55 protein-coding genes (1 of these 55 running past the window's edge) are annotated in these 57,671 nt (G+C 42.9%); 27 read left to right on the forward strand and 28 right to left on the reverse strand.

Features of this window, described 5'->3' with window-relative positions:
• Positions 1-174: 174 nt before the first annotated feature.
• A complete protein-coding gene (locus ACTQ9S_RS13025; protein ID WP_440455173.1) occupies positions 175-597 on the forward strand; it encodes a hypothetical protein in 423 nt (140 codons plus the stop codon).
• A gap of 147 nt (positions 598-744) precedes the next feature.
• Here the strand turns inward: ACTQ9S_RS13025 and ACTQ9S_RS13030 are convergent, their stop codons facing one another.
• Positions 745-912: a GMC oxidoreductase gene (locus ACTQ9S_RS13030; RefSeq protein WP_440455214.1), complete on the reverse strand. Its 168-nt coding sequence runs from the start codon at positions 910-912 to the stop codon at positions 745-747.
• Positions 913-915: 3 nt separating this feature from the next.
• On the reverse strand, positions 916-1,227 hold the full coding sequence (locus ACTQ9S_RS13035; RefSeq protein ID WP_440455174.1) for a Trp family transcriptional regulator: 312 nt from the start codon (positions 1,225-1,227) through the stop codon (positions 916-918).
• A gap of 321 nt (positions 1,228-1,548) precedes the next feature.
• On the opposite strand from ACTQ9S_RS13035, the gene trpB reads away from it, so the two are divergent.
• Both trpB and ACTQ9S_RS13045 read left to right on the forward strand, forming a co-directional pair.
• The gene (gene trpB, locus ACTQ9S_RS13040) at positions 1,549-2,775 is read left to right on the forward strand and encodes a tryptophan synthase subunit beta (protein WP_350655615.1); all 1,227 of its coding nucleotides are present in this window, start codon (positions 1,549-1,551) and stop codon (positions 2,773-2,775) included.
• A 270-nt stretch (positions 2,776-3,045) separates the two neighbouring features.
• Positions 3,046-3,954, forward strand: coding sequence for a DMT family transporter (locus tag ACTQ9S_RS13045; RefSeq protein WP_350655614.1), 909 nt, complete (start codon positions 3,046-3,048; stop codon positions 3,952-3,954).
• Positions 3,955-3,985: 31 nt separating this feature from the next.
• On the opposite strand, the gene ACTQ9S_RS13050 is transcribed toward ACTQ9S_RS13045, so the two are convergent.
• Positions 3,986-4,549, reverse strand: a complete 564-nt coding sequence (locus ACTQ9S_RS13050) for a TIGR00730 family Rossman fold protein (RefSeq protein WP_350655613.1) — start codon at positions 4,547-4,549, stop codon at positions 3,986-3,988.
• Positions 4,550-4,623: 74 nt separating this feature from the next.
• Positions 4,624-5,772, reverse strand: coding sequence for a hypothetical protein (locus ACTQ9S_RS13055; RefSeq protein ID WP_440455175.1), 1,149 nt, complete (start codon positions 5,770-5,772; stop codon positions 4,624-4,626).
• A 447-nt stretch (positions 5,773-6,219) separates the two neighbouring features.
• Between ACTQ9S_RS13055 and ACTQ9S_RS13060 the strand changes: the two genes are divergently transcribed.
• Entirely contained in the window at positions 6,220-7,332 is a 1,113-nt protein-coding gene (locus tag ACTQ9S_RS13060) for an alkene reductase (protein ID WP_440455176.1), read from the forward strand.
• Between the two features lie 102 nt (positions 7,333-7,434).
• Here the strand turns inward: ACTQ9S_RS13060 and ACTQ9S_RS13065 are convergent, their stop codons facing one another.
• Entirely contained in the window at positions 7,435-8,406 is a 972-nt protein-coding gene (locus ACTQ9S_RS13065; RefSeq protein WP_440455177.1) for a pirin family protein, read from the reverse strand.
• A 320-nt stretch (positions 8,407-8,726) separates the two neighbouring features.
• Positions 8,727-10,007: an NAD(P)/FAD-dependent oxidoreductase gene (locus tag ACTQ9S_RS13070; RefSeq protein WP_440455178.1), complete on the reverse strand. Its 1,281-nt coding sequence runs from the start codon at positions 10,005-10,007 to the stop codon at positions 8,727-8,729.
• 641 nt (positions 10,008-10,648) lie between these two features.
• Between ACTQ9S_RS13070 and acs the strand changes: the two genes are divergently transcribed.
• The 8 genes from acs to pgsA all read left to right on the forward strand — a co-directional run bounded on the left by acs (position 10,649) and on the right by pgsA (position 19,766).
• A complete protein-coding gene (acs, locus tag ACTQ9S_RS13075) occupies positions 10,649-12,619 on the forward strand; it encodes an acetate--CoA ligase (RefSeq protein ID WP_440455179.1) in 1,971 nt (656 codons plus the stop codon).
• Positions 12,620-12,845: 226 nt separating this feature from the next.
• Entirely contained in the window at positions 12,846-14,123 is a 1,278-nt protein-coding gene (locus ACTQ9S_RS13080) for an NAD(P)/FAD-dependent oxidoreductase (protein ID WP_440455180.1), read from the forward strand.
• 99 nt (positions 14,124-14,222) lie between these two features.
• Positions 14,223-14,648, forward strand: coding sequence for an MgtC/SapB family protein (locus tag ACTQ9S_RS13085; protein WP_068325593.1), 426 nt, complete (start codon positions 14,223-14,225; stop codon positions 14,646-14,648).
• A gap of 230 nt (positions 14,649-14,878) precedes the next feature.
• Positions 14,879-16,237, forward strand: coding sequence for an amidase family protein (locus tag ACTQ9S_RS13090; protein WP_440455181.1), 1,359 nt, complete (start codon positions 14,879-14,881; stop codon positions 16,235-16,237).
• A gap of 94 nt (positions 16,238-16,331) precedes the next feature.
• Positions 16,332-17,234 carry a polysaccharide deacetylase family protein gene (locus tag ACTQ9S_RS13095; protein ID WP_440455182.1) on the forward strand — a complete coding sequence of 301 codons (903 nt, stop codon included), beginning with the start codon at positions 16,332-16,334 and terminating at the stop codon, positions 17,232-17,234.
• A 79-nt stretch (positions 17,235-17,313) separates the two neighbouring features.
• Entirely contained in the window at positions 17,314-17,601 is a 288-nt protein-coding gene (locus ACTQ9S_RS13100; protein WP_440455183.1) for a hypothetical protein, read from the forward strand.
• 5 nt (positions 17,602-17,606) lie between these two features.
• Positions 17,607-18,569 carry a CobW family GTP-binding protein gene (locus ACTQ9S_RS13105; protein WP_440455184.1) on the forward strand — a complete coding sequence of 321 codons (963 nt, stop codon included), beginning with the start codon at positions 17,607-17,609 and terminating at the stop codon, positions 18,567-18,569.
• A 516-nt stretch (positions 18,570-19,085) separates the two neighbouring features.
• Positions 19,086-19,766 (forward strand): CDP-diacylglycerol--glycerol-3-phosphate 3-phosphatidyltransferase, encoded by a 681-nt coding sequence (pgsA, locus tag ACTQ9S_RS13110; protein ID WP_068034027.1) that lies wholly within the window; start codon positions 19,086-19,088, stop codon positions 19,764-19,766.
• A gap of 104 nt (positions 19,767-19,870) precedes the next feature.
• Here the strand turns inward: pgsA and ACTQ9S_RS13115 are convergent, their stop codons facing one another.
• Both ACTQ9S_RS13115 and ACTQ9S_RS13120 read right to left on the reverse strand, forming a co-directional pair.
• The gene (locus ACTQ9S_RS13115; protein ID WP_068034029.1) at positions 19,871-20,365 is read right to left on the reverse strand and encodes a pyridoxamine 5'-phosphate oxidase family protein; all 495 of its coding nucleotides are present in this window, start codon (positions 20,363-20,365) and stop codon (positions 19,871-19,873) included.
• 485 nt (positions 20,366-20,850) lie between these two features.
• On the reverse strand, positions 20,851-21,345 hold the full coding sequence (locus tag ACTQ9S_RS13120) for a pyridoxamine 5'-phosphate oxidase family protein (RefSeq protein ID WP_068034031.1): 495 nt from the start codon (positions 21,343-21,345) through the stop codon (positions 20,851-20,853).
• Positions 21,346-21,744: 399 nt separating this feature from the next.
• Here ACTQ9S_RS13120 and purL point away from each other — a divergent pair, with 399 nt between their 5' ends.
• The 3 genes from purL to ACTQ9S_RS13135 all read left to right on the forward strand — a co-directional run bounded on the left by purL (position 21,745) and on the right by ACTQ9S_RS13135 (position 26,743).
• A complete protein-coding gene (gene purL, locus ACTQ9S_RS13125) occupies positions 21,745-25,758 on the forward strand; it encodes a phosphoribosylformylglycinamidine synthase (RefSeq protein ID WP_440455185.1) in 4,014 nt (1,337 codons plus the stop codon).
• A 168-nt stretch (positions 25,759-25,926) separates the two neighbouring features.
• Entirely contained in the window at positions 25,927-26,079 is a 153-nt protein-coding gene (locus tag ACTQ9S_RS13130; RefSeq protein ID WP_440455186.1) for a hypothetical protein, read from the forward strand.
• Positions 26,080-26,344: 265 nt separating this feature from the next.
• On the forward strand, positions 26,345-26,743 hold the full coding sequence (locus tag ACTQ9S_RS13135; protein WP_440455187.1) for an ACT domain-containing protein: 399 nt from the start codon (positions 26,345-26,347) through the stop codon (positions 26,741-26,743).
• Positions 26,744-26,876: 133 nt separating this feature from the next.
• Here the strand turns inward: ACTQ9S_RS13135 and ACTQ9S_RS13140 are convergent, their stop codons facing one another.
• On the reverse strand, positions 26,877-27,035 hold the full coding sequence (locus tag ACTQ9S_RS13140; protein WP_440455188.1) for a hypothetical protein: 159 nt from the start codon (positions 27,033-27,035) through the stop codon (positions 26,877-26,879).
• Between the two features lie 208 nt (positions 27,036-27,243).
• On the opposite strand from ACTQ9S_RS13140, the gene ACTQ9S_RS13145 reads away from it, so the two are divergent.
• Positions 27,244-27,870 carry a hypothetical protein gene (locus tag ACTQ9S_RS13145; protein ID WP_440455189.1) on the forward strand — a complete coding sequence of 209 codons (627 nt, stop codon included), beginning with the start codon at positions 27,244-27,246 and terminating at the stop codon, positions 27,868-27,870.
• On the opposite strand, the gene ACTQ9S_RS13150 is transcribed toward ACTQ9S_RS13145, so the two are convergent.
• The 10 genes from ACTQ9S_RS13150 to ACTQ9S_RS13195 all read right to left on the reverse strand — a co-directional run bounded on the left by ACTQ9S_RS13150 (position 27,851) and on the right by ACTQ9S_RS13195 (position 39,518).
• Positions 27,851-29,596: a hypothetical protein gene (locus tag ACTQ9S_RS13150; RefSeq protein WP_440455190.1), complete on the reverse strand. Its 1,746-nt coding sequence runs from the start codon at positions 29,594-29,596 to the stop codon at positions 27,851-27,853. The two genes, ACTQ9S_RS13145 and ACTQ9S_RS13150, sit on opposite strands and share 20 nt — an antisense overlap.
• Positions 29,597-29,715: 119 nt before the next feature.
• A complete protein-coding gene (locus ACTQ9S_RS13155) occupies positions 29,716-29,910 on the reverse strand; it encodes a hypothetical protein (protein ID WP_440455191.1) in 195 nt (64 codons plus the stop codon).
• Between the two features lie 18 nt (positions 29,911-29,928).
• Positions 29,929-30,672: a type 1 glutamine amidotransferase gene (locus tag ACTQ9S_RS13160; protein WP_440455192.1), complete on the reverse strand. Its 744-nt coding sequence runs from the start codon at positions 30,670-30,672 to the stop codon at positions 29,929-29,931.
• 81 nt (positions 30,673-30,753) lie between these two features.
• Positions 30,754-31,635 carry an N-acetylmuramoyl-L-alanine amidase gene (locus ACTQ9S_RS13165; protein WP_440455193.1) on the reverse strand — a complete coding sequence of 294 codons (882 nt, stop codon included), beginning with the start codon at positions 31,633-31,635 and terminating at the stop codon, positions 30,754-30,756.
• Positions 31,636-31,762: 127 nt separating this feature from the next.
• The gene (locus ACTQ9S_RS13170; RefSeq protein ID WP_440455194.1) at positions 31,763-33,121 is read right to left on the reverse strand and encodes an APC family permease; all 1,359 of its coding nucleotides are present in this window, start codon (positions 33,119-33,121) and stop codon (positions 31,763-31,765) included.
• A 192-nt stretch (positions 33,122-33,313) separates the two neighbouring features.
• Positions 33,314-34,102, reverse strand: coding sequence for an MOSC domain-containing protein (locus ACTQ9S_RS13175; RefSeq protein WP_440455195.1), 789 nt, complete (start codon positions 34,100-34,102; stop codon positions 33,314-33,316).
• Between the two features lie 238 nt (positions 34,103-34,340).
• Positions 34,341-34,754, reverse strand: a complete 414-nt coding sequence (rsfS, locus tag ACTQ9S_RS13180) for a ribosome silencing factor (protein ID WP_068034054.1) — start codon at positions 34,752-34,754, stop codon at positions 34,341-34,343.
• A 131-nt stretch (positions 34,755-34,885) separates the two neighbouring features.
• Positions 34,886-35,836: a nicotinate-nicotinamide nucleotide adenylyltransferase gene (locus ACTQ9S_RS13185; protein ID WP_440455196.1), complete on the reverse strand. Its 951-nt coding sequence runs from the start codon at positions 35,834-35,836 to the stop codon at positions 34,886-34,888.
• Between the two features lie 201 nt (positions 35,837-36,037).
• Positions 36,038-38,182 (reverse strand): phosphate acetyltransferase, encoded by a 2,145-nt coding sequence (gene pta, locus ACTQ9S_RS13190; protein WP_440455197.1) that lies wholly within the window; start codon positions 38,180-38,182, stop codon positions 36,038-36,040.
• 100 nt (positions 38,183-38,282) lie between these two features.
• On the reverse strand, positions 38,283-39,518 hold the full coding sequence (locus ACTQ9S_RS13195; protein WP_440455198.1) for an acetate/propionate family kinase: 1,236 nt from the start codon (positions 39,516-39,518) through the stop codon (positions 38,283-38,285).
• Positions 39,519-40,259: 741 nt separating this feature from the next.
• Here ACTQ9S_RS13195 and lptM point away from each other — a divergent pair.
• The 4 genes from lptM (at position 40,260) to ACTQ9S_RS13215 (ending at position 44,481) form a co-directional block, all read left to right on the forward strand.
• A complete protein-coding gene (gene lptM / locus ACTQ9S_RS13200) occupies positions 40,260-40,592 on the forward strand; it encodes an LPS translocon maturation chaperone LptM (protein ID WP_440455199.1) in 333 nt (110 codons plus the stop codon).
• 157 nt (positions 40,593-40,749) lie between these two features.
• A complete protein-coding gene (gene lysA, locus ACTQ9S_RS13205) occupies positions 40,750-42,105 on the forward strand; it encodes a diaminopimelate decarboxylase (protein ID WP_440455200.1) in 1,356 nt (451 codons plus the stop codon).
• Positions 42,106-42,574: 469 nt separating this feature from the next.
• The gene (gene dapF / locus ACTQ9S_RS13210; protein WP_068034066.1) at positions 42,575-43,462 is read left to right on the forward strand and encodes a diaminopimelate epimerase; all 888 of its coding nucleotides are present in this window, start codon (positions 42,575-42,577) and stop codon (positions 43,460-43,462) included.
• 32 nt (positions 43,463-43,494) lie between these two features.
• Positions 43,495-44,481 (forward strand): tyrosine recombinase XerC, encoded by a 987-nt coding sequence (locus ACTQ9S_RS13215; protein WP_440455201.1) that lies wholly within the window; start codon positions 43,495-43,497, stop codon positions 44,479-44,481.
• A 47-nt stretch (positions 44,482-44,528) separates the two neighbouring features.
• Here ACTQ9S_RS13215 and ACTQ9S_RS13220 read toward each other — a convergent pair whose 3' ends face one another.
• Positions 44,529-45,419, reverse strand: coding sequence for a carbon-nitrogen hydrolase family protein (locus ACTQ9S_RS13220; protein WP_440455202.1), 891 nt, complete (start codon positions 45,417-45,419; stop codon positions 44,529-44,531).
• A 302-nt stretch (positions 45,420-45,721) separates the two neighbouring features.
• Between ACTQ9S_RS13220 and rpoN the strand changes: the two genes are divergently transcribed.
• Together rpoN and hpf are read left to right on the forward strand one after the other, a co-directional pair.
• Positions 45,722-47,410, forward strand: a complete 1,689-nt coding sequence (rpoN, locus tag ACTQ9S_RS13225; protein WP_440455203.1) for an RNA polymerase factor sigma-54 — start codon at positions 45,722-45,724, stop codon at positions 47,408-47,410.
• 669 nt (positions 47,411-48,079) lie between these two features.
• Positions 48,080-48,460 (forward strand): ribosome hibernation-promoting factor, HPF/YfiA family, encoded by a 381-nt coding sequence (gene hpf, locus ACTQ9S_RS13230; RefSeq protein WP_068034073.1) that lies wholly within the window; start codon positions 48,080-48,082, stop codon positions 48,458-48,460.
• A 108-nt stretch (positions 48,461-48,568) separates the two neighbouring features.
• On the opposite strand, the gene thiS is transcribed toward hpf, so the two are convergent.
• The 4 genes from thiS to ACTQ9S_RS13250 all read right to left on the reverse strand — a co-directional run bounded on the left by thiS (position 48,569) and on the right by ACTQ9S_RS13250 (position 50,918).
• On the reverse strand, positions 48,569-48,769 hold the full coding sequence (gene thiS, locus ACTQ9S_RS13235; RefSeq protein WP_068034075.1) for a sulfur carrier protein ThiS: 201 nt from the start codon (positions 48,767-48,769) through the stop codon (positions 48,569-48,571).
• Between the two features lie 145 nt (positions 48,770-48,914).
• Positions 48,915-49,280, reverse strand: coding sequence for a DUF423 domain-containing protein (locus ACTQ9S_RS13240; protein ID WP_068034077.1), 366 nt, complete (start codon positions 49,278-49,280; stop codon positions 48,915-48,917).
• Between the two features lie 56 nt (positions 49,281-49,336).
• Positions 49,337-50,200: an RNA polymerase sigma factor RpoH gene (gene rpoH / locus ACTQ9S_RS13245; protein ID WP_203226502.1), complete on the reverse strand. Its 864-nt coding sequence runs from the start codon at positions 50,198-50,200 to the stop codon at positions 49,337-49,339.
• 259 nt (positions 50,201-50,459) lie between these two features.
• Complete coding sequence (locus tag ACTQ9S_RS13250) at positions 50,460-50,918, reverse strand: sulfurtransferase TusA family protein (protein ID WP_440455204.1); 459 nt, start codon at positions 50,916-50,918, stop codon at positions 50,460-50,462.
• Between the two features lie 304 nt (positions 50,919-51,222).
• Here ACTQ9S_RS13250 and ACTQ9S_RS13255 point away from each other — a divergent pair, with 304 nt between their 5' ends.
• On the forward strand, positions 51,223-52,908 hold the full coding sequence (locus ACTQ9S_RS13255; RefSeq protein ID WP_440455205.1) for a M48 family metalloprotease: 1,686 nt from the start codon (positions 51,223-51,225) through the stop codon (positions 52,906-52,908).
• 112 nt (positions 52,909-53,020) lie between these two features.
• Here ACTQ9S_RS13255 and ACTQ9S_RS13260 read toward each other — a convergent pair whose 3' ends face one another.
• A complete protein-coding gene (locus ACTQ9S_RS13260) occupies positions 53,021-53,470 on the reverse strand; it encodes a GatB/YqeY domain-containing protein (protein ID WP_068034083.1) in 450 nt (149 codons plus the stop codon).
• 164 nt (positions 53,471-53,634) lie between these two features.
• A complete protein-coding gene (rpsU, locus tag ACTQ9S_RS13265; RefSeq protein ID WP_010195908.1) occupies positions 53,635-53,850 on the reverse strand; it encodes a 30S ribosomal protein S21 in 216 nt (71 codons plus the stop codon).
• Between the two features lie 395 nt (positions 53,851-54,245).
• Here rpsU and ACTQ9S_RS13270 point away from each other — a divergent pair, with 395 nt between their 5' ends.
• The 4 genes from ACTQ9S_RS13270 (at position 54,246) to ACTQ9S_RS13285 (ending at position 56,902) form a co-directional block, all read left to right on the forward strand.
• Positions 54,246-54,653, forward strand: a complete 408-nt coding sequence (locus ACTQ9S_RS13270; RefSeq protein ID WP_440455206.1) for a hypothetical protein — start codon at positions 54,246-54,248, stop codon at positions 54,651-54,653.
• 84 nt (positions 54,654-54,737) lie between these two features.
• Positions 54,738-55,244 (forward strand): c-type cytochrome, encoded by a 507-nt coding sequence (locus ACTQ9S_RS13275; RefSeq protein WP_440455207.1) that lies wholly within the window; start codon positions 54,738-54,740, stop codon positions 55,242-55,244.
• 155 nt (positions 55,245-55,399) lie between these two features.
• Positions 55,400-56,461, forward strand: coding sequence for a tRNA (adenosine(37)-N6)-threonylcarbamoyltransferase complex transferase subunit TsaD (gene tsaD / locus ACTQ9S_RS13280; protein WP_440455208.1), 1,062 nt, complete (start codon positions 55,400-55,402; stop codon positions 56,459-56,461).
• A 69-nt stretch (positions 56,462-56,530) separates the two neighbouring features.
• Positions 56,531-56,902 carry a CrcB family protein gene (locus ACTQ9S_RS13285; RefSeq protein WP_440455209.1) on the forward strand — a complete coding sequence of 124 codons (372 nt, stop codon included), beginning with the start codon at positions 56,531-56,533 and terminating at the stop codon, positions 56,900-56,902.
• 304 nt (positions 56,903-57,206) lie between these two features.
• On the opposite strand, the gene ACTQ9S_RS13290 is transcribed toward ACTQ9S_RS13285, so the two are convergent.
• Positions 57,207-57,557 (reverse strand): hypothetical protein, encoded by a 351-nt coding sequence (locus ACTQ9S_RS13290; protein WP_440455210.1) that lies wholly within the window; start codon positions 57,555-57,557, stop codon positions 57,207-57,209.
• A gap of 11 nt (positions 57,558-57,568) precedes the next feature.
• Positions 57,569-57,671 carry the 3' end of a hypothetical protein gene (locus tag ACTQ9S_RS13295; protein WP_440455211.1) on the reverse strand. It continues 1,166 nt past the right edge of the window, so the window shows 103 of its 1,269 coding nt (coding positions 1,167-1,269); its start codon lies beyond the right edge, outside the window; the stop codon is at positions 57,569-57,571.

The following is a 57,671-nucleotide window of genomic DNA, read 5'->3' on the forward strand; positions in this document are numbered from 1 at the left end:
AGGTTTAATAATTAGTTTATAACACTTTTAAATGGGTTTGGCTATATCACTAATGCGTTAAGTTGCCACACATCTTCTGAATTCAAGCCAGAAGCTTTAGATGTTTTCCAAAATAATTTTAATCAAATATTTAAAATTATTAGTTGCATAAGTTTAACAGCTAAGGATTTAAAAATGGCATCATATCCAAATGGACAAATTTACTGGGATAGCTTTTCAAGTATAAACGGTATTATAAATCTAGACATTGAAGAGTGGTGTTCATTGAGGGGAGATATACATAGTATAAATTTTAAAAATCAATATTTAAAATATATTCCTATAGTATCTTCTACAGATTTAGAAACATGCATTAAGATTAGTAGAGGTCATACTGCAATTACTATGTTACAGAGACTTTTCGCTTATTGTTTGTTCTTAGCCGGACAGCCCTATGATGAAGGTTTGGCACTTAAAGAAGCGAAGGCATTCGCTAATATTGGTGAATCCCAGATTACATCTAGTTTGAGTCAATTTTGGCTTAACTCTATTAAGTCAGGTTTAAATAATTACCCTGTTAGTTTGATCGATAATTTTTCTGATGTTCGAGTAGCATAGTAAGAGATTAGTTTTACTGAGGGTTTTACAAGTCTAACAGTGTTTTGTAGCTAAGAGCAGGATTAGCTAAAAATCTGAAATAAAAATAACGACCCTCAAAAGCATTCTTTATCCAACAAATTCTCCAACAACCTACACAAAGTCATCCTACAAAACAGTCGCCATATTACGCTCAGCAAGCCCCGTTATAAAGACATACGGATTGACGCTAGCGCTACCGGGAATTAACGCACCGTCTTGCACGTAGATGTTTTCGTGCCCTTCGACGCGGCCAACTTCATCGGTCGCTTTGCCGAGTACGCATCTGCTATTCAGGTTTTATCGCTTAATCCCCTCACTAATATCAGGTAGCAATTCATCAACCTGATGCTGGCTAAACACCTTGGCTCCCCTCGACACCGTGGCGATACCTACACCTAGCTTTGCACTAATCTCTCTTTGCGTGACGCCTTGCTGTAGTAAGGCAAATATGGTTAAGCGGTTAGCCAGCTCTGTTTGCTCTTTTTCTGTCATGAGCGCATCGAATATCGCTGATAGACGTTCTGTATTATCAGTTTCAACCAATAGCTTTAGTAGATAATCATAAGCGTCGCTTGCCTGATTGTTCGCCTGAATGTCTTCTTGTAGCATTTTAATACTCCTTCTAATAGTTTCATCTCACTCTCAATTTAGTATGGACTATCGTGGGGTGCATTCCATGCACCACTACTACAACGTTTGACTGGTGCTTAAAAAGCACCCTACGCCGATGATTTTGGATAGTTAAGAGTGGGATAAGTTTGCTATAAATACGTGCAAATCAATTCTAGTTATTGACCTCATACAGGACTTAACTTAAAATACGTTTCAGTGTACTAGAACATAGATACAATGGCCTTATTATAACGCCATAAAAATAATTTGCTTGAATAATTTTTCAAATACTAAAACTTCAAATACTAGGGTTTAACGATGACAACAGAAAATACGACAGACAGCTATGGCCTACATCACTCTATTTTGCCGAGTAGCGAGGGCTTATATGGTGAGTTCGGTGGCAAAATAGGTCATCCAGAACTTGCCAAAGCCATGGAAGAAATCGAAGTAGGATTTCGTGAGATTATCAAAGACGAAGATTTTATCGCTGAGATGAAGCGTTTGCGCGAGACTTACGTCGGCAGACCAAGCCCGATATTTCATGCCAGACGCTTAAGCGAACATTGCGGCGGCGCGCAGATTTATTTTAAGCGTGAAGACCTAAATCATACTGGCGCGCATAAGATTAATCACTGTTTGGGTGAAGTGTTATTGGCGAAGAAGCTCGGTAAAACCAAAGTCATCGCGGAGACAGGCGCAGGGCAACATGGGGTGGCATTAGCAACCGCAGCGGCATTGATGGGTCTTGAGTGTGAGATTCATATGGGCGTGGTCGATATTAAAAAAGAGCATCCTAATGTCAGTCGTATGAAAGTATTGGGCGCTAACATCGTCCCTGTATCACGCGGGGCAGGGACGCTAAAAGAAGCGGTCGACAGCGCCTTTGAGACCTATCTTAATGAGCTTGATAGCAGTATGTTCGCCATTGGCTCAGCTTTGGGCCCTGCACCATATCCTGAGATTGTCAGCTATTTCCAATCAGTCGTTGGACGTGAAGCCCGCGTACAATTTTTAGATACCACTGGTAAATTGCCTAATAAAGTGGTCGCCTGCGTCGGTGGTGGCTCTAATGCTATCGGTATATTCAGTGGCTTTTTGGGCGATGAGAGCGTTGAAAAAGTAGGAGTGGAGCCAGCTGGAGAGGGTTTAGATACGCCCAATCATGCTGCAACGATGACATTGGGTGTGAAAGGTGAGATTCATGGCTTTAAGTGCTATGTGCTACTCGATAAGGATGGCGAGCCAGCCCCCGTACACTCGATTGCCTCTGGTTTGGACTATCCCGGCGTTGGCCCGCAGCATTCGCTGTTACGTGATATGCAGCTGGCGACTTATGAGTCGGCGACAGATGCAGAGTGTCTAGAGGCCTTTATGGCGCTATCACGATTAGAAGGTATCATTCCCGCTTTGGAAACCGCCCATGCCATTGCCTATGCGATGAGAGTTGCCAAAGATATGTCACCTGATGAGACGATTTTGGTTAATTTATCAGGGCGCGGCGACAAGGATATTGATTTTATCTTGGATAAAGTAAAGTTATAAATAATTAATTACCGACAAATACATAAAACAGCACCTATCAAGCGATTAAAAAGTTATCATCGTGGCGTTTTTAACGACATAATGTTTTTAATAATATAACTTTTTACGACTTAGCATTCTTCAAAACTTATAGTCGGTTCAATTTAAAAGTGGTACAAGGCAACCGAGTGCAGATGTATATCTAATACTTCAATCGAGGTTAACGCTGTCACACTTTTATAGTGGATTGACTATAGAAAATGTAGTCTAAACGCTTAATAGGATTAACCAGTGACTAAACGCGACCTCATCATCTTTTTTACCCTCTCTTTTATGTGGTCGCTGTCTTTTATATTTTATCGCGTCGGTGTGCCTGAGTTTGGCTCGATAGCATTTGCAAGCCTACGGGTGTTATTTGCAGGGTTGACCATGCTGGTTTTCGTTTTGCTCAGCTCAGAAAATCGACGCGGCATTCGCGAAAACTGGAAGCTACTGACCGTTGTTGGTCTATTCTCTACTGCCATTCCATTTGTGCTGTTTTCATTCTCAGCACAGACAGTGAACGCCGGTGTATTAGCGGTGCTGAATGCCTCTGTACCTATGATGAGTGGCTTTATCGCCAGTACGTTTTTTAATGATAAGCTCTCAAGAAAACAAATCCTTGGCTTGTTTATCGGTCTTGTAGGTGTCGTCATTTTGATGAGTGAAAGCTTGTTTGCTGGTAGTGATCAAGACTCAAGTCTGATGGCGGGATTATTGCCGATGGGCTATGCTCTATTGGGCTGCGTCGGTTATGCGACCGGGGCAAATATTACCAAAAATTATTTGCAAGGCTTATCACCGATTGCTATCACTGCTGGCTCGACCATTATTGCGAGCATGGTCATGCTACCTATTGGCCTGTATGCGTTTCCGTATGGTAAGAGCATTAGTCTACAAGCTTGGGTATCTGTCATCTGTATCGGGGTATTTTCGACGGCAATCGCACTAATCTTTATGAACCAGCTTATTAAAAATATTGGTCCAATGCGAGCTACGAGTATTACCTTAGTCATTCCAATTTTTGCGATATTCTTTGGTTATGTATTGCTGGGTGAAGCGTTAGATTTGGGCGCGATTATTGGCTCAATAGTGATATTGGTTGGTACGTATTTGTCTTTGAACTTGTCATTAATTATATTTAGGAAAAAGACGGTTTAGTTATGGAGCGTTAGACTGTTTTTACTTAGCGTTAAGTTGTCCATTTAGGTTTAGGTGGCGTATAAGCTGCCATTTTATCAAAGAGTTCTATGATATCGTCTGATATTATCAGCATATCCAGATACTCTTGCTTCATAAAACCACTGGTCACCATGGTCTCAAAAAAGGTAAATAGGCCATCAAAATAACCGTTCACATTTAGGAAGCCACAAGGTTTATTGTGCAGTCCTAACTGGCCCCAAGTCCAAACTTCCGAAATTTCCTCTAATGTTCCAGGACCTCCCGGTAGAGCGATAAAACCATCGGCAAGATTTGCCATAATGGTTTTGCGATCATGCATACTTTTTACCAAAATAAGCTCGTTGACTCCAGTATGAGCCAGCTCCTTATCTGCTAAATGATCTGGAATAACGCCGATGATATGCACACCAGCAGCGATGGCTGTATCGGCCAGTGTACCCATCAGCCCGATCTTACCGCCTCCGTAGACGATATTCAGCTTCTTGATTGCCATTACTTGAGCCAACTCAATTGTTTTTTCTACATGCTTTGGATCTGATCCTTGTCTTGATCCACAAAAAACGGCAATACGCATTAGGTTCCTTAAATTTTTTTTTGCATAAGTTTTTTTACATCAATATTCTGTTTATCGATATTTGAGCATTGTAATTATTGCCCAGTCTCGTCTACACAAATGACCCCGTTAAAACAGTTTCTATCTTTAACTGTATCACGCAGCGAAGGTATGTCTAACGCTTTATTTAATTGATAAGGCGCCACTTCCCATTCGTTTATTTTATGACCGTTTTCATCTTTATCAGGTACAGGGTATAACTGATGACGTTCGCTATCTGACTGCTCCATAAATACTAAGAGTTTTTGTACATCTTCAGCCAGTTGACTGTCAGTACGCTCAGCCAGCTGCATCATCAAGCGTTCATCTTTTAAGAGATAGAATTTACGTATATCGTCATCGATCCATTGAACGTTCTCTGAACCAAAAAAGAGTAGATAGCGATAGGTATCTAACAAAGCGTTGGCATCATCATAGAATCTACTATCTGGATAACGGCTTATAAAATCTTCCCAAAATACAGCACGTTCAACCAATTCTTCAAGAGATATAGCAATCGCAGCATCGAACCAAAATATCTCTTGGTTGTCTTGCGCCATCCGCTGGATAAATTCACTTTGGTCATCTGGTAGATAGGGGGTGAACATATCAGCCATTGCCGTTAGGTCGTGATGAAATTCAAAATGACCTTCGCCCATATATCTTACACTAACGTCAGCTCTGCTCCTTACTAAGCTAATAAGGTATCGGATACGAGGATTGACCTGCTTTAATTGTGCTACCGTCAATTTTCCATCTTGTTCAACATTTTCCATTACGGTGAAGAATGCTTCATCATCCATAGAGCTATCAGCACTCAAAAAACGTCCATACATCGCTTGGTAGTATTCTAGCCATCGCAGTATCTCAGCGTTGTCAGCCACTGGCAAGCAAGCATCTATTTGGCGCTGAACTGTATGAATATCTTCGATTTCACTCTTATTATCAATAGCATTTATCGTGTCATCGAGCTTGGTACAAATGAGCTGCTCTTTTAATGTTTTTTCAGATAACTTTACCAATGCTTTAGTGAGTGCTTTTGGCGTTTTTGCTTCCACGAGAGGTTGGGTACTTGGTGACTCTACAGATTGTGCTGACGTTGAAGTCGTATCTGATGAATCGTTTTTATCTGAAGGGGGCTGACAAGCAGTGATGCCAAGCAATAAGCTTGCACCTATGATGAGTGTCGTTTTGTTCATTTGCACAGACTGCATCCTCTTAGTACTCAATAGAGTACTAATCTTAGTTTTTTGAAAAAATTATTTTGCCTATCAAATATACAAAAAATTGGCTTAAGTATGCAAAGAATAGATAACCCCTAATGAGTTAATGTAGAACTATTGTTTGTTTATATTTACTCTACTATTTTATAGTCTTTTGAGATAGCCAATGTAGCCCTCTTTAAGCATTAAATAGATGTGGAAAGGTGTTTCTGTTTGTAAAGCTTGCTTGAATAATAGTAGATATCCCCTATAAAGAGAACGGTCGTTCAATACAGGTTCTTATTCAATAGGCACTTACTTATTGACTAAGCAAACATACATTTTGTTGACCTAATGACTCATAAAGATTTCATAGTTGTCAGTAAATTACTTTATAGTTATGAATACCACTTTTACCCATATTTTTTATAACAACAAACAAGGCATACCATGGCTTACGATAATTTATTTGAACCAGTAAAAATGGGCACTCAAACCCTAAAAAACCGTATTATTATGGCACCACTAACTCGTCTGCGCGCTGTTGAGCCCGGCGATGTACCGACTGCATTGGCAGGCGAATACTATTCGCAGCGTGCGGCAGGAGCAGGCTTGGTCATCGCAGAGGCGACGCAAGTCTCTTTTCAAGCAAAAGGCTATGCAGGTGCGCCTGGTATCCATACTAGAGATCAAATGACCGCATGGAAAGCCATCGTAGATAATGTCCATGCTAAAGGCGGAAAAATCGTCGTACAGCTATGGCATACGGGTCTTGTGGCGCATGAAAGCGTACAGCCTGATGGCAAAGCACCTATATCAGCATCAGACGTCGAAGTCGGTGCTCGCACCTCTTTACGTGATAGTGACAACCAAGCGATTCGCGTTGAAACGACGCCACCACGCCCAGCCACCGCTGATGAAATAAAGCAAGTCATCAAAGATTTCGCTCATGCAACCAAGACGGCACGTGAAGCAGGCTTTGATGGCGTAGAGGTTCATGGTGCACATGGCTATCTATTGCATCAATTCTGGGTTGAGCAAACCAACAAGCGTGATGACGAATACGGCGGAAGTCGTGAGAACCGCGCACGCTTAACCCTTGATGTCGTTGACGCTTGTGTTGAGGCTTGGGATAACGATCACGTCGGTATACGTATTTCGCCACAAGGCACGTTTAACGCTGTAGAAGCAGGCTACGATGAAGATGATAACATCTGGCTGGTTGAACAGATTAACAAACGCGGTTTGATGTATCTTCATCTATCTGAGCCTGATTGGGCAGGTGGTACGCCATATAACGATGGTTTCCGTCAGCGTATTCGTGATGCCTTTGACAATACGATTATCGCCGCAGGTGGTTATACTGCCGAAAAAGCAGAAAGAAACGTACGCGAAGGGTATATCGATGCAGCCGCCTTTGGTCGTGATTTTATCGCCAATCCTGATTTGGCAGAACGTATCCGTCAAGATGCTCCGCTCAATGAGCAGCATCCAGAGAGTTTCTACGGTGGCGGTGCTGAAGGCTATACCGATTATCCGTATTTGGATCAAAAACAAGCTTAAGTGTACGCTTAGTTTTAAATGTTAAGACAATAAAGAGCCGCCTTACTATGACAGTAAGGCGGCTTTTTTTAAGCTTGTATTAATGGTTAAACGTTTTAGTTATTAGCCAAAGTTACCTGTTTGATAATCACGGAAGGTTTGTTGAATCTCATCTTGGGTGTTCATGACGAATGGACCATAACCTGCTACTGGCTCGCCAATAGGTTCACCGCTCATAAGTAACAGCTTAGCAGGTACAGAGTCGTTGCCGTCCACTTGATAAGTTAACGTAATGGTATCGGTAGTACTTGTATTGATGCTACTTGTATTAATAGTATTCTGCTCATCTTTAGCGTCTATTCCAGTAGGCTCAGCAAACTGAACCAGCTTGCCCGCGTCAACTAGAGTATCGTTGATGAGTAGCTTACCTTGTTGCACCAATATCATAACATTATGGGTGTTCGGCACTTGTAGCGTCGTTGATCCTTCGCTATCAAGCTCAATATCCCATAAGTTGATTGGCGTAAAGGTAGAGGCAATACCGGCTTCCCCTTGCAACTCACCTGCGATAATAGCCGCTTTACCAATTGCATTGTCATTGCTGTCGGTTAACTGAACGACTGCCATCTCATCACGTTTAAGCGTCTGATATTTAGCATCAGTTAGCTTGTCTTTTTTGGGTAGATTGACCCACAATTGCACCATACTAAAGACGCCGCCATGCTGTCCAAAATTTGGCGAGTGAAATTCTTCATGAATGATGCCACGGCCTGCGGTCATCCATTGCACATCACCTTTTAGGATATCACCGCGACCGCCGGTTGAGTCAGCATGGCTAATCTCGCCTTCATAAGCAATGGTTACCGTTTCAAACCCTTTGTGCGGATGCTGACCGACACCATGTGGCTGGGTCTCATAATTTGGATTGGGCGCAAAATTCATTGGTTCGCTGTAATCCAGCATCAAAAACGGATCGCTATGAGCGTAATTAAAGTCAGGGGTGCTGTTAGAGTAGTTGATAAAGGGCTTCACATAAAAACCGTCACCGACCCAATGCGAAGGTTTATCGCCGTGAATGTGTTTAATTTGACGCATATTTCACCTCGTAATTTTATTTATTTGAAGTATTATTAGACTAACTACTATTAATAATATCTACATCTATGAAGTAATATATGGTGTATATCTACACAATTATCAAGAGGCTGTCATTAAGAAGCTATAATCAAAATCAACTCAAGGTTAAGCGCTGTTTCTGCTTAAATTACTTCTTATAATGGGTTTACCTTAAAACCGATACAGTGCGACTGGGATGAATTTTTCGTAGCCTCTGTGATAGCAGCAAGCAAGGAAAATTTATACCAGTCGCACGTGGCGATTAACGTATCGATTTTATTTCGAACTGACTATACTAATTAAACCACTTCACCGCAGACAAAGCCGCTTGCCCAAGCCCATTGGAAGTTGTAGCCGCCAAGCCAGCCTGTGACATCGAGCACCTCACCAATAAAGTATAGTCCGTCTTGAAAGTTGCTTTGCATCGTTTTTGAAGACACCTCATCGGTTTTTACGCCGCCGCGCGTGACCTCAGCCGTACGATAGCCTTCCGTACCAGAGGGTTTGAGTTGCCAACCATTAATAGTAGCCCCAAGCTCAATTAAACGTTCATCTTTAATATTGGCAAGCTCTTTATCTTTAATATCGTCCCACAGTGTCGTTTGTAGAGCCACAAGTAGCTTTTTAGGTAAAGCGTTATCCGTATAATCAGCCAGGACGGTACGGATGAGCTGCTTGGGGTGTGATTTTTTATGAGCAAGTAGAAGGGTGGTGACATCGATATTAGGCAGTAAGTTAATACTGATGTATTCGCCCGTCTGCCAATAGTTGGACAGCTGTAGCATGGCAGGACCAGATAGACCGCGATGGGTAAATAGGAGCGGCAGCTTAAACGAGATGCGTTCATTACTGGCAATCACTGGCAAGCTAATGCCAGACAAGGCGCGGATGAGCTCGCCCGTCTTATCAGTGAAAGTAAAGGGAACAAGACTGGCATCGGTGGACATAAGCTGATGCCCAAATTGCTGTGCCAGCTCATAGCCAAGACCACTCGCACCCATCGTTGGAATAGACAGGCCGCCAGTGGCAACGACTAATGATTCACAGCTATATTTGTTTTGCGAGGGTTTAACGCTATTTGCGATATCTTTTTTACTGAGCTTTTTAGAGGTCAATAACTTAAAGCGCGCGCTGTTCTTGTTCGCGTTGTCATCGTTAATACTGACATTAACCTTATCAATTTGAGTATTAATGCGTATCTGCACACCTACTGAAGCGCATTCATCAAGAAGCATGGTCAAGATATCTTGCGCTGAATCATCGCAAAACAGCTGACCGTGCTCACGCTCATGATAAGCAATTTTGTGTTTCTCAACCATGCCAATGAACTCCCAGCTGGGATAACGGCTCAGAGCTGACTTACAAAAATGCGGATTGGCACTGATAAAGTGTTCAGGCTCGACGAAGTAATTGGTAAAGTTACAGCGTCCACCACCCGACATCAGGATTTTCTTGCCGACTTTATTGGCATGATCGAGCACCAATACGCGACGGCCTCGACGACCAGCGGTGAGCGCGCAGTATAGCCCTGAGGCCCCTGCGCCAATAATGATGACATCGTAATGGGTGTTATTGTCCATGGCGGTTTTGGTCCATAAAGCGCTGCTTTTAAACAAACGTAAAGATAAGGTAGAAGCAATGATATAGTCAGATCAATATAAAAAAGATACAGTGGTATTGGGACAAGTTTTTCTTGCTTGCTGTGCCTACACCGACAGAGGCTACAAAAAATTTGTCCCAATACCACGTCATACTATCGTGTATCCATTTTATTTAGTATCGACTATAGGAATATGCTGATATAAATATCATTTAAAAAAATGTATTTGGTATGGCTATTGTCCATATTTAACCTATGGTTACAAGGGTTAAATGCTTATCAAATTTTTGCGCTGCAAAAGTAATAGAGCGTATAAATACATAAGTAAACAGCTGTACATTGGAATTGTTGTAATTAGTAGTTGCTGTCTTGCATCACTTCTTCTTATTTGTCAAACTAGAATCAAGGCATCACTCATTATGGAAGATGATAGCCTGTTGTCTGCAACCACCGTCGTTACTGATTAGCTGCCGATTATAACTGTCTGATAGTAATGTTATCGCTTCAGTTTCAGTCAGTCTATTAGATAGTTTTTTCTTTTATTCTCGGTATTTTTTATTCTCAATATCTTTTATTTTCGATATTTTATGCAGATAATAATAATTAAAAAAGGAATATTTTATGACTCAGAAATCTTTTCCTATTACGGCTGAATTTATCGCCGCTGCCAATACCACCGCCGAGCAGTACGCTCACGACTACAAACGATCTGTTGAATCACCTGAGGCCACTGATGCATTTTGGGCCGAGCGTGCCGAGCTGATTGATTGGATAAAAAAGCCGACTATCATTAGCAACGTCAGTTATGATTTGGACGACTTTCGTATTAAATGGTACGAGGATGGTGAGCTAAATATCTCAGTAAACTGCCTCGATCGACACCTTAAAACTAACCCCTATAAGCCTGCTATTATTTGGGAAGGTGATCATCCTTCTTTACATAAGATTATCTCCTTTAAAGAGCTGCACGCTGATGTTTGTCGCCTAGGTAATGCTATGCGTAAGCTTGGGGTCAAAAAAGGCGATCGCGTTACCTTGTATATGCCGATGATACCTGAAGCGATGATAGCGATGCTGGCATGTACGCGTATCGGTGCGGTGCATTCGGTCGTGTTTGGTGGTTTTTCCGCCGAGAGCTTAGGTAACCGTATCGTTGATAGTCAATCCAAAATCGTGATTACGGCTGATGAAGGTCTGCGCGGTAATAAGCATACGCCCCTTAAAGTCAATGTCGATCGTGCGCTAGATATGGATGGCACTGATAGCGTTGAAAAAGTCATTGTCGTACATCGTACAGGTAGTTCGATCCCAATGAGTGGTCGCCGTGATGTTTGGTATCACTCTTTAATCGCTGGCGAGCAAGAGCAGTGCGAGCCTGAAGTCATGAATGCCGAAGATCCATTATTTTTGTTATATACCTCTGGTTCGACCGGAAAGCCAAAAGGCGTACTGCATACAACTGGCGGTTATATCACTTATGCGCTATCAACCTTCCGTGATGTCTTTGATATCAAAGACGATGATGTCTATTGGTGTACAGCGGATGTCGGCTGGGTGACCGGTCATACTTATTCCACTTATGGGCCGCTTGCCAGTGGCACGACGACGGTAATGTTTGAGGGCGTGCCTGAATATCCAACATGGGCGCGGATTGGTCATATTATCGATAAGCATAAAATTACGGTTTTATATACGGCACCGACTGCTATCCGCTCGATGATGAAAGAGGGCGATACCTTTGTCCGTGAGTCTAATCGCTCAAGTCTACGCTTGCTCGGTACCGTTGGAGAGCCCATTAATCCTGAGGCGTGGGATTGGTATTATGATGTCGTTGGCGGTGGTCGTTGCCCAATCGTAGATACATGGTGGCAGACTGAAACGGGTGGTATCTTGCTCGCCCCAATACCAGGTACGGTAGCGCTTAAACCGGGTGCCGCGATGAACCCTCTATATGGCATCATACCGCAAGTTATCGATACCGATGGCACCGCACTCGAAGGTCCCGCTGAGGGCAATCTCGCTATTAGTAATAGCTGGCCGGGACAGATGCGTACTATTTATAATGACCATGAGCGCTTTTTGGAGACCTACTTTACTGAGTATCCGGGCTATTACTTTACTGGTGATGGGGTACAACGCGATGAAGATGGGCACTATTGGATTACTGGTCGTGTCGATGATGTCCTCAATGTTTCAGGGCACCGTTTAGGTACTGCAGAAGTTGAAAGTGCAGTAGATGCGCATCCTTCTACTGTCGAAGCAGCCGTCGTTGGTATGCCCCACGAGATTCGCGGTGTGGGCATTGCAGCCTTTATTATTCTCAGTATGGGCGAGGTCGCCAGCGATCAGCTAAAAGCGGAGCTAAATCGTCATGTGCGCACTGAGATTGGCCCAATTGCTAACTTAGATGCTATCTATATCGTTGAGGCGTTACCCAAAACGCGCTCTGGTAAGATTATGCGTCGCATCTTACGCAACCTTGCCGCAGGACAATATGTCGGACTGGGTGATTTATCTACCCTTGCTGATAGTTCGGTCATCAATAAGATTATTGATGTGGTCAAAGCTGAGCGTGAGGGCAAGCGTGGTTAGTCAGTCACAGCCATCATTACTGTATAAATAAATTGGCTAATTATTAATCGTCACAAAAGCTATGCTGTTTCCAATAGCATGGCTTTTTAACATCAGTGATAGTCATTAATATAAATACTGCTAAACAAGAATAAAACTGATGCTTTTTGCTTAATGTTTTGCTCAACATTTTCGTTTAATAAGATTTTTAATTATTGCTCAATTTTTAATAAGGCCTACTGTTCTCATGACTGACCATATTTTGCCAGCTACTGATAAGTTTACTGATAATAGCTCAAAGCAAACTAACCATGACAATCAGGCTACCTTGAATAATGGCCTGAACACCGATCTGAACACTGCGCCGAAAGTAGCCATCATTGGTGGTGGTTTGACAGGTCTATTTACGGCGACATTGTTAGAACGCGCCTTTCTTAAGCAACAAACTAAACCTTCTGTTAATTCTTCAGCACTGCAAATTACTATCTTTGAAAAATCACGTAGCGTTGGTCGCCTAGCTACGCGCTATCTCACCGATAGCAATACCAATAAAAACTGGCAATGGGCATTCGGGGCGCAGTTTTTTACGGCAAAAACTTCCAGCTTTAAGCAATTTATCGCGCCTTGGCTAGATTCAGAATTACTGCAACCGTGGTGCGCTCAAGTGGTTAATTTGACGCCAACCAATGCCAATTCTCAAAATGCTCATTCACCTAATGTAGAGAGAAAAGAGCAATGGGACACCAATCACGCGCGTTATATTAGCACCCCTAAAATGACCAGTTGGGGTCGCGCATTGGCTGATGATTTACAGCATACAACTATAAAATTTAAGACCCGTGTTGCTCCAATTAATAAAGCGCAAACAAATAGCGCACAAGATAATAAAGCTATAAAAACTGAGCTGTTTGATGAAACTGGCAGCAGTCTGGGCTGGTTTGATTGGGTTATTTGTACTGCGCCAAACGGTCAGGCAGTAGAGCTGATGGCAGACAGTGGCTTTACGAAGCAAGCCAAAATTATCGAACCACAAATGCTGGCTTGCTATACGCTTATGTTAGGCTGGGATAACTTAGAGCAATTACCAAAAACGTTAAGTAATGACATTCAATCAGCATTGGATGTGGCTTATGTAAATGCCTCAATACTCGATAGAATATTTATCGAGCATCAAAAGCCTGCTCATGATGACCTACTTCCAAGTGTCACTATTCACGCGCGCAACGACTGGTCCGAAGAGCACGTCGATGATGATATTGAAACGGTTAAAGCGCAATTGCTAGCAGCCGCACAGCAAGCACTAAATTGGCATGAGGGTTATGCACCCAGTCAAATAGATTGCCATCGTTGGCGTTATGCAGCGACAGTGATTGATGTGAAAAATAGAGGCAGCAGTGAGGCGTTAGGAATATTGATTGATACTCAACATCAATGGATCGTCAGTGGTGATTGGTGCGGGCAAGGCAATATCGAGAGCTGCTATCAGGTGGCAAAAGAGACGGTAAAAGTACTTTGCGCCTCCTAAAATGCAAATATTATTCTAATCACGTAGATAGTAAAATATCCAATGCACCCATTGTTAGAGTTTAAATGCGTTTTCTCTAAAAAGGGAGGGTAGTAAACCATGTTTGGATTCGATTTAGATTTAGACTTAATGGGATACCATTTTTTCCAACTGAGTATTGCCTTTATATTATCACTGCCGATTGCGCTTAATCGTGAGATGAAAGATAACGGCGCAGGGCTTAGAACCTTTCCATTGGTAACTATTGCTTCGTGTGCCTTCATGTTGGTGGGCATGGATATTTACGATGCCACTGGTGAAGCGAGAATCATGTACGCCATTATTACAGGCATGGGTTTTATCGGTGGTGGTGCCATTTTTAAAAATGAGAAAGGCTCAAAAGGGACAGCAACGGCAGCCAGTTTATGGAATACGGGTGCTATCGGTATTTCAGTTGCCTATGGTCGTTACGAGATAGCAATTATATTGTCTGTGGTTGGTTTTTTAATACTTCAATTTTCGGAGCCATTTAAAGTTAAAAAATAATTGATAGTAGCCGAACATCAACGTTTGCTAACTCTATAAATATGGTGACCAACTCAATTAAAAAATAACTTTTTCAAGACTAATCAATACAAGGTTTTTTTAGTAATCGAATAGTTGCTTTTTATTCTTGAATAAGGCGATTTTGCTAAACAATGCCAATTGACTATCTTCTTTTTTTGACCTATGGTCAGTAATATAATCTCAAAAAAATCAATAACATGGAGTGGATTGTGAGCAAAATTACCAAAGATTCTGTTTCAGCGGTAGACATGGCAGCCCGCCTCGAAAAAGGCAGCCTTTGTCCGGTTGAGCTTGTTGAAGAGACATTTGCGAACATCCGAGCTTCTGATCCCGCTATTTTCACAGAATTGCTCGAAGAACGAGCGCTAAAAGAAGCCCATGCTTCTAGGCAACGCCGCCGCGAAGGCAATCCACTTAGTGCGTGGGATGGTGTCCCTATCGCATGGAAAGACCTATTTGATATAGAGGGTCGGGTGACCACCGCAGGATCGGTTGTCCTTAAATCCAATGCTCCAGCTACTCGTGATGCCGATGTGGTTGCCAATGCCACTCGAGCTGGCCTTGTATCCATTGGCTGTCTTAATATGACTGAATTTGCTTATTCAGGCCTTGGTCTTAATCCACATTTTGGCACTCTTAAAAACCCACATGGTACGGGCCCTGATCGTATTCCTGGCGGCTCGTCCTCAGGTTGCGGTGTTGCTGTCGCTCGCGGATTAGTACCTTTGGCTATCGGCAGTGATACTGGCGGGTCAATACGTATTCCTGCTGGGTTAAATGGCATAGTCGGCTATAAAGGTTCTAGCGCCGCGTTTCCAAAAGGGGGTACGTTTCCACTCTCACCGACATTGGATACCTTTGGTCCGCTTGGTGCTGACCTAAAAAGCTGCATCGGTGCGGCAGAAATTCTCAATGGCCGAGCGCCTGCAACGCCCAAGCAAACCCCTATCAGTCAACTCAACTTCTTTATTCCTACCAATGTTGTTTTTAAAAATGCGCAACAGGCGGTGGTTGAGAACTTTGAAGCAAGTGTTCGCGCTCTTGAGCTAGCAGGTGCTACGGTAAGACGTGGAGTCTGTAACGAGTTCGACCAAATAGGCACGCTTGCTCGGGAACACGGCTACTTAGTTGGCCCAGAAGCCTTAGATCTACACTGGGATCTAGTACATTCTGAGCGTGCGGCGCAGATGGATCCACGGGTTCTTGCTCGCATTCTCGATGCAGGAGAGATGTCTGCTCGTGACTTGATTGTCATAAAAAGAGAGCGCGCCAGATTGATTCAAAAAAACCGCCAAATTCTGGGCGATCAAATTGTGCTATTTCCCACCACGCCTATTACGGCTCCCGAACTTAAACCGCTTGAACAAGACGATGAGCTGTATATCTATACCAATGCGTTAATGCTGCGCAATACAGCACTTGGTAACTTTTTGGACTGGTGCGGCGTCGCCTTGCCAAATGGCATAGACGAAAACCAGATGCCTACCAGTATTTTGCTATCGATGCCAGGCGGCCGAGAAAGCGATCTATTAGCTGCGTCACTTTCTGTCGAAAATTTATTTTCTTAAAACTTATCATAACCATTTAACAAAGGAGTAAAACAGAGCTGAAATCCCAAAGGAATAAAACTAAACCAAACTAGAAATATCAAAGGAGTGAGACATGTCTAAAACTATCATATGTGGATTCGGTACGGACGTCGATTCAGTAGCAGGTCAAATCGGCTCGTACGGCGGCGGCGAAAGCCCGTCAGACATTCAGCGCGGTGTCTGGGCATCCGAAGTCGGCGTCCCACGCTTATTGCGTCTGTTTAAAAAATACGATTTACGTACCTCGTTCTTCATCCCCGGTCACAGCCTCGAGACTTTTCCTGACATTGCTAAGATGATCGTCGATCATGGTCACGAAGTAGGCGCGCATGGCTACTTACATGAAAACCCCATTGCCATGACCCGAGCCCAAGAAGAAGCGGTCATGGAAAAATCAGTTGAGCTGATTACCAAGCTGACGGGTCAAAGCCCGCGTGGTTACGTGGCACCGTGGTGGGAGATGTCAGCCGCGACTCCTGAGATCCTCGCCAAATACGATTTCAAATACGACCATAGCCAAGGCTACCGTGATTTTCAGCCGTTTTACGCGCGAGTGGGTGATAAGTGGAATGTTATCGATTATTCAAAAACAGCAGAAGAGTGGATGCACCCTATGACCCATGGCGACGAGATTGATCTGGTCGAGATTGGTGCCAACTGGTATATGGATGATTTGCCGCCGATGATGTTTATGAAAAACGTCCCCAACAGTCACGGATTCGTCAATCCACGCGATATCGAAGAGATGTGGCGTGATCAGTTCGATTGGGTTTATCGCAACATGGACTATGCGGTATATCCTTTCACCATTCACCCTGATGTCTCTGGTCGACCACAGGTATTAATGATGCTTGAACGTCTGATTGATTACATAAACAGTCACGAAGGTGTCGTCTGGATGCCTTTTGAAGATATCGCTGCAGATTTCCGCAAGCGCTTTCCGTTTGAAGGTGGTAAGCGTCCAGAAGTGATCTAAGAACTCTGTATTGATAAGTTTATTGACCTTGGTGGTATTGTTGACAGTGCTGTTAAGGTCATCTATAGGGAGAAGAATCATGTGTAATGCATGTGGTAATCCAGCGGCTCCAGGGCACTGGACAGAAGCAGGCGCACAAACTGGCGGTATCCGTTTCAGAGCCGTGTTTCATCGAGTATCAATACTAAAACGAGTGCTAAAACCTTATGGGTTCTCAGTTTATGCGGATGGGGTAATCCCGCAGATTCAGCTGGTATGTCCAGGTGGGGCTCGCGTCATGGTCGACAATCTAACTGACTTATGGGCTGAAGTAGAACGCCGTCAAGGCTTTGCAATTGATCCCTTAACCACTCATGCAGTGGCTTGATTTTAATGCAAACCTCACAAGACAATCGTCTTAATATCGTTCTATTGAGCGGCTATCTGGGTTCAGGTAAGACCACATGGCTGCGTCATGCGCTTTTTGCGAAGACGTTTGGCAACGCTCAAGTTTTCACCCAAGAAGCAGCCCAGCAACCTGTTGACGACTTGCTGTTAGGCGAAGCGATGAGTGTCAAAGTTCTTACCGGAACTGCAGGAACCCCAAAAGGCAAAGAAGAATTAATATCAGCACTGCTTGAGGTTGCCGAGTCTCGAACAAACGGACGATCAATCGGTTTGACTACTACTCAGCCTGATACTTTGATTATAGAAACTAGTGGCTTAGCTGATCCCGAAGAAATTATAGTCGCTATCAAAGAGCATCCTATTCTGATTTACCATTTTGCACTTAAAGAAACCATCATCATGGCTGATGCGCTACATTTTCAGATGGCGCTAAAGACTGACGCCTTATGTCGACAGCAAATTCTGTCAGCTGATCGCGTTGTCATTGCAAAATCAGAAGAAGTATCCGAGCAGTCCTTATCGAACCTTGTTTCAACCATCAGCAAAATCAATCCAGCCGCACCAATTTCATTATCCGCATTCGGTGTCGAAAGCTCTGTTCCGCAACTCCCTCCACCTACTGAAATCTACGAATCGACTCTCGTTAATATGGGAACACCAACGACTGTGGTTTCGCTGCCGATTCCCAAAGAAGTAGACTGGGTCGAATTTACCGTTTGGCTATCGGCGTTGTTGCACGCTCGGGGTGATACGATTCTACGAGTCAAAGGCGTTTTACAGACAGACGAAGGTGCGCTATTACTACAATCTGTACGTAAGGTCATGCAACAGCCGGAGATTCTGCCGTCTGAGAAAGGCGACTCTAGGCCTGGAGATATTGTGTTTATAGGGGAGGGTATGAATCAGGAGGCTTTGCTCATGTCTTTATCTAACTTTCTTAGAAAATAAAGTTAGAGGCAGCTTATAGATTGATATAAACTTTGAAAAATAACTGCTAGATTGACAAGAAAATTATCATGCTATGATATCAGCTAACAGAATTTTAGGACAAAAAAAGACCCACAGAGGAAACTGTGGGCTGAGGAAAACTGGCGATGTAGATAGGCTACAGATACAGTCTTTGTTTATTATTGTTATTAGAACTTTGGTACAGCTTTCATTTATAAACCTGAGTGTACAACTGTTTTCGTAATATATTCATAATAGCGGAAGCTAAGTGTTTTTTGTTACTCCAGTTACATGACATTACGTTTAAGAGTGTTTTGATACAATGTCATACTTTGAAACAGTTTTATATCATGATGAACATGCTTAGAATTTTCTATTCAGAATAATTTCGAGTCATTTGAACAATAATTAGATAATTGGTTAGTATTTATTAACTTGCAGAAGATGGCATGACGAGAAGGGCGAAAAATGCTAAGCTAGCAACCATTCTTATGTCTATATCAAACTAGGCTTGCCATGACCGAAAGCACACAACTGCATACGCAAAAACCGCTACAGCCGCAAAATAATAAAAGTATTTTTAATTTACCCAATAATCTTACTATTGCGCGTATTTTGATGATTCCATTATTTGTAGCGATTGCCTATTGGCCCCCAGCCATGGGTATTGGCATGCCTGCGATTTCAAATAACGTCATCGCACAGGTAGGGATGAGTGAGTTCAGCGATAGCTTATTGCGACATTTGCTATTGACGGCCGTCTTTATTATTGCCGCTATTACCGATTGGCTTGATGGCTATTTTGCCCGTAAGCTCAACGTAATGTCAGCATTTGGGCGTTTTTTAGATCCCGTCGCTGATAAGCTGATGGTCGCAGCAGCACTTATTATCTTAGTGCAATGGCATCCCAATATTATTATGGCAATAGCAGCAATTGTGATTATCTCACGTGAGATTGCAGTATCAGCATTACGTGAATGGATGGCAGAGCTGGGCAAAAGCACCAGTGTGGCAGTATCCTACGTTGGCAAGCTCAAAACAACCTTTCAGATGATAGCTATTACGGTGCTCTTATTAAACTGGGAATCACTTGAGCTTATTGGTTATGGTCTGATGGTCGCAGCGGTGATTTTAACCTTATGGTCAATGTTCATTTATCTAAAGGCAGCATGGCCTTATCTTAAGCAGAGCGGTTGAACCCATAGTATTACTACTTTTCGAATAAAACTTAGACTAACAAAAACGCCAGGCGCATCTAGCCACTGGCGTTTTTTTATTTATCACACTGAACTGTTAAGACATTACAGCTCTATCGAAAAATTCTCACCTAAGCTTTTCTCAATAGCGGTATCTGTTACCGCAGCGGCTGTCATTTTAAAGGCACTAGCAATGGCATTACCGTTAGCCCAGTATTCAGCACCATGAGGGACGACTTTAATCAGCTGAACTTTAGGATCTTCTTTGCCTTGTTCAAAATAGGCGTTGTACAGCACTGACCACAGCTCATCAAGTTTTTCTTTATCCTCTACCAACTCAGCTTTGCCAGTGATAGATAAATAGTTTTTATCATCTTGACTGACATAAGCCAAATTCACTTCTGGGTTTTTCTTAATATTATCGACCGTCTCAGAAGGACTATGACCGATAAACCAAATCTCTTTGGCGCCGATACTGGTTTCAGTGGTATTCATCGGGCAAGAATGTAGATGGTCCTCATGAGTACGAGTAGTCATCATTGTATATTTAATATCGTTTACCATCGCTTGGAGTTTATCCATCTGCTCTTGTTTACTCATAATAGTTATCCTTTACTATTTAAAATTTCGGAGTTTAAAAGTCATTAAAAAAGCTACTTCAACATAAATCAAAACGTTATAGTCAGTCCTAAATAAAATAAATACAAATATTACAACTCGCTACTGGTATAAATTTTCCTTGCTTGCTGTGCCTGCGCAGACAGAGGTTGCACAAAATTTATCCTAGTAGCACTGTGCTTATTCTATAGTGAATCAACTATATGAACATTACTTGTCTTCAACGACAGTTCTTATAAATCCATAACCAGTTATTAATATATCTAAATCAGCTAATAGAACTATACAGGCAGTCTGTAATGCGCTGTGAAGGTTTGTAATTTTGTATTTATAGGCCATCTTATTGAACAGTATCATCGAAGTTCGGTATATAAAAAACGCCAATAAACGGATGCTTATTGACGCTTGAAATTATTGAATTACTTTATGGGTTCATCCTAGATATTTTTTTACTGCATATATTTTTACTATAAAGATACTGAGAACTGCTCGCCGATATTTTCAGCAGTTTTGCCGTCTTGTAAGGCAGCAGCAGCCATTTTAAACATATTGACAGTAGAACTACCGCTTAACCAGCACTCTACACCATGTGGTACGACTTTGATTAACTGCACGTTCTCATCTTCTTTACCATGCTCAAAGAATGCATTGTAAACTGGTGACCATAGCTCATCTAATTTGTCTTTATCAGTTGGCAACTCTGCATTGGCACTGATAGAGACATAATCTTTTTCGTCTTGAGAAGCATAAGACAGACCAATTTTGGGGTTGTCTTGAATGTCTTTTACCACGTCCGATTTTTTATCACCGATGAACCAAATCTCTTTACCACCGATGCTTGCCTCGCTAGTCGTCATTGGCCAAGCATGAATATCACCTTTACTGTTTACAGTACTCATCATGGCAAATTTTACGTCTTTAATAACCGCTTGGATTTTGTCGATACTCTCTTGTTTACTCATGATACATCCTTATATTTTTAAAATTATGATGGTTTTAAATTGATGGGGTGCTTCTTGTTTTGAATTACAAGTTGTTTTGAATGACACTCGCCGTTAATCGTTATAATTATTAGCTGGTTGTAGAATAACGATAGGCACCCGTCCAGTTATATAGGTTGCCCGTAATACGATGTGAGCGTTTGTAAGGTATACAAGTGTTAAGTAAAAAATGTGTCAAGTCAGTCAAAAGCTTGCTGCTATAAAAAGGCTTAGTATAAAAAACATATTTGCATTCAATTTATAGGAGCTACAGGCAATTTATCGCGGTTTATACCTGCTTATTATGGGGCTTCTTGTTATAATACGCGGACCATTTACTTTGCATGGCAGAGATGCCTTGATCTTACGGATTATGCCTTTATGATGACCATCGCCGGACAACCGTTTCTTACCGATTTTCAGACGCAGCAACTCATCAGTCAGTTTCAGCAAAAAACCGAGCTAAATGTCAGCCACATCCATACTCAGCAAGTTTATGTGCTATCACGAGAACTAAAAGGTGATGAGCAGAAAAAAGCGCTGGACCTATTTGGTATTAAAGAAGATACCCAACTTGCCACCCCGCAAGACAACCAATTACAAGTGATCGTGAGCCCGCGTTTTGGTACGATTTCGCCATGGGCCAGTAAAGCGACCGATATTTTTAATAACTGTGATATTAAGATTAACCGTGTCGAGCGCGTTATCGTTTATACTTTAACCGTTGATGAAAAAGCAGACGGCAAAGTAGGTGCTACGCTACCTAAAGCCGCTGAGCAATTATTGTTTGATCGCATGACCCAAAGCTTGGTTTATGATTTAGACGATGTGAATAAATTGTTCGATGACGAGCAACCAGCGTCGCTCAATCATATCGATGTGATTGGACAAGGTCAGTCAGCGTTAGAAGCAGCCAATACAGAGTTTGGTTTTGCGCTATCGAGTGAAGACATTGATTATCTGATGAATGCGTACGTCAATGAGCTCAAGCGTAATCCAACGGACGTTGAGCTAATGATGTTTGCCCAAGCAAACTCAGAGCATTGCCGTCATAAAATTTTTAACGCTGAGTGGACGGTGGATGGTGCAGTACAGCCAAAGTCATTGTTCCAAATGATTAAGAATACTTATAAGGCTAATCCACAAGGCATTTTATCTGCTTATAAAGACAACGCTGCGGTGATGGCTGGGGCAGAGGGGATGCGTTTTTACTCGATTCCTACCGACGCTCAAAATCCTAATTCTGCGCATCCTTACGATTTCCATCAAGAAGAAATCGATATCTTAATGAAAGTCGAAACCCATAACCATCCAACCGCCATTGCTCCTTATGCGGGTGCGGCGACAGGTGCGGGCGGTGAGATTCGTGATGAAGGCGCAACGGGTCGTGGTGGTAAACCAAAAGCCGGTCTGACTGGTTTCCATGTGTCACATTTACATATCCCAGAGCTTGCGGAAAAATGGGAGCAATCAGGTAAATTAAGTACGCAGGATTATGGTACGCCGGATCGTATGGCGACCAGCCTTGAGATTATGACTGAAGCGCCATTAGGGTCAGCTAACTTCTCTAACGAGTTTGGTCGTCCAAACCTATGCGGTTATTTCCGTAGTTTCCAATTGGATACCTCAGCGGCAAAAGACGGCAGCGAGATGCGCGGCTATCATAAGCCTATCATGCTGGCAGGTGGTTACGGCAATATCAAACGCAACCTGATTGAAAAAAATGCCATTCAGCAAGGTGATTTATTAATCGTCCTTGGTGGCCCTGCGATGCAAATTGGCCTTGGTGGCGGTGCGGCATCGTCTGTTGATAGTGGTTCACTTGATGAAGGCCTAGACTTTGCCTCAGTTCAGCGTGACAATGCTGAGATGGAGCGTCGCTGTCAAGAAGTCCTCGATCGCTGCTGGGCACTTGCTGGCAACGATATTGACGCAAGCAACAACAGTAAAGATGGTAATCCAATCGTCTCCTTACATGATGTTGGAGCAGGCGGATTATCGAATGCCATGCCTGAATTGGTCAATGACCATGAAATGGGCGCGGTGCTAAATCTACGTAAAATCCCGTCGTTAGAAGCAGGCATGTCGCCAATGGCGATTTGGTCAAACGAAGCACAAGAGCGTTATGTGCTGGCGATTCGCCCTGAAAGCAAAGACCAATTCGATGCGATCTGTGCGCGTGAGCGTTGCCCGTATGCCATCTTAGGTGAAGCTACTGAAGTACGTCAGCTAGTCGTTAATGACGAATTGCTACCTGAGCAGCCAGTCGATATGCCGATGCAAGTATTACTTGGTGGTACGCCGCAGATGCAGCGTAGCTTTAGCCGTCAGGAGAATGAACTACCTGCGTTAGAGCTTGGTGACATCAATCTAGCTGAATCTATCAAAGACGTGTTGCGTCATCCTACCGTCGCGAGCAAGTCATTCCTCATTAGCATTGGTGACCGCTCTATCACGGGTATGGTGGTGCGTGATCAATATGTTGGTCGTTACCAAGTCCCCATCGCAGATTGCGCAGTCACGGCATCAGGCTTATTAGCGCTTGATGGTAAACCCATGACGGGCGAGGCAATGAGTGTCGGTGAGCGTACGCCTGTTGCCCTGATTAGCCCTAAAGCTTCTGCACGTCTTGCTGTTGGTGAAGCCATTACCAACATTGCAGGCGCGCGTATCGCTAAGCTATCTGACATCACCATGTCGGCGAACTGGATGGCAGCGTGTGGCGATGATGCGGAAGATGCCGCATTATTCGACGCGGTATATACCGTTGGCGAAGAGCTATGCCCAGCACTCGGTATCGCTATCCCCGTTGGTAAAGACTCGCTATCGATGCGCGCCAATTGGACAGATAGCAATGCTAAGCAGGATAGCCAAGACAAATCAGTGGTTTCGCCAATGAGCCTAGTGATTACTGCTTTTGCGCCTGTCGTTGACGTGGCAAAAACCCTAACGCCTGAACTTATTAACGGTGACAGCGCGTTCTACCGTATTGACTTGTCGAAAGGTCAATTCCGTCTAGGCGGTTCAATCCTTGCGCAAACGCTTAGCCAATTAGGTAATGACTGCCCAGATTTAGCACAGCCAAGCGACTTGGTCGACTTCTTTAACTTTATCCAAGCGGGCAACGCGCAAGGCATTATCAGCGCCTATCACGATATCGGTGATGGTGGCTTACTGGCGACTATCGCAGAGATGCAATTCACTAGCCGCCAAGGTATCAAGCTGTCTTTAACCGATGATAACTTACTTGGTCAACTCTTCAGTGAAGAGCTGGGCGCAGTCATTCAAGTCTTACCAGAAAACGTCGCCGCTTTAATGCAATTGGCAGAAGCATTTAATGTCAGCGATATGCTTAGCCTCGTTGGCCAAAGCTCAGAAGAAGACAGCTTAATCATCCAAACGCCAACACTCATGGGTGACGATACTCTACGCTTTAGCCGTAGCGAGTTGCAACAAGAATGGAGTCAGGTCAGCTATCAAATCGCGCGTCGCCGTGACAACCCAGCTTGCGTGCAACAAGAGTATGACTTGATTGCTGATGCGAGCCATCAAGGTCTTATCGCTGCGCCAAACTTTGACCTTAATCAAAAAGTTGAAGAGCCGTACTTAAACAGCCGTGAAAACAAACCGAGAGTCGCTATCCTGCGTGAGCAAGGCGTCAATGGTCAGTCGGAAATGGCAGCAGGCTTTACCCAAGCAGGCTTTGAAGCGGTCGACGTGCACATGAGCGATTTGCTTGAAGGTCGCATCAATCTACGTAACTTCGATGGTCTGGTCGCTTGTGGTGGCTTTAGTTACGGTGACGTACTGGGCGCAGGCTCCGGCTGGGCGAACTCTATCTTGTTCCATGACGAATTGCGCATGCAGTTTGTGCGCTTCTTTGCCCGTCCAGATACCTTCTCACTCGGTGTCTGTAACGGTTGTCAGATGATGGCGCAATTAAAGGACCTCATTCCAGGCGCGGAAAACTTCCCACGCTTCATCGCCAATAAGTCGGCTCGCTTCGAAGCGCGTACCGTCAACGTAAAAGTCGAGCGTACCAAGTCCATCCTGTTCAAAGGTATGCAGGACAGTATCTTGCCTATCGCTGTGGCGCACGGTGAAGGCTATGCCACGCTGGACAACACCGAGATCGACGGTATGGCAAAACACGGTCAGCTCGCCATGCGTTATGTCGACAGCCAAGGTCATCCGACCGAGACCTATCCGCTCAATCCAAACGGTTCGCTCGGCGGTGTCACGGGTCTGTGTAGCACCGACGGTCGCGTCACAATCATGATGCCGCACCCTGAGCGTACGCTACGTGCCTACAATCACAGCTGGAAACCAGAAGAGTGGGATGAGGACGGCGCGTGGATGCGTATGTTCCGTAATGCGCGGGCTTGGTTACGATAGTCGCAAACCTAGAGGCTTGATTAGCATTGTCAAACCTGCTGAGCCTACGATATGTAGTGCTTGCGCATGTTTTCCTCGCTACTCAAACCTCTAGCAATTGCTTATAGTTTTAAATAATAAAAAGAGGTGTGCTTCGGCTCACCTTTTTTGTGTTTGAGGTTTGGTTTTATGTGGGAGCATTTCCCGCCTTCCGCTTGTATCTGCCAGTCTGGACGAGGCGCTGGCTACGGTTTGGGTCGTCGCTTGCTCCGCGTCGCCACCCCAAAACCTAGCCACCGCAACTCGCCCAAATCAGCAGGATACCGCTACAGTCGGGGCTAAACCGCGCCTCTAGGCCACTATTTAGAATTAGCTAAAAGTTTTGTTAAGTCTCAATTCCGTAGGTTGGGTGGAGCTTGCGACACCCAACGATTTTAAGCTAAAAGTAGGATGAGATAGTAGGGTGAGTTAGCGATAGCGTAACGCACCATCGGTGTGGCAAACTAATCTAGATGGTGGGTTACGTCTTACCGACATTCTCTACGAGAACTTGGTAAAACTAACCCACCCTACACGGCGTGCGTTAAGTAACATTAGGAGTAAGAAGATGTCAGGAGTTAAAGATATAAACGAGTTGCTAAGTTCGATGCAGCCAGAACTTATTGATGAGTCATTTGTGTTCTGTACAGTGACAGGGCAGTTGGCGCAGTACTCAGAATTAGAACCAATCGCGACGTTTGTAGAGCCAGAAGGGCTGACTCTGGTTTTAACAAAAGACAACGCTGATGAGGCTGGCTTAAACTACGAGGGTGTTTTTCGACAAATTACTTTAACCGTCCACTCAAGCTTACAAGCCGTAGGTCTAACCGCAGCAGTGTCAACTAAGCTGACCTCAAAAGGTATCAGTGCCAATGTCATTGCCGCCTATTATCATGACCATATATTTGTATCAAATGATAAGGCTGAGCAGGCTTTATTGGCTTTAAAAGAGCTGAGTAATATATAAAGTTTCTTCATATAGAAAAGGTGGGCTTAAAGCTCACCTTTTTTGTGTTTGGGGTTTTTTGAAATAGGGGAGCTATTTCCTGAGAGGCGTTAAAAAATTGCAATGCAATTTTAGCTTCGCAAGTGAAAATTCCTTAAAGGGAATTTTCTGTTTCGCTACTATCTGCCAGTCTGGGCGAGGCTCTGGCTACGGTTTGGGTCGTCGCTTGCTCCGCGTCGACACCCCAAAACCTAACCATCGCAACTCGCCCAAACCAGCAGGATACCGCTACAGTCGGGGCTAGCGGCAACATAGTGTTCTTACAAGTATTCGTCGTGGTTTAAGCTCACAGACTAAAAGTCGGTAGGGTGAGTTAGCGATAGCGTAACCCACCTTTTATATGGCAAAATGCCCTACAAGGTGGGTTAAATTTTACTGTAATTCTAAACGGAAACATTATAAAAAAATCCATTCTATAATGGATGTACTCAAACATTCGTAATAACTAAACTGGAGGATAAGTGTCTATTAAAGGTCACGAATATACTGTTCAAAATGGAATGAATAGGTCTAAAGTTGGAAAAACTTTATACTCTTTATCTGCTATTTTGACAGCACTTATTGTTTCGCAACTTATTACATATATAGCATGGTTTGAGAGTGTTCCTACTTTGATTTCTACGGTTATATTGACTATAATATTGTTCTATATTATTTATTATTCTTTTAATAATTGGATTTGGAAACTAAAGCCAGTCTCAAAATTGTTAAAGCTTCCAAATATATCAGGCGCTTGGTCATGTAATGGTAAAAGTGATCACGAAACCTTTAATTGGCATGGAAACGTTCAAATTATTCAAAGTTGGGATAAGATAAGAATAGTTCTAACTACAGAACAGTCTAGTTCAGAAAGTATTTCAGCCGTCATTATTTATGATGATATTCATGGTTACAAGCTAGTTTATAATTATGAAAATAGACCGAATAGTCTAGATGATAAGACTCTGAGAACACATATAGGTTTCGTTGATTTAAATATAATCAATGGAAACGATAAAGCTAATGGCAACTACTACAATGTTAGTGGTCGAAGGACGTCTGGTAAAATTATATGGACTAGAAAGCAAACTAATCTTTCAAATAGCTAATATTCATATCTTTATTTGGACTCAATCTTTGAGTTATAAAACGTATTCGTCCAACTTCAGATTTTAAATTTTCTATCTTGTCTAAAGCTGCATTTACTCTGATACATTGTTCTTCATTAAAATAAAATCGGTTATCATCAATCCAGTTTCTAGGCTGATTAAAATCTTCTAAGGTAGCATGCTCTAAAAGACTAATATTATGCTCAATTTCACTAAGACGTATCATTGATCTAAGTCTTGGAACAATATCTACCGTTTTGTCGTCAGATACGATAACTGCTAAGCGCTTTTTATTTTCAGTTGGATAGACATAACGTACACCAGAGTTATACCTCGATCCTCTTGACGGGGTACATTCTGGCATTGCATCTCCGTCTAAAATTATCCCAATACCGAAACAAATTCCTTTAGGGTCGATTATGACCGTACCATCTATGCCACTCACTTGCTCTAAAAGGTCAGGAGTCAGTAATATAGGTTTAATAGGCGTTCCTAGCTTAGCTAGTCTCTTTACTTCACTTTCAGCATCTTCAGCAATTACTAGCATACTGCCACGGTTCAAATTAGTGAGTGTGAGTACCAAGTTTAAAATATTCTGTTTTTCAGTATGAGTTGTATAGGGATAAAGTCTATTTAGATTGTCAAAAAGCAATTCCTCTTGACCATTACCAGCGTAAAGGCGAGGTTCGTTATAATGACTTTGTAGTAAAATAATATCACCACAAGAAATCTGCCAGTAGTAGTGATCCAAAAATTCAACAATGAATATATTTTGGTCAGAGAAATCGTAGTCAGCTATTAAACTGCCTAAACCATAAATAAATTCGTTATCGGCTATTAAAGAAAATTTCTCTGATGACATTTCCAAAACTTTTCGTACCCAACGTGTTTTACTTATAGGTACTGGGTCTTGAAATTCTAAAGAAAATACTATCGAAGCATGCTCAGGGTTGCTGATAATAATTTTGCCTAAACTATGCACTCCTTCATAAAATAATGAAGAAATTAAGTTAAGGGTTTCAAATAGGTTGGTGAAAGAATATTTTTCGTAAATAGCTATTGATGGTGTATACAGAAAGCTATCAGCAGCACTTCGCACTACTTCTCTAACTTTAATATTACTAAGCCCTCGCCCTGGATTTTCCGTCTTCAATAGTTTGCTTGCATTACTTAATAGTATTTTTAAAACTGCATCAACAAGATTCGAAGAGCCTTGAGATAAATTCCTATTTCTGAGAGTTTTTTTGTCTAACTTAGGATGTTTTCGGAAAACTTCTTTGGTAATCTGTATGATTGGAACTACATAATAACCTTCAACCAAAGTGCTTAATCCAACATAAGATTCTAAATCATTATCTTCATCATACTGCAATAAAGCTTTTTTTACGGCTATTGAAACAGACTCTCTTCTTATATTTTCTGGCTTGTCTCTCGTTGCCTGTTCATCATTAGAATAGAACATATTTTTTAATGGATGATTTTCTATTTCTATTCCAATATCTTCTATTAAACCACTAAAAATTTTTAAGTCCCATTTTTCATCTTCTGGTTCTATACAGATTGGATAATTATTTTCACTATTTGAAGCAAGTGCCCCTACAAGAAGCACTTCGAAATCAACATCGTACAAGCCTATTTTTTCTAAGACCTTCTCCGTATCATATTTTAGAGAAAACCTAAAATGCTCTTGATATCCCCACATGAAGTATTTTATTGTTTTTCGCACTTAAATAAATCCCTTATTTTTATTGTTCGAAGCTGCCATAGATAAATAGAGTTATCAAATAATAGCAAACATTTGCACAAATAATGCTATGTTATCTTTACCTAAACATTTGCACTAAACTACCCATCCAAACCCTCCCGAGCCTCAGCAATCAACTCCCGCACCCTAGCACTCTCTCTCAACACACATGCCTCATATTCAGAAAGCGACTCAGCTTCCTGTTGCTGCTTTTTTTCTTGTTCCTGATCTTGCTTAGCTTTTTCTTCTAAATACTTTTGAAGCTCATCCTGTTCATTATGTTTTGAATCAGTCATAGCTATTCTCCTTACTGTTCAGTTTGCAGCTATCCGATTTAGCATCGCAGATAGCCTTGCGTTATTCTCTTCGATATAGTTATCACCCAGCGCGATGATCTCAGCGGGTGATTGTACGGTGTTGGGATATTCTTTCAGCCCACTTTGAATGGCATTATTGCCATTAGCTATCATCTTGGCAAGGCTCTCTTTGGTTACTTCAAAGTGACACTGCCACGCTAGTACCCAATTGCCCAGCTCTTTATGCAGCGCAGTTTGATAGACAAAGCCTTGATTGGCCCAAGCATCCGATGATGCAATAATGCTAGCCCCTGTTGGACAGTCAAAACCATCACCATGAAAATGAAATACGGTAAAATCCTGCTTTGGTAAATCTTGTAATAGAGGATGCGCATGACCTGCGGGCGTAAGTCGAATTGGCAACCAACCGATTTCTTTTACTCCAGATGGCTGTACGTTAGTACCCAAACAATGGGCGATCAGCTGCGCTCCTAAGCAAACACCAATGATGGTCTTTCCAGCAGCGATACTTTGTTTAATCAGACGTTTTTCCGCGCTTAACCACGGATATTCTTCCTCATCATGAACGCTCATCGGTCCACCCATCACAATCAGCCAATCAAAGCTATCTAGCTCAGGTAACGAGTCATTATCGTAAGAGCGACTGACATTAATAATATGATTGTGACTATTCGCCCACTGCTTGATGAAGTTAAAGTCTTCATAATCAGTATGAAATAGCGCGTGAATACGTAGCATCATAAGATACCTCATTAGCAAATATCGATTAGAAATATCGTTTTGCAAAGGTTTTAAAACTAGGGTTTGTTCTAAAAACCAATTTTAATAAAAGTCATCACGACCAGCATACTTTTTATTGAGCGCCTTTAAAATAGCATAAGTCTCTAAATCCAGATCGCCAGTTGGACGCTGAGGTCTGAAATGCAATTGAAACGCATAAACCACATCACGACTGGCTTTATCCCATTCATCGCTATCGTTGATTTGATAGCCGTAATCTCGAAAGGCTTGCTTAATCTCAGGTATCGTTGCTGCTGCAAAGGTGTCTGGATGCATAAAGAATTGCTTATCAAATTCATCATACCAAGCGCCAATGCCGTAATCGAAATACAGCCGCTCCCAAGGAAACTTGGCTCCAGGGTCGATTTTGCGTGATGGCGCTATATCAGAGTGACCAACGATATTTTTTGGAGAGATGTCATATCTTTTTGCCAAATCTTGCACCAGCTGAGCGACCTTTTTAATCTGCAACTCCTCAAATTCTACATAGTGCTCATAAGGACGATATTCTAGCTCGCTACTTCTAAGCGCGTCTCGATATTCAGGTTTAATGCCAGCATTGACAATTTCGATGCCGATAGAGGTATCGTTGAGGATAGTTCTACCCGCAAACCCGCTGTTACCCGCATGCCAAGCACGCTCGCTTTCGGGCACTAGGTTATAAATCTTATCATCGTCATTGGATAAAATGAGGTAGTGGGAGCTGACCTGACCAGTGGTCAATGTTTTTATCGATCGGTCATTATCTGAGACCGTATAGTGCAGGACAATGGTTTTGATGCGCTCACTTTTGCCTTGGGCTTGATAGGTTTCACTGTCGATAATATAACGCGGCGTCGATGTTGCGACGCAGCCGATGAGTGACAATGTCATGAACGATGTTAATACTGATGTTAATGCTAAAGAGGTAATATTTTTTGCCATGAAATGCTCTGTATTGAAGGGAGTACTATTAAATAAATAGGAAAAAACTATAACAGTCGTGCGTTTTAATCTTTATATCTGTTTAATTTTAAACCGCCTATATTATTACTCATAACCGCCACTATTTTTAACCAAGACTGACGCTACTAATAGGAATTATCCTCTTATAACCAATCGCACCTAAAATGATAAATACCGCCAATAATATATAAGCGTTCAACGATAAAGCAGCAGGCGAGAAGGGTAGCAGTAGCAGCGATATAAAGATGATGCTGACTAAGACTGCGAGATAATTTAACAGACCAGCCTGCTTCTTTCTGCGCTCATTAATCAAATCTGCTGACGTCACATAAGCGAAGCCGACGGTAATCCCCAGCGACGCCATACTGACGATATCAAGTAGATAGTTTCTACCAAGCCAAGGAGAAAATAGGCAAACTACAGCGATCAGTACTACGGTTTTAGTCTTACTAAAATGATGGTTTTTATCGGTAAAAATACTGGGTAATAAAGACGAATCGCCCATAGATTCTAATAGCTTGACTGAGGATAGTATAAAGCCATTGATACCGCTAAGGATGGAGCCAATCATAGCGATGGACAGTAGCCAAATGCCAATGCTACCAATACGATTATCTATCCCCTCACCAGTAGCCCAATTGCTATCTTTGATCGCTTGATAATCAAAATTCATATTTAAGGCGGTAAAATAATTGATCAAAAAATAGAATAAAATACCAGCGATAAGCGAGATTAAAATAATGCTTTTGGTCTTGGTTTTCGAATCACTAATAGATTTGGAAATCTGCGGTGTGGTCTCAAATCCGACGTATGCCCAAGGCATGACAGCGAGAATAGGTAACCATGCCAAGCTTGTGATAGAGCTGCTTTGCATATCAGTAGGCAAAAAGGTTTGCGTAGTCGGAGTCGCCCAAAGCGAGCCGAAAAACAGTGCAGTGACCGACACAATCATAAACAGGGCAATATATAATTGGATTTTGGCGCCGACCTGTACCCCGCGCAAATTGATATAGCTAAATAAAATGATGGCAGCACTACATAAGAATACTTCGCTGGCGTAGACTTCCCAACCAGCAATCGTGTATAGGTAGCCTAGCTGTAAGCTACTGGGCAAAAGATACCTTAGTAGCAAGGCGACGGCTGATATGTTGAGTGCCACGATAGAGATATAACCTATCGCCACGCCCCAGCCATAGATATAGGCGTGTTTTCTATTGATGTATTTTTCAATCCAATAGATGCCACCTGATTCGTTTTCTGGTGTTTGGGTCAATAAGTTAATATAGGCTTGGGCGACCATATAGATGGCTAACGTGCCAATGATAATGGCGACAGATGAGCCTAATAGCTGCGACTGCGGCAAAAATAGATCGCCAGGCATCACATAAGCACCCCATCCTATAATCGCTCCTACGCTAATCGCTATCGCTTGCAGGTAGCTGATGCTCTCAGTTTTTTCGCTCATACAATCCTCTTTGAGAGCTAAATATTTAATACGCAAACACACTCACTATGCAGTCAGTTTTACGCAAAAAAGACTTTTAACTATTGTTATAACTTGTTTGAAATCACTATTATAAATGTTGAGTAATTAATCAAATTTTAAGTTTAATTAATTTAAGAGATGATATTAAAGGTTTTTTTTGATTAAATCTTTTTAGTCCTTCCGGATCTTTTTAGCCAAAACGGTTTTCCAACTCTCCTCCAAACACTCAATCGCTAACCAAGGTTCAATGACTTCAGCATCGAACTTTTCTTTTGAGTTTGACAGTTGCCACAGCTTTTCAAGAGTAGCGAACGGATAGGGACGCTCGATTAAATACACTGGCAAGTCAGCGTTAATCATGCCGTCGCGTACCACTTGGAAATACCAACCAGCGATACCTTGTTTGCTTACCCATGCAGCGATATTTGGTACTTTAGTAAACTGTCCGATTTGGTCATTAATCTTGTAGCAGGGGCGGCGCGGTTGCACGATGCGTAATTGCACGCTGTCGTTGTCAGTATTGTCAGTATTGTCAGTGCCAGTTATTTCATATCCTCCATACTGAAAAACGTCACCAATACAAACGGTGGACTCATCCATCTCTGGCAGACTATTCACCGCTTCGGTAGTGAGATTCTCGCCGAGTGTGCCGATGCGCACCTTTAAGCCAAATTCTGCATTAATCTTTTCATAAGTAGCAGGTGGCAGTTGATGTACAGCTTTTAGCGGGCCACCATGATGACGTCGATCAGCTTGTTCGTCGGTGGTCAAACCCATAAAGTTGACAGCGACAGGGGCTTTAATCGGCGCTTTATCAATAGCGCTCATCTGCTCACGCGCGAATGGCATGGCTTTGCCAGCACGTACGCAGGTGAGGTTAGCGATATGTATTGGCAGGGTTTGGTTAAAGTCGATTTTGACTTGATTTTGTATTAGGGTTTTGGCTGATTGTATGCTCATGAATTTTCCTAATCTATAGGGAGTTATTTATTAGGCGAGTGGTTATGTCATTGCTGTCATTAATGCTGGGTATTAATGATGGATATTATCTTCGCTTAATCATTTATCTGATTATACGGTCTTAGTATTTTAAAATTTATCAACATCTTAAAATTTAAACAAAAAAAGACCAGAATAGATATCTGGTCTTTTTAATAGTAGTTTTTTCAATGTTTGACGATTATCGCAATTAACAATCTTATTTATTTTTATTGCGGCGACCGGCTGTTTTCTTTTCACGTGGCGTGGCGACCAGCTCAGCCAATTGCTCAGGTGATGACCATAGACCTTCTAAGTCATAGAACTCACGCGCTTGCGGAGTCATCATGTGCACGACGACAGAGCCCAAATCAATCAAAGTCCAGTCAGAGTCCGTACCGCCTTCACGACCAAGTGGCATAAAGTCGGCTTGCTTAGCTTCAGCACCGACGCTATCAGCCATCGCGCGGACATGGCGCTTAGACGTACCTTCAGCGATCACGATGCGTTCCATTACGTCAGTCAACTCTTCTACATTCATTACGGTGATGTTCTTAGCTTTCATATCTTCTAGAGCGCTTTCGACAACAGTTAAGCACTCTTTTAAGCGTTCATCAGTCATGGTGTTGATCATAAATTTTAATCTCTTGAATCGTAAATATTAAAAATAAAGTGGTAAATCGTCAGTTTGCAGCCGCCAACTGGTCATATATAGCCAGTCGTAAATAGAGATAGGACATGCAAAACGACAAAGATAAGATGATTTTAACGGAATTGAGCAGCAGAATATAGCTGATGGGCGATAATATATTGATAAACAGCAGGATTTAGCCATTTAGCTAATGGATTGGATTCAGTATTGCTCATGATATCATTTATTGGCTGTACAGATGTGATTTGCGTTTCGGCTATGGGCATTATATTTAATCGATTTTTCGTGTTTTGTAATTTCTGGTGCTGTAGTTGCTGGCGAATTTGCGTGCTCGATACTGCCGCTACAGGGCGAGGGTCTATGTAAATGCGTCCTTGATTGCTGTTTTTCAAGACAGCGTTATTCGCAAGTCCTTGCGCAGTTGGCGTTATCAATTCAGTAGGTAAATTGGTGATTAAATCTTGAAGTTGAGAGGGGAGTTGGGATTGTAGGATAGTGGCGTTCTGCGCTATTGAATTCTTATCAATGAGATTTTCATTTTCGTCAGTGCTGTTTGTTTCAGCAATGCTAAAACGGTTAAAAATCCAAAGGTTTACATAATCTGTCAGTTGTAAACCATCTTTCCATTTATCCAAACTACGCGCGCTGTCCATACCCATGATAAATATCAAGCAGTCATTGGGGTAGCGCTCACGTAATGTCTGCACACTATTGATTGTATAGACGGGCGGCGTTTGCCATAGCTCAAGCTCACTAATCTTTAGCGGTGTATTTTGCGTAGCCAGTTTTAACATGGTTAAGCGATGCTCAGGATTGGTGCTTTCATCTTTAAAAGGCGAGCGCGCATTGGGCAGTAATGACACATGCAGTTTGCGCTGTTGCTGCTCAGCTAGCGGTAATAAATCCTGATAGACATGCATCGCTATTTGCAAATGACCTTCATGTACCGGATCAAATGAGCCACCGAGATAAGCACGAATAGCAGATGCATCCTTTTTATCAGCTGAGCTAACATCGTTTTTTAAATCAGGGTTTATATAAGTGGCTTGAGCTGAGTGCGGCATAATAATTGAGATTGTTACCTGTAGATAAGTTTGTATTGATTGAGCATATTAAAGCACGATTGTAATGGGCAGGTGCGTGCTTGTCATTAAAAGCAATAAAAAAACCGACCATCATGACGATAGTCGGTTGAATAAAAACAGTCGGTTGAATAAAAACAGTCGGCTGAATAAAATACGGCTTTTAAGCGTGTGCTTAAATAATTAAATCAGGTCGCTATGTGCCTGAATAGCGGTCAGAGCGATGGTGTAGACGATATCATCGATTAGCGCCCCACGAGATAGATCGTTGACAGGCTTGTTTAGACCTTGGAGCATCGGACCCACACTAATGACATTGGCGCTACGTTGCACCGCTTTATAAGTAGTGTTACCCGTGTTTAAGTCTGGGAAGATAAACACGTTAGCTTGTCCAGCGACTGGCGAGTCTGGGGCTTTTTGCTTACCAACGCTCATGACCGAAGCAGCGTCATATTGCAATGGGCCATCAACAGCGAGATTGGGGGCGCGTTCGCGAACGATCTCCGTGGCGCGAGTGACTTTTTCAACGTCAGCACCCGTACCCGATGCACCTGTTGAATAGCTAATCATAGCAACTTTTGGCTCGATACCGAAGGCTGCGGCAGATTGCGCAGACTGGATAGCAATCTCAGCCAATTCCTCAGCGGTTGGGTCTGGGTTAATGGCACAGTCGCCATATACAACGACTTGCTCAGGCAACAGCATAAAGAAGATCGACGATACTAATGAGTACTGCGGTGCCGTCTTAATCAGCTGAAATGCAGGGCGTACCGTGTTGGCAGTAGTATGAATCGCACCAGAGACTAGACCATCGACTTCATCCATCTGCAGCATGATAGTGCCTAAATAAACCGTATCTTGCAGATATTCAGCAGCCACGTCTGCGGTGGTTTTACCTTTACGGCGTTCAACGACCGCCGCGATATATTTACTCATATCGAGCGTATCAGGATCGATAATTTCAAGCCCTTCTGGCAAGATTAAATTTCGATTTTTGGCAACTTGTTCGACATCTTCGCGCTTAGCCAATAGCACACAGTTTGCGATACCGCGGCTTTGGCAGATACACGCTGCCTCTACGGTACGTGGTTCCGAGCCTTCTGGCAATACCACACGCTTTTTAGCATTTTGTGCTTTTAAGACGACTTGATGACGGAAAGCTGCTGGCGATAAACGCGGTTTGTGATCACCACTGAACTGCTCTTTAATCCAGCTTAAGTCCAAATGCGCCGCTACATAACGGGTAACGTCTAACGCGCGCTCGGTATCATCACTTGGAATCTCAGCGCTCATATGCATGAGGTTCTGTACTGTCTCGTAGCTATCCGTCTCGACACTCATAACTGGAATGCCCGTTTTGAGTGCAGATTGCCATAATTCAGTGACGGTCTCGTTTGGCATGACGCCGCCCGTTAATACTAGACCTGCTAATGGAACGCCATTAATACAGGCTAGAGCCGCCGCCAATAATAAGTCATCACGGTCGCCTGGTACGACGATCAAAGTGCCACGATTGAAGACTTCATCGATACGTGCAATCGAGCGAGCCGTTAAACTAATATGATTAATTCGGCGCGATTTTGCTTCGCCAACGTTCAACCAAGTGGCATCAAGCTCAGCGGCGATATCCCAAGTACGAGGGACGGATAGCGAATCGCTAAATGGCACGACGCCAATTAAGCGAAATTGCTCAGTATCAAAATGCGGTGACAAACGCTGCACTTCTTGAATGAAGCTCTTATCAAGGGTAAAGACAGCTTCACCAGGAGCAACTGGTTGGTTCTCAAAGGTGTTCGGCACATCGACGCGCATCAAGATACACCCTAAGGTACGCTCGCTTGCGATACCGCCAAACTCACGCGCATGCATATCAAGCTTATCAGCAAGATGGGCAGGGTTTTTGGTATCAGCCGTACTGACGAAGATGATTTTGGCATCAAGTGCATGGGCGATAGCACGGTTAATTTGCGCGGCATAAGAGGCTTCAGTCGTCGAGACCAAGCCTTCGCAGATGACAACATCCTGATCACCGCCAATAGTGTGATAATTAATGACCACTTCTTCCATCAAGTCATCAAGGTTACCATCACCAATCATACGCTCAACGCGCTGACGGTTGATAGACTTAGGCGGGGTTAGGCCAAACGCATGCATGGTCAATGCGCTTGAGCTGTCCAAGCTATTTTGTTTATCGAGCGTATCATCTTGCAAAAAAGGCTTCATAAAGCCAGCTTTGATACCGTTATAATCTAATGCGCGGATCAGGCCTAGTGCCGCTGATGTCACACCGATACCGCGACTGATAGGAACAAGTAATATGGTTTGCATAGCGTATCCTACTATTTATTTATTATATCCTTAAGGAGGTTTATTAAATCCTTTAGGAAGTCATAAAAAGCGCTTACTTCTCGTAGAAGCAGTCTCCTTTTTAAGCAAGGCCTAGCGCTAGGCGGGTCTCTTGCGCAATACGGCACTCTTCATCGGTTGGCACAACCCAAAGCTCAATGCTGCTATCATCGCTATGGAAGCTACCTTCGCTACCACCGACTAGGCTTGCGTTTTTGTCGGCATCAAACTTAATACCGAAATGACGCATGACATCTAAGATGCGTGCACGAGTAGTTTTTGAGTTTTCACCAATACCACCAGTGAAGACAATACCAGTAAAGTCAGGTAGCGCACAGCTTAGGCTGGCTAGATATTTACCAACGCGATAACAGAACATCTCAATGGCAAGCTGCGCATCTTTATGGCCTTCGTTGGCCGCTTCCTCGATGGTACGTAAGTCATTAGATAATCCTGAGATACCGAGCAGACCACTTTCGCTGTTGAGCATCTTATCAATCTCTTCTAAGCTCAAACCAAGCTGACGCTTTAGATGAATATGTAAGCTTGGATCAACATCACCGCTACGCGTACCCATCATCAGGCCTTCAAGCGGTGTTAGTCCCATACTGGTATCCAAGCTTTTGCCATCATAGACGGCGGTCGCAGAGCAACCATTGCCTAAGTGTGCGGTTAACCAACCATGAGGGCCTTTGGCATCTGTAATCTGGGTAGCACGTTCTGAAACGTAAGCATGCGAAGTACCATGGAATCCATAACGACGAATTTTGTGGTCTTCATATAATGATTTCGGCAGCGGATAACGGAAGGCAACTGGCGGCATAGTTTGGTGAAAGGCGGTGTCAAATACGACGACTTGTGGAATTTCAGGATAGATAGCTTGCACAGCTTCAATGCCAAGCGCGTTGGCAGGATTATGTAGCGGTGCTAATACTTTTAGGCGTTTTACTTCTGATAGCACATGCTCGTTCACACGAACAGCTTCTGAATATTCACGGCCACCATGAACCACGCGATGACCGACTGCAATGAAGTGATACTGCTCAAGTAGCTCAAGGATTTTTTGTAAGGCTAATTCATGACGACCACCTGCAATGGCAATTTCAAGCTTTTTGCCATCTAACGTATTGTGTTTAATACGGGCAGTATCCAGACCTAGGTTTTCGGCCAGACCAGTGATACGGGTTGATTCATCTTCGCTGATTAGTGCATATTTGATAGAAGACGAACCACAGTTAAGTACCAAGGTGGGGTTAGTCAATGTTGATGTCGTAGTATTTTCATCGTTAAAAGCGGGATTAATGGCGCTGTCGCTCATGCTCTATCCTTAGATTATTTTTAATGAGGAGGTGTTGCTATGTTTACCAAGCAAGTAGTGAATCAATAAGATTACCACTCGTTGAACAAACACAAACTAGCTACACCTATGTTGACACCTGTCAAACAAGAAGGTCGCTGATTTGCTGATCATCCTGGGCTATAATTTTCTGTGTTTCGTATGCTAGCGTATCTGTGAGCTACACGTTAAAGCATTATTACAGCCATACGGTCTGAATATAATGTAACACATTCTTAGTACTACACCACGATAACTATAAGGTTAAAGATTGGCGCTCGTCAAGGCACTACAACAACTGTTCACCGAGTACAGTTATAGGGCTTCAGTTGCTATAGCAAGTGCTATAAAGGCAGGTTTAGTAGTAATCAAAATTGTAAGAAAGTTTGTCAGTACAACTCTAAACGTCTCTTTTAACCACTTTTTAAATATTAAAGCTGAGAATAACTAACGTGGTACAAACTAGAAATAATCGAAAAGATAGATGTAAATTAAGCTTATATTTTAGGTTGATTTGGACAAAAAATAGATAAAATTGTCAGTCAATAAAACTCAAGGCGAGCACAGCTTTACTGAATAATGCTATGATTGGAGCGTGCTGAATTTACACGACTTTTAGTCAGCAGCAGTTAGCATTTTTTTACTTATAATTCTTCGTTTATAACGAGTCACTTATAGCTATCCTTTGTATAGCATCTTCACCGTTGCAAGGTCATCTGCCATATGTTTACTATACGCCGCTTTTTAGATACTAAACGCATTCAAAATTTATCTACCAACTCTGGTCGTCATGCTATCTGGACTTTGATGATTAGCAGCGCTGTTATGCTTGGATTGTCGGGTTGCGGACAAAAAGGGGATCTTTATATAGCAGCGCCGAGTAGTCAGACGGTTGCAGGCAATGCAGAGTTGCCAACCTCAGATCAACTAGATAGCACCAGCCACCCACAAGATGCTGCCTTTGCTACTATCGATGATGACAACTATGACAAGAGTCGTTATTTAGAGCAGCAGCAAGTGCTGCCCGCTGCCAGTGACGATCCCAACGATTACTAGTTTTATTTTTTCCAATGACTCATTTTCCAATGACGACTTTAATAGTGAAGTTCTATTCCTTTTGAACTTAAGTCTTTTGAAATTAACACTTTTAAGCTTAAATCTTTTAAATTAATGCTTTCAAAATTGATAACCTGATTAGATTAGAGAACCCGATATGAGCGATTCTGAATTACAAGCCGACTGCGTAACTATCCATACTGAGCAAGGAATGTATGTTGATCCTACTGCCTTAACCGCCCATCTACCTGAACTGCACTATAACCAAGATGAGTTATGGATGGAGAAGGTAAGTATTAATGAGTTGGTAGAGCGCTACGATACGCCATGCTACGTATACTCACAGCAGGCAATACTTGATGTGTATCAGGCCTATAGCGACAGCTTTGCGGCGATTGATCATCAGATTTGCTATGCGGTAAAAGCAAACTCAAACCTTGCTGTGTTAGGGGTGCTCGCGGCAGCAGGCGCAGGATTTGATATTGTCTCGCGCGGTGAGCTTATGCGCGTATTGGCAGCAGGTGGACAAGCCGACAAAGTCGTGTTTTCAGGAGTTGGCAAAACGAAAAGCGATATTGAATATGCATTAACCCAAGGTATTGGCTGCTTCAACGTTGAGTCTATTAGTGAATTAACATTAATTAATGAGGTAGCGCAGCAACTTGATAAGCGTGCACCGATATCGCTACGGGTCAATCCCGATGTCGATGCCAAGACCCATCCCTACATCTCAACTGGTCTAAAAGACAATAAGTTTGGCATTGCCCATGAGCAAGCGGTAGCGGTGTATGAGCAGGCTACTGGTTTATCGCATATCGATATCGTTGGAATTGACTGCCATATTGGCTCACAATTAACGGAAGTCGAACCCTTTATTGCTGCTTTAGATAAAGTCATTGAGCTGGTGCATAGCTTGCGCGAAAAAGGTATTGAGCTGCGTCATATTGATTTGGGCGGTGGCTTAGGAGTGCGTTATATTGATGAATCGCCAGTTTCTATCCATGACTTTGCACAAGCCTTATTACCAAAACTAATTGAGCTTGGCAAGACAGTGTTCTTTGAGCCGGGTCGCAGTATGGTTGCCAATGCGGGTATTTTGCTTACCCGTGTTGATGTGCTAAAGCCTACGGAGCATAAGAACTTTGCCATTGTTGATGCCGCGATGAATGATTTGATTCGTCCAGCGCTGTATCAAGCTGAAATGGCCGTCATTCCCAACGTATTACCTAATAAAGGTATCGATACGGATGGCACCCAGCCTTGGGATATCGTGGGTGCAATTTGTGAGACTGGAGATTTCTTAGCAAAAGACCGTCTACTGTCACTCGCAACTGGCGACATTTTAGCAATTACGGGGGCAGGGGCTTATGGCTTTACCATGAGCAGCAACTATAATTCACGTCCGCGTGCAAGTGAAGTCATGGTTGCAGGGGATAGCCATCAGCTGATTCGCAAACGTGAAACTGCTGAGGCACTATATGCAGATGAAATGCTTTGGCAAAATGAACAATAATATAAATGCGCTTTAAAAAGAATATCCTACTGCTGGAACCAATTTTTTGAAGCAATAGAACTGGTTTAATGGAACTGGCTTTTTGCATAGGTAATACTGACTGTTAAATAACAACCCATTGTTGTCATGACAATGGGTTTTTTATGGCAATATTTATAGTAATTATTATAGGAGCTATTAGATTGATTATCATAGTATGGTCAGTCCTAAATAAAAGAAGTACATAAATTATAATGCACTACTGGAATAAATTTTCCTTGCTTGCTGTGCCTACGCAGACAGAGGCTGCGCAAAATTTATCTCAGTAGTGCTGTATTTATTTTATAGTGGATCTACTATAGTCGCCATAGTATCTATAATTAACGGTTTTAGTAGGATTCATACAGTCTCTGGCTCGCTGATAGTTATCATTGTATCTGACAGCATGCTAATATAACGGATACATAAAAATAGAATAGGACACAAGGATATGCTAATAGAATTTACCAAGATGCATGGTCTGGGCAATGATTTTATGGTCATCGATTTGGTGACCCAGCGCTTAGAGTTGACCAAAGAATTGGTACAGTTATTGGGTGACCGTCATTTAGGTATCGGCTTTGATCAGTTGCTTGTCGTCGAGCCGCCGATGCGTCCGGATGTTGATTTTAGCTATCGTATTTTTAATACCGATGGTACAGAGGTTGAGCAGTGCGGTAATGGAGCGCGCTGTTTTGCCCGTTTTGTCCAAGCGCGTAAGCTATCATTTAAGCAGCGCCTGCGGGTCGAGACAGCCAGTGGTATTATTTCTCTGACGACGGACCGTTATGGCTGGGTAGAAGTCGATATGGGTAAGCCCAAGTTTGCGCCGGATGAGATTCCATTTACCCCTAGAGCGACGACTAAGATTCAAAATGCCTATCATTTAGATGTAAATGGTACGCCTGTGCAGCTTTACGTGGCCAATATGGGCAACCCGCATGCTGTCATCAAAGTCGACGATGTACTTGACGCTGAAGTCGAAACCTTAGGCAAGGCCATTGAATCGCATCCGGCATTCCCAGATCGAGTCAATGTAGGCTTTATGCAAATCATGAATCAGCGTCATATTCGCTTGCGTGTCTATGAACGCGGTGTCGGTGAGACCCAAGCATGTGGCACTGGGGCGTGCGCAGCGGTTGCGATTGGCATACGTGAAGGTTGGCTTGATGAAGGCGAAGATGTGCGCGCGCAGCTATATGGCGGTAGCATGATTATCCGCTGGCAGCCCGGTTACTCAGTCATGATGACGGGTCCAACCGCCTTTGTTTATGAGGGCGTATTTAGTCCAGATGGCTTAATGGCGCAAGCAGGTATCAAGCCCAGCCCTGCCAATTAAACAAGCTGTATTTTTAGCGTTAAGGGCAACGCATGTCTCGCATGGATAGTCATACTTATAAGCAGGCGCAGTCTATAGAGTTGGATGAACCATTACGTGAGCTGTTGTCACCTGTCCACCGATGGCTAAATACTTTGGCTGTGCGCAATCACTCTGTGCATACCTTGACGGCTTATTTTGCTGGATTAAATCAGTTGGCGTTATTCTTACGTGGTAAGAAGCTGACGTGGACACGCTGTGATAAACGCCAGCTGGCTCAGCATATTGGTCAGCGCCTTGATGAAGACAAGCTTGCGCTTGCTAGCGTACAGCAAGAGCTGTCAGCTATTCGGCACTTTTATGGCTGGATGATTGAAGAGGATTTGGCACGTATCAATCCAACCACTGGCTATCAGTTAAAGCGTAGTCCTAGACCCTTGCCATCTATTGCTGATGTGGATTTACTTACCCAATTGCTTGATCAAGAGATGCCCAATACGCCTGAGCAGGCACGCTTGTGGTTGCGTGATAAAGCGATGTTTGAATTACTATACAGCAGTGGGCTGCGGGTAGGTGAGTTGGTGGCGCTTGATGTCACCGACGTAGATTTGTCCGATTTGCGTGTGCGGGTCACGGGTAAGGGTAATAAGACCCGTCTAGTACCATTGGGTGCTAAAGCTGCTGCTGCTATCAATCGTTATCTGCCGCATCGAAATCTATGGGTGGAGCAACAAGACAGCGCTTTATTTATCAGTGAGAAACTGGGCACTCGATTATCAACGCGCGCCGTACAGCAGCGTCTGAAAATAGCAGCAACGCGGGCTGGCATTGCACAAAACCTGTATCCGCATCTATTACGCCATTGTTTTGCTTCACATATGCTCTCAGGTAGTGGCGACTTGCGCGCCGTACAAGAGATGCTAGGCCATAGTGATATCAGTACCACGCAGATCTATACACATGTGGATTTTGCTAAGTTAACCCAAGTCTATGACCGTGCCCATCCGCGCGCCACACACAGTCAAAATGAGAAAGATTAGCAGTGGTGTTAAGCCAGACGTTAACTTATGCTAAACGATGACGTTGATTATGCTAAGCGATGGCACTGAAAAATAGGCAGTTTTTGCCGTGCTTGCTCTTGAACATGCTTGTCTAAGTCAGCGAATACTAACGCATAGTTTTTATCTTGAGTTTGACTATTTAGATTACTGTCATCATAACTGTCCTTGACGGTACCATCAAAAGCAGCAATGGCTGCATGTCCCCACGTCTGGCGGATACTGCCATTTTTATAAGTATGATCACCGCCTTGCGCCGCTCCAACTACCATACATTGACTGTCCAAGGCGCGAGCTTGCAACAGTAGCGACCAATGCGCCTGTCCCGTCAAATACGTAAAAGCAGAAGGAGCGCTTAATATATCTGCTCCAGCTTGACGCAGACGCTGAGCAAGCGCTGGAAAACGTAAATCAAAACACACCATCATCCCTAATTGATAAATCGAGTCGTTTGTTTCAATCGGAGCGACTACCGTCTGTGTCCCTGGCTCAAATGTCGCCGCTTCGTTGTAGCTGCCTTGCTTATCGGCGACGGTTGCGGTAAACAGGTGAATCTTGTCATAGCGTGCGACCTGCGTCCCATCAGGGCCAAACAGCTGACTGACTTGGCGCAAACGTCCATCAGGTACGATAACCCCATCTGGACGATAAGAGCAGGGTAGAGAGCCTGCTAGTAAGTGGACATTATTTGCACGCGCATAATCTGCTAAGGTGGCAGATAGGGACTCAAAGCGCTCAGCGGTTGCAAACTGCTGCCCCATGCTACAGCAGTTCTCAGGTAACACTACAAGCTGCGCCCCTTGCGCACTGGCATCATCAATAGCAGACTTTATAGTAGCAAGGTTAGCATCGATGTCTTGCTGGCTATTCATTTGTACGCCAGCGACGGTAAGTTTATGATTGTGCGTGCTGTTATTCATATATTTATTCTCAGTTATTGTTTTAAGATATAAATTATCATAGCAAAATTGCTGCAAAAAATGCTATCGTCATTACTCAATGTAGTGGTACTTCAAGTAGTTGTACTGCAAGTTACTACGAACAAGAAAAATAATTTAATCTTATCCAACTCGCTCAGATTAACGCTCTTAGTGCTTGTATTTGTTTTGCCAGCTATTTTAATTTTTGCAAATAGTATAAGCTTATAGAAACCTTACTAGTTCTCAGTGAACAGTTAACCCATATAACCAAAGCAATATCATTGGAGTGTAATACACCAGCTATGAGTATGTCGTTTGGATTGGCGACCGCGCTAACTACCTCCCAAAAGCTAACCCCGCAGATGCAGCAAGCTATCAAATTGTTGCAGCTCTCTAGTCTTGAGCTTGCACAAGAGGTACAGGCCAAGCTGGATAGCAATCCATTACTCGAGCGCGTCGAGGAAGATGAGTATGGAGAGAGTGGTGATGAACTCGCTGACGATCTAGATGAACATTTAACGCTTGAGATGTGGAATGGCGATAGCGAAATTGGCGTATCTACTGATTTATCGGATTCATCAGCTACCGATGATGCTTTTGATTATGACACTGCCGAATATGACGACACATTCAACGATAGCTTAGATAAATTGCAACAGGCAAATATTGATGGCAGTGCTATGGATAATACTGCGATAGACAATGACTATCAAAGCAATGATTATCAAGGTACAGATAGCGATGGAAGCTATAGCAGCTATGATCTTGGTAGCTTTAGTGGCAGTAGCGCAGCAGCAAGCGCAGATTATGATAAACTTGACGATTATCAAGGGAGCACCAGTACTAGTATTCAAGACTATGTACGCTGGCAGCTTAATTTTAAACGTCTTTCAGAGACAGATACCTTGATCGCAGAGTATCTCATGGATTCGATGGATGACATGGGTTTTGTGCAGTTAGATATTGACGAGTTGCTAAAAAGTCTAGAGACAATGGCAAGTTTTTATCAATGGGATGACCATATAGAGCGCGATGAGATAGAAGTGGTACTGCGCATTATCCAATCTTGTGATCCATTAGGCGTAGGCGCACGTAATTTAAGCGAATGTCTCGCTATTCAATTGGCTAAGCTTGACCCTGACACTGCATACCTCAAGCATGCACAGGCCTTGCTGTCTGCTAGCGAGCATTTGGTTAGCAATAATATTAAAGCATTAACCGATACTACTGGCTTGTTATCTGCACACATTACCCCCGCACTTAGCCTATTACGCACATTGAACCCCGCGCCAGGCCTATCATTTCAAAGCAGTCAGCCTGATTACACTCAGCTGCCTGCAAGCTACGATATCCCTGATGTATTAGTGACCCCAATACGTCGCACCTCTAACGGTAAAACACCAGATGGTGGCTGGCATGTACGTCTCAATCCGGCTACCTTACCGAAACTACGAGTTAATCAAGAGTATGCAAACCTAGTCAAGCGTGGCGATGATAGCTCCGACAATCAGTATTTACGTGAAAACCTTACAGACGCACGACTATTTATTCGTAGTATCGAGGAGCGTAATCAAAACCTGCTTAAAGTTGCGACCAGTATCGTACGCCGTCAAGATGAGTTTTTGCAATATGGTGCTACAGCTATGCAACCTTTAATATTAAAGGATGTCGCTGCTGAAGTTGACCTACACGAATCTACAGTGTCGCGTTTGACCACCAGTAAGACGATTCTAACTCCGCAGGGACTGTTTTCGCTCAAGCATTTCTTTTCGTCACACGTTAGCAGTAGTGATGGGGATATTTCTTCGACCGCTATCAGTGCCATGATTAAGCAGCTTATCAATGACGAGAATCCAAAAAAGCCTTTGTCCGATAGCCGTATCCAAACCCAGCTACTCACTGACGGTATAGATATCGCGCGACGTACCGTTGCCAAATATCGAGAAGCAATGAATATTAGCTCCTCCACGCAGCGCAAACAAAAATACTAGCCGCTAATAATACTAGGGTGTGTCCTCAATCTGCACGAGTGAACCTCTAATGGGCTAAAAATGGCTATATTTCCGTCACTCTTTGAAAGTTTCTAGACAATATGTTCATATTCTCTGCAAAATTTCCTTTGATTGACAAAAATCTATCTCATTTTTATTGCCATTACCAAAATGAGGACACGCCCTAAAAGTCGTAATATTGCAGATTATAATACTAACAATCACCATGCCCAAGACTATTTAAAATTTATAGATAGTCTTTGCTGAAATTGTAGCCAGATTCTGTCGACCAAGCTTTATACAGTAGTAATTAGCCAGAAATACCAGCAGCCCGTAGAAACAATTGGCATCTACTAGAAAGATAACTATATTCGTTTATATAAATAAAAAATAAAAAGTCCCAATTATATATAATTAAGAAAAGAACAACAGCTATGATTACATTTAGTTACAATATAGCGTCTTGCTACTCGTCAGTTTTCATGACAAATTAGAGGTATATCAATAATAAATATTAAGAGGTTTATCTATATTATTAATATGTGGTGACAAACGGATATGCCACAGAATATATGAAGAATCAATTGGTGTTATTGATGAGGCAAGGTGGCAAAGGCAGGAGTGCCGACCCATCTGTTGACTATAAGTAATAAATATAAGGATCAGCATATGAATATTTCTATCAGTGGTCACCATATCAGCGTAACCGATGCAATGAACACAGCTGTACGCGATAAGCTTGAGAAAGTAGAGCGTCACTTCGATCAGATCCAAAGTATTCAAGTGATACTGTCACTAGATAATAGTGGAGCGAACGATGGTGGTAAAAAGAGCCATAAGGCTGAAGCCATCATACGTGTATCAGGGAAAGAGATGTTCGTCCAAGCTTGCGACGATGATATGTATAAAGCCATTAATGAGATGGCAGACAAGCTCGATAGACAAGTGCGTAAATATAAAACTCGTCAAGAAGCTAAGAAGACTCAAGGCGCTGGGCGTGATGGACGTTATGAAGACATACTAGGGGCTGAAGCTGCTCCAGCTATTTAGAAAAACTAGTATTCAACAAAGAAAATATAAATAAAACGTTAACAATAAAAAGACCTCAACATGTTATGTGTTGAGGTCTTTTTAGGTTTGAGATATTTGATATAAAAGTTAGCCACCACCGACTGCTTGTACTACTTCAATACTCATACCTTCAACAATACGTAACTGTCCAAGTTCACTTTTTGGGATTAGCTCACCATCGACTTCAACTGCATAGCGACCAGTACTCAATCCCAGTTCATTAACGACTAACTGTACGGTCTGATGAGTAGTTTGTAAAGTTCTGCCATTAACATGAATAGTGCTCATAATATTTGCTCCCTCAAAAATGATGATTTGTATCAATAGCTATTCAGCTTATCGTTTTAAGACAATGCTTTAGAGCTAAGCTTCAAGGCAATGCTTCAAGCTCTTGTTTTAAAACAAGATAGCTCTATAGTTATCTGACCATTCGCTATTTGTCCATGCGAAACGCAGTCACTGCCAGCCATAACCAACCCGCTATCAATAATACGCCACCAATAGGCGTAATAGCGCCAAACCAGCGCGGTGCCCCTAGAGTCATCGCAAACAAGCTACCAGCAAAAATAACAATACCAATTTGCAGTAACCAAGCGGTGGTTTGAGTCGCATAATTCAAGCGAATCAGGAGTCCAACGAGTAATAGACCTAGTGCATGAATAAATAGATACAACGTTGCCGTATGCCACCATGCCAGCTCTTGAGCATTGACCATATTTTTGATGGCATGAGCTCCAAAAGCACCTAAGGCGACAGCGATAGCAAGGTTAATCGCTGCAATACCTATCCAATTTAACATTACACAACTCTTATTATAGATTATCTATCAATGTTGTTAATGGCACGTCCGGCTATTTACTGAACATCATCAGGCAAAATTACACTCTCAATAGTCATTGCATCGCGGATTTTGTCCATTGCATTTTTCTCAATTTGGCGCACCCGTTCTGCTGAGATAGAGTAGACAGCTGCTAATTCGTGCAAGGTAGACTTCTGTTCTGTCAACCAGCGCTGCTCGACGATATCACGTGAGCGATCATCTAAGGTATCCATTGCCGCAATCAGTGCTGATGAGTTGTTCTCTTCCCAATCAGATTCTTCTACCATCTCGGCAGGATCGATACCATCTTCCAAGAATAACTGCGGAGCATAGCGTCCATCATCATCGTCACTTGATTGAGTCTCAAACGATGCATCGTATGAAGTCAGTCGCGACTCCATCTCCAAGACTTGCTTACGCGTGACATTCAAATCATTGGCGATAGCGTCTGCTTCTTCTAACGTTAGCTGGTTATTGGTCTTTTTTAGACTACGTAAATTAAAGAACAATTTGCGATGGGCTTTGGTTGTCGCAACTTTGACAATACGCCAGTTACGAATCACAAATTCATGAATCTCAGCTTTTATCCAATGGACAGCAAAGGATACCAAACGTACGCCTTTATTTGGGTCGAAGCGCTTAACTGCTTTCATCAACCCCAAGTTACCTTCTTGAATTAAATCAGCCTGTGGTAACCCATAACCCGAATAGCTACGGGCAATATGAATGACAAAACGTAGGTGCGACATAACGAGCAAGCGTGCAGCCTCGACATCACCTTCATCATAATAGCGATGGGCAAGCTCTTGCTCTTGAGTAGGCGTCAAAATTGGAATTTGATGTACAGTATTAATATACGCACCCAAATTCACTCCAGGTGCAGACAGGTGAGTGGGCATCGCGGGTACTAAATCACGTGTGCTGGTATCTTCTAAGGCACTAGCATCGTAAGGAGGGCGCTGTGCGGCAGCATTAAGTGCTGCTTCACGTGCGGCGTTTTTTTCAGTACCAGCACTGTTTTGCGTCTTTTTCGTTGTCGACGATTCAGTAGAAGGAGTAGCCATATTCTTGACCTTGATTAAATAGGTAAGCAAATATTAAATGAGCAAATATTCAGATAAAAATCTTTATTGTCTTAATTGTAAAGGATAGCGACGCTTAGTTGCTATCGGTTTTGGTAATGATGAAGTGAAATATTGTATCGGACGGCTCTGATAAGGTGTTGTCAGCAGTTTGCGGCTTGGTCATCTGGTTAATTGTCAACAGTAACTGATTATCGCCATCCATTTGGTGAGTTTGCTGACAGAAAGCAGTAATATCTGCTTGAGAGTTAGGATCAGTTGCCACAACATACAATGACTCACCACTCGCCACATTACGCAGTGCTACTTTAGTTTTTAGTAGCGGCATTGGACAAGCAAGACCGCGTCCATCTACCATGTTTTTTATCCTAACAATCGGTTGAACATCGTCTATAACATCTGTCATCTGAATGTCACTAATACAGTCCGTCGGTAATAAACGTAGTAAGGACGCAATCGTATGCTGCTCAGTATTAGATAAGGTTTGCTGTAAATATACATGATAAGGTATATACAAATGGCTTTCAGCGGACATAGACGAAACCCTTAAACTCTTAGTTATTGATAGTTAGGTTTTAAGACTTAACGTATAAAGATGACGTGAGATCATGGATATATTATAACAAATAGCTGCTTAGCAAATGCAGTTGAATATAGTCATCGTCATGATTGGCCTACTAGAATTACCATGATGGATTCATTAGAGTGACATAATCATGTTGCACAATGGTGACGCTCGCCTAGATATTGGTAGCCAATACCACGCTAGAATTGACGTTATGCAGACAACCTCGTATAGTCAAAAAACAATGATATGGCCGATAGCATAGGATGCGCATTTGAACTATTTACATAGCTCTTTGATCACTGACTTCCCAACAACCAACTATGCAAATAACAAACAGCATACTAGGGTTTGGCCTCAATCACATCAGCGTTCAACGTTTCGATATGTAGGTCTGTTTGTACTGTTAGCAATTGCCAGTAACCATAGCTATGCTGCGCCTACTGCTATGCAACAATCGGCAACACCATTGGCATTGGTGACTAATCCGGTCTATGGCTCATGGCAGACTTCAAAATCTGATGAACTAGAGCTGCCAAATTTGCAGGGTCAGGGGTTAAGCTTTGCAGATCAATATCAAAATAAAATAATAGGTGAGTGGTCACTTCAAAATATCAATGGCCGCGTCAAGATGGAGCATGATCCTTGGATTCAAGAAACCGTCAAAAACATGACATGGCGGCTCAATGCACAAGCGCGGCAGCAAGCACCATTAGCATTAGTCATTATTGATAATCCTAGCATCAACGCCTTTGCTGCACCCGGCGGAGTCATTGGCTTGAACACGGGTACTATCTTAGCGGCCAGTAGTATGGATGAACTAGCAAGCGTAGTGGCTCATGAGGTCGCCCATGTTAGCCAAAGGCATTATGAAAATGGTGCAGATGAGAAGAGAAAAGCCATGCTGATGCAGATAGGTGGCATGTTAGCAGCCATTGCTGCTTCAACTGCTGATGGTGATGCGGCGGCCGCTGTAATGATGGGTAGTCAGACCGCTGCTATGAATAGCAGCATGGCTTTTAGTCGTAATAATGAACGCGAAGCTGATCGGGTAGGGATGCAAATTATGACCCAAGCTGGCTATGACCCACGAGCGATGCCAAGATTCTTCGGTACGATGAATCAGCAAAGCCAGCTCAATCAAGTTGCCAATCGCTTCTTACCAAGCTTTGTACGCTCACATCCACTTAGTAACGAACGTCTAAGTGAGTCGCAAAGTCGTGCTCAACGTTATCCCTCGTTATCATTAACTCAGCAGCAGCGCCATCAAGCACTATTTGATCTCCTTTACTGGCGAGTAAAAACCACTGGTAAGCATGCCTCTGAGACAGAGTTAACCACGGCTGCTAAGAACAGCGTGGGAGCAAAATTGGCTTTAATGCATTGGTACGGCGAACATCAGCGTTTTGATGAGGCTAATGACATAATGGCGCAGCTTACGGCATTACCCGCAGACCAGCGGCAAACGTTGGAGCCCTTATTGTCTATTACTCATAGCCAAGTGCTCACTGAGCAGAATAAATGGGCGCAAGCAGCTAAAGTACTGGCAGCTCAGCAACGTCTCTATCCTGAGCGCCGCGATTTGCGTCTATATTTAGCAGAAGCGCTAACCAATAGTAATCAGCCGACCCAAGCACAAGCGCTACTCAAATCTCTTACCCAGCAGCAGCCAAGTGATCGCTATGCATGGCAAAGTTTACAACTGGCCAATGAAAAGCTAGCCAAAACCACTGCATCACCGCAGGTTGCACGTATAGCTACGATTAATGCGCTGCGTTATCGCAGTCATGACCAGTTGTGGAATGGGCGTTACGACTCAGCACTCACCTCATTGACGCAAGCAAAACAGCTAACCAAGCAACTGCAAGCTAGTGCACAAAGCAGTAGTGCCCGTCCATTACTAGCAAGTATCGAGCAGGAAATTAAAAACGTAAAAACCGCCAAAGACTATAAGCCTTAGGCGGTATGTTTATACGTTTTGAGCGCTGCAGTTTTTGATATGAAATCTACTACGATGCTTTAGTTGCGATCCTCTAGTTACGATGCTTTAATTGCAATATTTTAACTGGCAATTAACCTTGTAGCGCATCTTTTACTAGCTTTGAGATGAGTGCAGGATCAGCACGGCCAGCAGTTTTATTCTTAAGTACGCCCATTACACTACCCATATCGCGCATAGATGTTGCGCCTTGTGCCGCGATTTCTGCATTCACTAAGGCAGCAAGTTCGGCATCATCCATCTGCTTAGGCATGAATTCATTAATAATATCAATCTCGAACTGCTCTTTGGTAGCTAGGTCATCACGGTTATTTTCAGTAAAAATAGTCAATGACTCTTGGCGCTGTTTTAATTGCTTTTGTAATACTTCTAGAACGCCTGCATCATCAAGCTCAGTCTGACGATCAATCTCGATTTGCTTGATAACTGCTTGTACGTTACGTAAGACTTTAACGCGCTCAATCTCACGCGCTTTCATTGATGTTTTAATATCGTCTGATAAAGTCTGTTTAAGTTGGCTCATTGTTATTATTCCTTGTTCGTTAAATTTTAGGCTGATGAGATTTTCACTTCAAGTCTGTATCGTTAGCAGCAATAACAAAAATTGTAGCATAAAAAACGCCACTGATATCAATGGATAACAGTGGCGTTAGTGTAGCGCTGGTACTTAACTAATCGTATTATTGATTAGTACATACGAGTGGTACGAATAGTTTCGCGTTGTAACTTTTTCTTATAACGCTTTACAGCAGCAGCTTTTTTGCGCTTGCGTACTTGCGTTGGTTTTTCATAAAACTCACGCTTACGTACATCTGACAATACACCAGCTTTTTCACAAGCGCGTTTGAAACGACGGATAGCGATATCAACTGGTTCGTTTTCTTTAACCTTAACTGCAGGCATGAAGACTCCTTGATTAGGATGAGATATAAAGGCATTAGTTTGGCTGTATATTAGTATTTAGCCGTAATATCTCAAGATTACAGGCATCAGCTCAAACTAGGATAATCTTGCGCATTAACACAAGGGCAGGTATTTTAATAAAAAATGGCTGTAAAGTCAATGCTTTTAGTGCATCTGCCTATGTGTATTATTAGGCGAGATAAGCCATGAATACAGCTTCTATACGTATTTTAAATCCTGATAAATGTGTTTAGAGCTTAATAAACCTATAAAAAGTAAATGAATAAAAAATCCCTACTGTCTATAACGGTTTGGTTTGAGTTTATGCTATGATAATTTCCATATAGTAGTAAGCATATTCAAGTCGATGTGTCCATTTTATTAAGGGTGTTGGAATGAAGAAAACAGTACTAAATATGGCTTTAAGCACAGCATTTATTGTCACTCTTGGGTTTGGCATTACTGCCTGTAGTAGTGATAAAGAAGGTGAGTCACATGAAGTGATGGCAGTAGATCGCGTTGATGAAGCCGCTGAGCTTGCTCGCAAAAATGCTCCTGAAGCTGAAGATATGGAATTTCCAGAAACAGCTCCAATGCCAGTGGCTGAAGCCGATGGTACAGTAGTAGATGGTGCGGAAACAGAAGGCGCTGCAACTGCTGAAGCAGCAACGACTGATACTGCTATGGCAGAGACTACGGCTACTGACAGTGCTAATACAGATGCGGCAGTCGCTGATAGTGCAGGTATGCCAGCTGCTGATACGACTGCAACCACTACTGCAGCCGAACCAGCTACGAATTAATAGCGGTTAAGTTTCCCATCAGTCTGTAGTTTATGCGCTGTAATTGGCAGCCACTAACATGAAATATCGAGTAGAGGTGTGATCATGATTAATAAAAAACAGCGTATGAATAAATTAGCCTTATCTGCAATCAGTTTGAGTGCGTTACTGACACTTAGCGCTTGTAGCGGTGATAATACGCCTACCGAAGAGACTGCTGCTGTCAATGAACCTGCCGATACAACCGTAGTGGTAGATGAAGCGCCTATAGTAGAGCCTGAAGTGATTACGCCTGAACCTGTTGTAGAGCCTACCGATACAGTAGTTGAAGAAGTCGCACAAGAGGTTGCTGCAGAGCCTGAGGTGTTGGCTGCTGATGCAGGTGCTAAGTTATATGAGACCAATTGCAAAGTCTGTCATGAGAGCGGCTTACTTGATGCGCCCAAATATGGCGATAAGGCTGCATGGGCACCGCGTCTTACTAAAGGCACAGAGACGCTACACATGCACTCAGCTAAAGGCTTTAATAAAATGCCAGCTCAAGCCACTGATAAGGTAAGTGAAGCTCAAGTCTATGCAGCTGTTGATTATATGATCGCAGCAGTGAGCTGATATTGGTTATTAGAATATATTAACTATTGAAATTTGCTAAACTGACCGTCATTGTGACTGACAATGGCGGTTTTTTTATACATATTTTTTTAGATGCTAAATAATGAAAAGCGCTGCAAAAAATGATATGAAGACAAAAGTATAAAGGCAAAAGTATGAAGGTATTGGGTTTAGAGACTTCTTGTGATGAGACAGGTTTGGCGATTTTTGATAGTGAGCAGATAGATAGTGGCAATCAAGGTCTGGTCGGACAAGTATTGTATTCACAGATAGAGCTGCATGCACTCTATGGCGGCGTGGTGCCTGAGCTTGCCAGTCGCGATCATATTCGCAAGCTGGTACCTTTGCTTAATGAGCTCTTAGAGCAGTGCGACGTCAAGAAAAGCGAGATTGACGCTATTGCCTATACCAAAGGTCCAGGACTGATTGGCGCTTTGATGACCGGTGCATTATTTGGGCGCAGTTTGGCGTACGGGTTAGACATTCCAGCGATTGGTATTCATCATATGGAAGGGCACTTATTAGCACCATTAATGGGCGCAAATCCGCCAGCGTTTCCTTTTGTATCATTATTAGTGTCCGGCGGTCATACTTTACTGATTGCCGCACATGGTATTGGGCAGTATGAGATATTGGGTGAATCGATAGATGATGCAGCGGGTGAGTGCTTTGATAAAGCCGCCAAAATGCTAGGCTTGCCTTATCCTGGTGGCCCTAATATAGCCAAATTGGCGGAAACTGGTAATCAAAATGCTTACAGCCTACCAAGACCAATGCTACATCGCGGTTTAGATTTTTCTTTTAGCGGTATGAAAACAGCGGTGCATAACCTTATTAAAGACACTGCTGGTTCAGGCTATGGATCAGACAATAGTTCTGATAGCGACCCACAAGTTCGTGCCGATATTGCCGCAAGCTTTCAACATGCCATGGTTGATACGCTGGTGAAGAAATGCGTTAAAGCGCTTAAGCAAGCAGATATGAGCCGCTTAGTCATCGCGGGCGGCGTCAGTGCCAATACTCATCTGCGCGAAACCTTAGAAGCTGAGTTGGCTAAAATAAATGCAACCGTCCATTATGCGCCGCCTGCGTTATGTACAGATAATGGGGCGATGATCGCTTATGCTGGTTACGAGCGTCTGCAAGCAGGGCAGTCCGATGATTTAGCGGTGAGCTGTGTGCCTCGTTGGCCGATGACAGAATTGCCTGCGGTGTAATAGCTCTGTTAGGTGTATGTCCATATGAAGTGCACACTCATCAAAAGCCATACAAATTAAGGATAATCTATGCAGTGGCTCGCCATTGGTTTAGGAGCAGCACTTGGAGCTTGCTTGCGGGCGTGGTTAACACGTTTTAATCTGCTGCACAGCTGGATACCTTTGGGTACATTAGGCGCAAATGTCTTAGGCGGGCTGCTGATTGGTCTGGCATTGGTATGGTTTGAGCGGATGGGTAGCGGCCTGTCAGATAACATCCGCGTGTTTGTCATGACTGGGTTTTTGGGCGGGCTGACGACCTTTAGCACTTTTAGCGCTGAGGTATTTAGCTTTATGCATGATGGGCGGCTGCTGGCAGGTCTAGCACTGATAGGTCTGCACGTAGGACTGACATTGCTGGCAACCGCGTTTGGCTTTTACTTTTTTAAGTTGGTCTTATAACCGTTGATAGATATTACTCGTTTAATGGTCTGATTTAAGTAGTTCCTTTATTGCAGTCTGTTTTAGGTGGTCTATTAATTGTTTAAGAGGTCTGTTTAGGTGGTTCCAGTGGGGTATAGGTAAAAAGGGCTGATAAAAAACGTAAATGTAGGTGTGCGCGATGATAATTTATAGCTTAACTATGTAAAAGGGATATAGAATCAACACGTTCAAATGTATAAAGGCTTTGATGTTAGTTGATAATGCCTCAAACACAGGCACAGCGATGCTGTGCCCGTGTGCATTGACTTGTTATAAATTGCAATCAAGTAATCACATCAACTATTTCAACTATCTCATCAATGAAACCAACTAGCTTAACAATATTTTCAACTACATCTACATTGTGATTTATATAATTGATACAGCGTTTTAATTCTTTATTTATCAAATATACATCAACGATAGTTTTGTCGGAATTCTCTAGCCAGTCACTCATTGTTTCCGCTCTTAAACGATCGATCCTTCTGTTTAACTCGTCAACACGTATTCTTACTTCGAAAGCCTCATCATCCATTCCTTTTAACGACAATTTACATTCTATTTTATACGCTTTTGTTTTTGAAGCCGATAGCTGCTGTATTAGCTGTTGTTTGTTGGTCGTAGGAGTGTTCATAGTATTGCTCCTTAATTCTTAATAATACTTTTTATTACTTCACTAGCACTTTCTTCTATAGCTGTCGCGGCTACTCTTAAAGCCTCAGAAGACTCTTTTAAAGTATCGACTTCT

This window comes from Psychrobacter sp. ASPA161_9 (assembly GCF_051970275.1).
GTDB lineage: Bacteria > Pseudomonadota > Gammaproteobacteria > Pseudomonadales > Moraxellaceae > Psychrobacter.

Coding starts and splice junctions, on each gene's coding strand:
- pta (WP_440455197.1), bottom strand. CDS start 38,182: ATGCAAACCATATTACTTGTTCCTATCAGTCGCGGTATCGGTGTGACA.
- trpB (WP_350655615.1), top strand. CDS start 1,549: ATGACAACAGAAAATACGACAGACAGCTATGGCCTACATCACTCTATT.
- ACTQ9S_RS13115 (WP_068034029.1), bottom strand. CDS start 20,365: ATGAGTAAACAAGAGCAGATGGATAAACTCCAAGCGATGGTAAACGAT.
- ACTQ9S_RS13220 (WP_440455202.1), bottom strand. CDS start 45,419: ATGAATAACAGCACGCACAATCATAAACTTACCGTCGCTGGCGTACAA.
- ACTQ9S_RS13120 (WP_068034031.1), bottom strand. CDS start 21,345: ATGAGTAAACAAGAGAGTATCGACAAAATCCAAGCGGTTATTAAAGAC.
- lptM (WP_440455199.1), top strand. CDS start 40,260: ATGTTTACTATACGCCGCTTTTTAGATACTAAACGCATTCAAAATTTA.
- ACTQ9S_RS13175 (WP_440455195.1), bottom strand. CDS start 34,102: ATGAGCATACAATCAGCCAAAACCCTAATACAAAATCAAGTCAAAATC.
- rpoH (WP_203226502.1), bottom strand. CDS start 50,200: ATGCCCACTCACCTGTCTGCACCTGGAGTGAATTTGGGTGCGTATATT.
- rpoN (WP_440455203.1), top strand. CDS start 45,722: ATGAGTATGTCGTTTGGATTGGCGACCGCGCTAACTACCTCCCAAAAG.
- ACTQ9S_RS13025 (WP_440455173.1), top strand. CDS start 175: ATGGCATCATATCCAAATGGACAAATTTACTGGGATAGCTTTTCAAGT.
- ACTQ9S_RS13085 (WP_068325593.1), top strand. CDS start 14,223: ATGTTTGGATTCGATTTAGATTTAGACTTAATGGGATACCATTTTTTC.
- ACTQ9S_RS13095 (WP_440455182.1), top strand. CDS start 16,332: ATGTCTAAAACTATCATATGTGGATTCGGTACGGACGTCGATTCAGTA.
- pgsA (WP_068034027.1), top strand. CDS start 19,086: ATGACCGAAAGCACACAACTGCATACGCAAAAACCGCTACAGCCGCAA.
- rsfS (WP_068034054.1), bottom strand. CDS start 34,754: ATGATCAACACCATGACTGATGAACGCTTAAAAGAGTGCTTAACTGTT.
- hpf (WP_068034073.1), top strand. CDS start 48,080: ATGAATATTTCTATCAGTGGTCACCATATCAGCGTAACCGATGCAATG.
- ACTQ9S_RS13285 (WP_440455209.1), top strand. CDS start 56,531: ATGCAGTGGCTCGCCATTGGTTTAGGAGCAGCACTTGGAGCTTGCTTG.
- ACTQ9S_RS13050 (WP_350655613.1), bottom strand. CDS start 4,549: ATGCGTATTGCCGTTTTTTGTGGATCAAGACAAGGATCAGATCCAAAG.
- ACTQ9S_RS13170 (WP_440455194.1), bottom strand. CDS start 33,121: ATGAGCGAAAAAACTGAGAGCATCAGCTACCTGCAAGCGATAGCGATT.
- ACTQ9S_RS13185 (WP_440455196.1), bottom strand. CDS start 35,836: ATGCCGCACTCAGCTCAAGCCACTTATATAAACCCTGATTTAAAAAAC.
- ACTQ9S_RS13195 (WP_440455198.1), bottom strand. CDS start 39,518: ATGAGCGACAGCGCCATTAATCCCGCTTTTAACGATGAAAATACTACG.
- ACTQ9S_RS13065 (WP_440455177.1), bottom strand. CDS start 8,406: ATGCGTCAAATTAAACACATTCACGGCGATAAACCTTCGCATTGGGTC.
- lysA (WP_440455200.1), top strand. CDS start 40,750: ATGAGCGATTCTGAATTACAAGCCGACTGCGTAACTATCCATACTGAG.
- ACTQ9S_RS13105 (WP_440455184.1), top strand. CDS start 17,607: ATGCAAACCTCACAAGACAATCGTCTTAATATCGTTCTATTGAGCGGC.
- ACTQ9S_RS13270 (WP_440455206.1), top strand. CDS start 54,246: ATGAAGAAAACAGTACTAAATATGGCTTTAAGCACAGCATTTATTGTC.
- ACTQ9S_RS13130 (WP_440455186.1), top strand. CDS start 25,927: ATGTGGGAGCATTTCCCGCCTTCCGCTTGTATCTGCCAGTCTGGACGA.
- ACTQ9S_RS13135 (WP_440455187.1), top strand. CDS start 26,345: ATGTCAGGAGTTAAAGATATAAACGAGTTGCTAAGTTCGATGCAGCCA.
- ACTQ9S_RS13155 (WP_440455191.1), bottom strand. CDS start 29,910: ATGACTGATTCAAAACATAATGAACAGGATGAGCTTCAAAAGTATTTA.
- tsaD (WP_440455208.1), top strand. CDS start 55,400: ATGAAGGTATTGGGTTTAGAGACTTCTTGTGATGAGACAGGTTTGGCG.
- ACTQ9S_RS13160 (WP_440455192.1), bottom strand. CDS start 30,672: ATGATGCTACGTATTCACGCGCTATTTCATACTGATTATGAAGACTTT.
- ACTQ9S_RS13060 (WP_440455176.1), top strand. CDS start 6,220: ATGGCTTACGATAATTTATTTGAACCAGTAAAAATGGGCACTCAAACC.
- ACTQ9S_RS13250 (WP_440455204.1), bottom strand. CDS start 50,918: ATGTCCGCTGAAAGCCATTTGTATATACCTTATCATGTATATTTACAG.
- ACTQ9S_RS13140 (WP_440455188.1), bottom strand. CDS start 27,035: ATGTTGCCGCTAGCCCCGACTGTAGCGGTATCCTGCTGGTTTGGGCGA.
- ACTQ9S_RS13080 (WP_440455180.1), top strand. CDS start 12,846: ATGACTGACCATATTTTGCCAGCTACTGATAAGTTTACTGATAATAGC.
- rpsU (WP_010195908.1), bottom strand. CDS start 53,850: ATGCCTGCAGTTAAGGTTAAAGAAAACGAACCAGTTGATATCGCTATC.
- ACTQ9S_RS13260 (WP_068034083.1), bottom strand. CDS start 53,470: ATGAGCCAACTTAAACAGACTTTATCAGACGATATTAAAACATCAATG.
- ACTQ9S_RS13100 (WP_440455183.1), top strand. CDS start 17,314: ATGTGTAATGCATGTGGTAATCCAGCGGCTCCAGGGCACTGGACAGAA.
- ACTQ9S_RS13240 (WP_068034077.1), bottom strand. CDS start 49,280: ATGTTAAATTGGATAGGTATTGCAGCGATTAACCTTGCTATCGCTGTC.
- thiS (WP_068034075.1), bottom strand. CDS start 48,769: ATGAGCACTATTCATGTTAATGGCAGAACTTTACAAACTACTCATCAG.
- purL (WP_440455185.1), top strand. CDS start 21,745: ATGATGACCATCGCCGGACAACCGTTTCTTACCGATTTTCAGACGCAG.
- ACTQ9S_RS13290 (WP_440455210.1), bottom strand. CDS start 57,557: ATGAACACTCCTACGACCAACAAACAACAGCTAATACAGCAGCTATCG.
- acs (WP_440455179.1), top strand. CDS start 10,649: ATGACTCAGAAATCTTTTCCTATTACGGCTGAATTTATCGCCGCTGCC.
- ACTQ9S_RS13035 (WP_440455174.1), bottom strand. CDS start 1,227: ATGCTACAAGAAGACATTCAGGCGAACAATCAGGCAAGCGACGCTTAT.
- ACTQ9S_RS13215 (WP_440455201.1), top strand. CDS start 43,495: ATGTCTCGCATGGATAGTCATACTTATAAGCAGGCGCAGTCTATAGAG.
- ACTQ9S_RS13070 (WP_440455178.1), bottom strand. CDS start 10,007: ATGGACAATAACACCCATTACGATGTCATCATTATTGGCGCAGGGGCC.
- dapF (WP_068034066.1), top strand. CDS start 42,575: ATGCTAATAGAATTTACCAAGATGCATGGTCTGGGCAATGATTTTATG.
- ACTQ9S_RS13165 (WP_440455193.1), bottom strand. CDS start 31,635: ATGGCAAAAAATATTACCTCTTTAGCATTAACATCAGTATTAACATCG.
- ACTQ9S_RS13275 (WP_440455207.1), top strand. CDS start 54,738: ATGATTAATAAAAAACAGCGTATGAATAAATTAGCCTTATCTGCAATC.